Below are 55,192 nucleotides of genomic sequence, written 5' to 3' on the forward strand. Positions count from 1 at the left end.
CCACGGCCGGCTACGCCCAGGCTCTGGATTCCGCGCGTCATCAGGAAAAGCTTGCCCTGAGCGGCACGATGACTGTGTGACCGCCTCAACCTCCGGCCAGCGTCGTCTGGCCGGAACACCCGAAACATGCAAGGAGTGAATGATGCAAACCAATGAACTGCTTGACAAGATCTTCCGCGGTGCACGCAGCCAGAATGGCTGGCTGCCCACGCCGGTGCCTGACAGCAAGCTGCGGGAACTGTATGACCTGATGAAATTTGGCCCGACCTCGGTCAACTGCTCGCCAGCCCGGCTGGTGTTCGTGCGCACGGAGGAGGGCAGGGAAAAGCTGCGTCCGGCACTGGCCCCCGGCAACGTCGAAAAGACCATGGCGGCGCCGGTCGTCGCGATCGTCGGCTACGACACGCGCTTCTACGAGCAGCTGCCGGATCTGTTCCCGCACAACCCCGCAGTCAAGGCATGGTTCGAGGGCGACGAGAAGGTGGATTTCGCCAACACCACCGCGTTTCGAAACGGCACGCTGCAAGGCGGCTATCTTATCGCCGCTGCGCGCGCGCTGGGTCTCGATTGCGGCCCCATGTCCGGCTTCAACAACCAGGCCATCGATCAGGCCTTCTTCGCCGGCACCAGCATCCGCTCGAATTTCATCTGCGGCCTTGGTCACGGCGACCCGGAAAAAGTGTTCGCCCGCAGTCCACGCCTGTCGTTCGAGCAGGCCTGCCAACTTGCCTAGCGGCCGGGAGTCCAGTGATGCAAGAGTATGACCAGCATAACCTGACCAAGGCCGTCATTGCGCGCCTGGCCGATACGCCCAATGCGCGCACGAAGCAGATCATGACCAGCCTGGTGCGGCACCTGCACGACTTCGCGCGCGAGGTCAGGCTGACCGAGGCCGAATGGAAGCAGGGCATCGACTACCTGACCGCCACGGGCCAGATGTGCGACGACAAGCGCCAGGAGTTCATCCTGCTCAGCGACGTGCTCGGCCTGTCGATGCTGACCGTGGCCATGAACCAGGAGAAGCCGGAAGGCTGCACCGAGCCCACCGTGTTCGGTCCCTTCCACGTCGAAGGCGCACCGCACTACGCACATGGCGCCGATGTGGCCAACGGCGCCAAAGGCGAGCCCTGCATGGTCTATGGGCGCGTCACCGGCGTAGACGGCCGGCCGGTTGCCGGTGCCGTGGTGGAAACCTGGCAGGCGGATGCTGATGGCCACTATGACGTGCAGTACGAAGGGCTCGAAGTCGCCCAGGGCCGCGGCGTGCTGAAGTCGGGAGAGGATGGCCGCTTCCATTTCCGCACCATCGTCGCGCAGGCCTATCCGATTCCTGACGATGGCCCGGTTGGCGAATTGCTTCGCGCCACCGGCCGCCATCCGTGGCGGCCCGCGCACCTGCACTTCATGATCAAGGCGCCTGGCTATGAGACGCTGGTCACGCACGTGTTCCGGCGCGGCGACAAGTATCTCGACTCCGATGCCGTGTTCGGCGTGCGCACGTCGCTGATCGGCGACTGGGTGCGCCAGACGGACGGCACTTACCGGCTCGACTTCGATTTCGTGCTCAATCCAACCCTCTAGCACCGGAAAGCGCCGCGCTGCCCTTGCGGGCGGCGCGGCGGCAACCACGCACCGCGCCAGCCGGCCCGGTGTTCCACGCGGTCTTTCGGAGTGGCAAATGGGTTCGACAGATGGCATGAAGGTCCGGCGGGCGCGCGCAGCGCTGCCGGTTCAGTTCGGGCGGCTGGCGCTCGCCGCCGCATGCGCGGCAGGCAGCATGTCGGCACGGGCCACGGAGGGTGGCGGCAATTCTTACCCCATCGGGGTCGATAACCTGTATTCCGGCCTGATGTTGCCCGAGGGCGCCAACTGGCTGCTGTTCTACCAGCATTACGATGCGGGCAGTTCCAAGGACAATGCCGGGAACGACAATCCCAAGCTGGCCAGTTTCCACCTGCGCCTTGACGCGCTGGCGCCGCGGCTGTCGTATGTCTGGCCTGGCGTCAGAGTGTTCGGCGCCAACCTGGAAACGCGCATCGTGGTACCGATCGTGTCTGCGAACCTCGACATGTCGGTTGCCAGGCCGGCACCGCTGCCGCCGCTCGACAAGGGCGGCAACAAGACCGGGCTTGCCGACATGACGTTCGCGCCGGTGATCCTCGGCTGGCACAGCGGCAGCTTCCACCAGATGGCGGGCGTCGAGTTCCATCTCAAGACCGGCGCCTATGATGTCCATGACCCGGTCAATATCGGCCGCAACTACTACCAGATAGCGCCCAGCTACGCTTTCACGTGGTTCCCGACTCCCAAGGTCGATATCAACGCCAAGTTCCGATACGGCTTCAACACACGTAACGAAGCCACCCAGTATCAGTCGGGTGACGAAGCCACCATCGAATTCAGTGCCGGCTACCACGTCACGCCAAGGCTGACGCTGGGCCTGAACGGCTACTACTACGTTCAGACCACCGACGACACGCAGAACGGCGTGCGCATCAACGGCAATGGCAACCGTGGCCGCGTCACGGCGCTGGGGCCGGACATCTGCTTCCAGCTCAACGACAAGGTCAGCTTCTCGCTTAAAGGGCAGTTCGAGTTCGGCGCCCGCAATCGGCCGGAAGGCAACCGGATCTGGGCCATGGGCCGCATATCGTTTTGACGGGAGACCCTACGATGAAAGCATTCCAGTACGCCGCGCGCGCCCAGCGCATCGTCTTTGGCGCCGGCACGATCCGGCAAGTCGGCGAGGAAATCGATGCACTGGGCGCATCCAGTGTCCTGGTGCTCAGCACCCCCGAGCAGCGCCGGCTGGCCGAACAGGTGTCGGACCTGCTTGGCGCCCGCGCGATCGGCATCTTTGACCGCGCCGTGATGCACGTGCCGGTCGAGACGGCGCGCGCGGCCTGCGCGATGGCATTCGAGCTGGGCGCCGACAGCGTGGTGGCGATCGGTGGCGGCTCCACGACGGGGCTCGCCAAGGCCATCGCCCTCGAGATGAGCGTGCCCGTGCTGGCGATTCCCACCACCTATGCCGGCTCGGAGATGACTACGATATACGGCCTCACCGATGCGGGCCTGAAGCGTACTGGGACTGACGTGCGAGTGCTGCCGCGCACTGTCATCTACGATCCTGAACTGACCTACTTGCTGCCGGCGGCGATCAGCGTGACCAGCGGCATCAACGCACTCGCGCACGCAGCAGAAGGTTTGTACGCCCATGACCGCAACCCGATTTCGGACCTGATGGCAAGGGAAGGCATTCAGGCCATGGCGGCGGCGCTGCCCGCGCTCGTCAGCGAACGGGATACCGCCAGGTTGCGCGAGGCGCGCGCGCAAGCCCTGTATGGCGCGTGGTTATGCGGAGCAGTGCTTGGCAGTGTGGGGGTGGCGTTGCATCACAAGCTCTGCCACACGCTTGGAGGCAGCTTCAACCTGCCGCATGCGGAAACGCACACGATCATCCTGCCGCACGCGCTGGCCTACAACGCGAAGGCTGCGCCGGACGCCATGGCCTCCATCGCGCAGGCCCTGGGCGCAGACAATGCGGCACAAGGAGCTTTCGACCTGGCGCGCACGACCGGTGCGCCGTTGGGGTTGCGCCAGATCGGCATGCGCGAGGACGAACTCGACAAGGCTTGCGAGATCGCGCTGCAGAACCAGTACCCGAACCCGCGTCCGCTTGAAGCTGGGGCGATCCGTGAATTGCTGCAGAACGCGTGGGAGGGGCGTCGGCCCGTTTGAAGCGGTATGTGTTGGTGGCGCGCGATCAGTTCGCGCTCAGGGGGCAAACAACGGAAGGCACAAAATGTGGAAGGTTCCAAAGCAATACAGCCATTTTGCGTTCGGCGCGATACAGGCAGGCATAACGTGCGCGGTGGCATCTGCGATCGCAAGCATGCAGTTCGTCGCGGAGGGCACGTTCATTTCGCACTGGGTGCGTGCGTATTTGTTTTCCTGGGCGGCAATGTTGCCGGTTGTCATTGTCGCGGCGCCGTTCATTCACTGGCTTGCAAAGCGGATCACACGTTGAGGGTGCAATGGGTGGAAAGGCTAGAGCCGGATCGCTGGCGGCCGGTTAAGCAAATATCAGGAAGCGGCAAGAGCCTTCGTCGCGAGAGGGGCCGCGACGAGCCGCCAGCATCTCAGCCCAACAGCCGCCAGGCCAGCCGCGCCGCCACGCGCGCGCCCAGATTGTCGCGGTCGTACTGAGGGTTATATTCCGCGAGATCTGCCGCGCGCAGCTTGCCGCTGCGGCGTGCGAGCAGGGCGATTTCCTCTACGACCGGTAACGGCACGCCATAGGCGGCAGGCGCCGAAACGCCCGGCATTACGGTTGCGGGCAATGCGTCGAGGTCGATAGTCAGGTACACGTGGTCCGTGGCGTCGATGCGCGCCGCCAGTTCCGCGAGCCGCGATGCCAGGTGCCGTTCCTGCATGTCCACGTCTTCGACGTAGCTGACGCCCAGCGCGTCGGCGCGGCTGAACAGCGCCGGCGTGTTGCTCAGGCGGCTGACGCCCAGGCAGACATAATCGAACGGCTGGCCCCGCTCCGCACACGCGTTGGCGATCTGGTCGAACGGCGTGCCGGAGCTTGCGGGCCGGCTGGTGCGCAAGTCGAAGTGGGCATCGATATTGATGATGAGCAGGCGCCCGTCATCGTTCCGTGCGTCCAGATGCGCGCGCAGGCCTTGCCACGTGCCCCAGGCTACTTCATGGCCGCCGCCCAGCACCAGCGGAAAACCGCCGCGGCTGAGGATGTTGTGTACGGATCCCGCCAGCGCGAGCTGCGCCGATTCCAGGTCGCCGTGTTCACAAGCGATATTGCCGGCGTCGTATAACGCGGGCAGCCCATGTGCCGGCACGTTGGCCAGTGCCTGACGAATGGCGTCCGGACCGTGCGCGGCGCCAGCGCGGCCCTGGTTGCGCAGCACGCCGGCGTCGCAACCGAAACCCAGCAACACTGGCGATCCGCCAAGGGTTTTCGCCTCAGACGATTCCAGCGTATTCACGATACGGAACAGGCGAGTGGTGTCGCCAACTTCGCCGCTGTCGACGCGGCCCTGCCATGGATTCTGTGTCACCGCCATCCTCATGCCCGCGTCAGCACGGCTTGCAGGAAGCCGCGCGTGCGCTCCTGTGTCGGCGCCGAGAAGATGACCGACGGCGGTCCGGCTTCGATGATGCCGCCGCCATCCATGACCACCACCACATCGGCCACCTCGCGCGCAAAGCCCATTTCATGCGTGACCACGACCATGGTCATGCCTTCCGCGGCCAACACCTTCATGACCTGCAGTACTTCGCCGACCAGTTCGGGGTCCAGCGCCGAGGTCGGTTCATCGAACAGCATCACGCGTGGCTCCATGGCCAGTGCGCGCGCAATGGCCACGCGCTGCTTCTGGCCGCCAGACAAGCTGGCGGGCATGGCGTGTGCCTTGTGGGCAAGGCCGACTTTCTCGAGCAGGCTCATTGCCTTGCGCTCCGCGTCCTCGCGCGAGGCGCCGCGCAGCATGCGCGGGCCCACCGTGACGTTGTGAAGCACAGACAGGTGCGGGAACAGGTTGAACGACTGGAACACCATGCCCACTTCGGTGCGCAATTGGTTCAATTCGTGCTCGCCGATCAGCTGGCCGTCAGTGACCAGCCGCTTGCCGACGATGTCGATGGTGCCCGCTTCAGGTTGTTCCAGACCGTTGCAGCAACGCAGGAACGTGCTCTTGCCGGAGCCGCTGGGGCCGATCACGACCACGACCTGCGACGGCTCGACATCGAAGTCGATGCCGCGCAGGACGGTATGGCCGCCGAAAGATTTGCCCAGGTTCCGGATCCGGATGATTGCGGAATCGCTCATTGCACCATGCCTCCCATGCGCAGGCGTTGTTCTGCGCGCCGCAGGATCAGCCCGGCCGCGCTCGTCAGGATCAGATAAACCAGCGCGATCGCCAGATAGACTTCCAGCGACCGGTACGACACGCTGATGATCTTCTGGCCCTCGTGCATCAGGTCGGCAATGGTCAGCAGCGAGACCAGTGCCGAGTTCTTGATCAGCGCGATGAACTCGTTACCCAGCGGCGGAATCATCCGCACGATGGCCTGCGGCAGGATCACCGCGCGCATGGCCTGGCCCGAAGACATGCCGATCGAGCGGGCCGCTTCCATCTGGCCTTTTTCCACCGACTGGATTGCGCCTCGCACGATTTCCGATACATAGGCGCCGGAATAGACGCCCAGCCCGATCACGCCGCAGACAAAGGCCGGCAGCATGATGTTGAATTGCGGCAGCCCGAAGAACAGCAGGAACAGCTGTACCAGCAGCGGCGTGCCGCGGATGAACGTCACATAGGCCGTACAGATGCTGTAGATGACGCGACGCTTCGGGTCGAGCCGGCCGATACCGACCAGCAGGCCCATGACGCAGCCCAATACCAGCGCGCAGGCTGTCACTTCCACGGTGACGATGGCACCGTGGACGATGTCAGGCCAGCCGCTGAAGACGGGAGAAAAATCCAGTTCCATGATGATGACCGGCTCGGGTTACTTGGAGGCGGCCGTGCCGAACCACTTCTGGGTCAGCTTGGCGTAGGTGCCATCGGCCTTCACTTTGACGAGCGCCGCATTGAGGGCACGGGTGAGCTCGGGCATGTCCTTGCGCACGGCCATGCCGTATTCCTCGGTGGTGAGCGGTTGCTCGACCATGCGCAGGCCGCCGCGGGTCTTGACGTATTGCATCGCGGCCGGCTTGCCGGTCACGGCGGCGTCGGCACGGCCGATCTCGACCAGGTTGAACATTTCCTGGTTCTTTTCCACTTCCACGCGTTGCACCTGCGGATACGTGTCGCGCAGGAAGCTGACCGACTTGGTGCCCACCTGCACGCTGACCTTCTTGCCGTTCAGGTCGGCCGGGGCGTGGATGGTGGTGTTGCCGCTTTTGACCAGCGCCACCAGGCCGCCGGTGTAGTACGGCTCGGTGAAGTCCACCACCTTGCGGCGCTCCGGCGTGATGTAGATGCCGGAGACGGCCATGTCGAAGCGGCGCGAAACCAGGCCGGGAATCAGGCCCTTGAAGTCGATGTCGGTCCATTCGACCCGCTTACCCATGGTCTTGGCCATGGCTTCCACGAGCTCCACGTCAAAGCCGGTGCGCTTGCCGTTCTCGATAAATTCCATCGGCGGGAAGGTGGCGTCGGTGGCCACACGCAGCACGGCATTGTCCTCGGCGTGGGCGGCGGCGCCAAAAGTCAGGCCGATCAGGGCCGTGAGGCCGGCCATCAGGCATTTGCGGCGAAGGTTCATGGAGGTCTCCTTTTCTCGGGAACGAGGAATCTGCCGCCACATGGGCTTGCCGACGGCAGCGGTAATGAGGGGCTTCGTAATTCAGTAGGACTGCAGGCGCGCGGAAATCCGCATCGCCGCGGCCACGGTCATGTCGATCAGCGCGGTCTCACGCCCTTGCCGTCGGGTGGCCGGCACCATCAGCGTGATGGAGCCCAGCGCATCCGTCTTGCCGCGCCGCGAGAAGAGCGGGGCGCTCACGCCCCACACGCCCGGATCCACGGCGCCCTCGCTGACGGCGTAGCCGGTCTCGCGAATGGCGGCGAGTTCGGCCAGCAGACGTTCGGCTTCGGCCGGCTCGCACTGGGCACGTACGACGCGCTCGCGCGCTTCGTCCCGCATGAAGGCGAGCAGCGACATGGCCGACGCACCGGTGCGCAACGGCACGCCGCGGCCTTTCTCGAACGAGCAACGCAGCGACTGGCGGCTCTCGACCATTTCAAGGCAGACGACGTGATCCTTCACGGCAACGACCAGGCCCACGCTTTCATCGGATTGCTGCGCGAGCAGCCGCATGTCCGGCAAGGCTTCGCGGGCCAGGTGGGAGGCCATGTCAAAGCCGAGCGCCAGTTGCAGGCTGATTGGGCCCGGTGCGTATTCGCCGTCGGACTCCAGCACAAAACCCCAGCGCTTGAGCATCATCAATTGCCGGTAGAGCGTGCTTTTGGGGAGTCCGGTCGTGGCAACGAGTTCGCGCACGGTGATCGGCGCGCCGTGCTGGGCGAGCGTCGCCAGCACGAACAGCACACGATCGGCGCCGCCCGCGGGCTGGGCGGATTCGGCGGACGTGGAAGGCGCGGGATTCATGGCGCCGGGCTTATCGACAGCATTCAACATAGGGGCAAAGAATAGGACTTCGTTCCCAAAAATCAAAACTCCAAGTCTCGGGAAATGGGAATAATGAGCTAGGGATAACCCTTATATCGTGCAGTTTCGTCGACGAAGCGCCCGGAACGCCGCTGCGATCGGTCACCGCAATACCCTGACCACGCACATCTCCTTCTGTCTGGCGCGAAATCCCAGCTCGTCCGAAAGCCACACCACCCTTCAGTTCACGCGCACAGCTTGCGCGATGCTAATGCCGACAGACAGCGTCCTCGCGGACCGTCGCTGTCAGAAAAGGGAAAGCGCCAGACGCATACGGGAAAGCGAAAAGCCGTGTCAGACCCGATGATTCGCCACACAGGTTGACCCTCCGGCAAGCCCGACCGGCAAGCCGCAGGTGCAATTTCATATTCCACAGAAGACAGGAGACGACATGGCGAAAGTCGTTAGGATTCACGAAACGGGCGGCCCCGAAGTCCTTCGGTTTGAAGACACGACGGTGGGCGAGCCGGGACCGGGAGAGGTCCGCGTGCGTCACGTGGCCGTCGGGCTGAACTTTGCCGACACCTACTTTCGCAGCGGCATGTATCAGGTTCCGCTGCCCAGCGGCATCGGCAATGAAGCCGCCGGCTTGATCGAGGCCGTCGGGCCCGGCGTCACGCACCTGTCGGTTGGCGACCGCGTGACTTACACGGGCTTTACCAACACGCTGGGCGCATACAGCACCGAGCGCCTGATTGCCGCCGCACCGCTGATCAAGCTGCCGCCTGAGATCAGTTGTGAAGTCGCCGCGGCAATGACCATGCGAGGCTTGTCGGCCTCGTATTTGATGCGCCGGATCTGGCCGTTCAAGGCGGGCGACACCATCCTGCTGCATGCCGCGGCGGGTGGTGCCGGCCTGATCATTTCGCAGTGGGCCAAGCTGCTGGGTCTGAACGTGATCGGAACGGTATCCACCGATGCCAAGGCGGAAGTGGCGCGCGCCCATGGCTGCGATCACACGATCAACTACAGCCATGAGGACGTGGCCAAGCGCGTGCGCGAACTGACGGATGGCGTGGGCGTATCGGTGGTGTTCGACAGCGTGGGCAAGGACACCTTCATGGCCTCGCTGGATTCTCTCAAGCGCCGTGGCCTGCTGGTGTGCGTCGGGTTTGCCTCGGGCCCGGTCACCGGGTTCGATCCGGCAATCCTGGCACGCAAAGGTTCGGCATACCTTACGCGCCCGGGCCTTGCCGACTATATCGCCGATCCTGCCGAGAAGGCGGAACTGGTCAATGAACTGTTCGGCCATGTGGCGGCAGGCCGCATCCGTATCGAGATCAATCAGCGCTATGCGCTAGAGGATGCCGTGCAGGCACACCGGGATCTCGAAGCCCGAAAGACCACCGGATCATCGATTTTCGTGATTTGACAGATCCCTCCGGCGAAATTCTCTTCTCTGGTTCGACGCTTGATCGTCTCCATTATTCTGGATATCCAATACCATGCATTTCCTTGACGGCCACCTGTACCCCGAAAACCAGCAACCGCTGATCATCACCGCCGCTCCCTACGCGCCGGGCTGGATCCCGGAGGACTTCCCGGAAGATATCCCTGTCACCATGGAGGACCAGATCCAGAAGGCGGTGGATTGCTACGAAGCCGGTGCACGGGTGCTGCACTTGCATGTGCGCGAAGCCAACGGCAAAGGCAGCAAGCGCCTGTCCAAGTTCAATGAGCTGATCGCCGGCGTACGTGAAGCCTGCCCCGAGATGGTCATCCAGGTCGGGGGCTCGATCAGCTTCGCGCCTGAAGAGGGCCAGGGCGCCAAATGGCTTAGCGATGACACGCGCCATATGCTCGCCGAGCTGGATCCGAAGCCGGACCAGGTGACGGTGACCGTCAACACCTCGCAGATGAATGTGACGGAACACGCAGGTATCGATGATTTCCGCGGGGTGTCGCGGGGCTTCCCGGAGTACTACAACACGTACAAGGACATGGTCGTGCCCTCGACTCCCAGTTGGTACGAGGAGCACGTTAAACGACTGTCGGCAGCCGGAATCCAGAGCGCGTTTCAGTGCTACAACATCAATAGCTTTGAAACGGTTGAGCGAATGATGCGCCGCGGCGTCTACAAAGGTCCGCTGGTCATGAACTGGGTGGCCATCAGCGGCGGCATGGACCAGGCGAACATCTTCAACCTGGCAAACATGCTGCGTGCTGTGCCTGATGGCGCGGTGCTCACGGTGGAAAGTTCGGTACTCAATGTCCTCCCCATCAACATGATCGGGATGGCTTTGGGCCTGCATGTTCGTTGCGGCATCGAGGACGTACTCTGGAACCAGACCCGCACCGGCAAGATGAGCACCGTCGAGCAGATCAAGCAGTTGGTGCGCATCGCCGGTGAATTCGGCCGCCCCATCGCGACTGCACAGCAAACGCGTGAGATCCTGAAGCTTGACGTGTTCTACGACACCGTGGAAGAGACGCTCCAGGCCAATGGCTTCACGCCGAATCGCAACGGTGGCCATCAGGGCTTTCTCAAGAAGTTCGAGATTACTCGCGGCGACTAATCAGCGGACGCTTGCAGTCCTTCAACGGTTCACACGTCCCTTTCTTGCTGAGCTTCGCGTTGGCGTTGCTCTGCCTCATTAGGCGGCGTGGCGTTCGTCATTGGCGTTGCTCCACTGCCATGCCGATGCACATGGAAGGCACACAGGCCGAGCGATCGGCCACAGAACAATGATATGGAGGGTGACAATGATATTTCGAATGCAAAAGCCGCTTGCGGCCACGCTGGGCACGGTAGCGCTTGTGGCATTGTGCGCATCCGCGCCGGCGCGCGCGGAAGATGCGTGGCCCGCGCGCCCCATTCAGATGGTCGTCGCCTCATCGGCAGGCTCGGGAACCGATTCCCTGGCACGCCTGATGGCGCAACGGTTGTCGGTGGCCCTGAAGCAGCCGGTCGTCGTTGACAACCGGCCGGGCGGCAGTGGCGTGGTCGGGACCAACGTTGTCGTCAAGGCGCCGTCCGACGGATACACGCTGCTTTACACCACGGCATCGAACATGGTCATCGCCCCGGCCGTGTTGAAGACCATCCCCTACGATCCGAAGAAGAGCCTTGTGCCGATCGCCGAAACGGCGGAGGGTGGGGTAGTGCTGCTGGTGAGCAACGATCTGCCGGTGCACAACCTGCCGGAGCTGATCCAGTTCCTGAAGGCGAACCCGGACAAGTACGGCTACGCCACGTGGTCCACGGGCTCGTCAGGGCAACTGACGATGGAATGGCTCAAGAAGCAGACCGGTGTGAAGACCGATCACGTCCCGTACCGGACTTCGAATCAGCTGTTGACCGACCTCGCCTCAGGTGTCGTGAAGATCGGCTGGACCGATCCGGGCGCGCCCATTCCGTTCCTGCGTTCCGGCAAGGTCCGCGCCATCGCGATTGCCGGCAATGCGCGCGCGCCGCAACTGCCTGATGTCAAAACCATGGGGGAACAGGGCTACAAGTTCGACGCGGTGGGCTGGTTCGGCGTCTTCGCACCGGCGGGGACCAGTCCGGCAATCCTGAAGCGGCTGGCGGATGAGATCAGCAAGGTCCAGAAGTCTCCCGACGTCGCCACCACGATGAAAACCATGAACTTCGGGCCGCCCCCTTCGAAGACTCCGGAGCAGTTCCGCGACCTGGTCAGTCACGACCTGCAGCTCTGGTCGAAGATCGCGACCGATGCGGGCATTCAGATCGATTAACGCTCTGATTCCGCTGCAGACCCGCAGCAAATTCAAGCTTTAAAACCGGACGAAGCGCAATCGCTCACCCAAAGGGAGAGGGAACGCGCTCGTCCCTGCAGATGCGCGGCTGTATTGCGCATGGGGGGGAAATCGACCCTCGATTCGCCCCCTCAAACGCTTCGACCTCTTGGCATTCGCGCGCCACCGGGTTGAAGACGACAACAATGAACGTGGAGGAGTTCTGGTGAAAAGAAAGATTCTTGCCCTGGCTGCTGTCAGTGCGTGTGGGGCAGCGAGCGCGCAATCCGGCGTGACCTTGTATGGTGTGGCGGATATCAACGTAGAGTACGTCAACCGCGTCGGCGCCGCCGTGCCGTCGGCCGCCAACGGCTTCCAGTCGGGTGCCGGCCATAGCGTCGTCCGCGAGAATTCCGGCGGGTACTCCGGCTCGCGTTGGGGGCTTCGCGGCACGGAGGATCTGGGCGCCGGAATGAAGTCCATCTTCGTCCTGGAAAGCGGCTTCAATCTCGATAGTGGCGCGTCGCAGCAGGGCGGGCGTTTGTTTGGTCGCCAGGCCTTTGTGGGTCTTAGCTCCGAATATGGTCAGCTCACCTTCGGCCGGCAATACCATTCGATGTTCTCGACGCTGGCCAACTTCATTCCGGCCCGATATGCGACCCAGTATGAACCCGTGGGCGTGATCGCCGGTGCGAATTTCCGCGAGGACAATGCGCTGAAGTACGTCGGCGTGTTCGGCGGCCTCACGGCACAGGCCAACATGTCGTTCGGCGTCGGGACGACACTGCCGCAAGTCATCGCAAGCGTTCCGGCCGCCGGCGGCAATGGCGAGGTGCCGGGGCAGTATCGCCGCGACACGGCCTATGGTGTTGGCTTGAGCTATCTCGCCGGGCCGTTCGGGGTAGGCGTTGCCTACGATCAATGGAATCCGACGATCGGCACTGGCAGCGGTACCTTCAAGAAGGCCGCGGTCATGGGCAGCTACGCTTTCAACGCCACGGCGAAAGTCATGGGCGGTTATCGCTGGGGCCAGAACAAGAACCAGAATGGCGGCCTGACCATGCGTGACGATTTCTATTGGGTCGGCGGTCAGTACCGGTTCTCTTCTGCACTCGACTTCACGCTCGAGTATGACTATCAGAACGTGAAGAGCCTCGGCGGCAATACGCACGTTGCCAATCCCTGGCAGGTTGCGCTGATTGCCGACTACACGCTCTCGAAGCGGACAGATATCTATCTGACCATGGCCTATGCCAAGAACGCCGGCCTGGCGATGGAATCGGCAGCGAGCAACTATGCCACCAGCCTGACAGTCAACAACTACGCGCTGTCCAATGGCCAGAGCTCGATGTTTGGCGCCGCTGTGGGTATCCGCCACGTGTTCTGAAGGCGGCTCTGAAGAGCCATCTGCATGAGTCTCCACCGGAAATGCCGATCTTCAGCCAGCCTGGCACTTTCCTCGGCACTTCCGGCTTCAAAGGTTCGACAGGTAGCCCCTGTGGAACCTTTGTCTTTTTTTAATAAGCGAATGTCTGGGGAATGCGCGTCTGGGGTCCGCTTTAGACGAACCAAAAATGAACGAAGCGGCGCAGCGCTATGATTGCGCCTCTCCGTAATGCTTTGGTGGGTGACGACGCCTTGTGAAAGGCCGCTTACGCGGCAGTCTTCCCGCCGTTGACGTGAAGGATCTGGCCCGTGATGTACGTCGCTTGCTCGGAGGCCAGGAAGAGGATTGCATCGGCCACTTCCTCCGGCGTGCCGACGCGTCCTGCGGGAATCGTTGCCGCGACCGACGCTACCCGATCGGTGCCGCCCGCAATGCGCTCGAGCATGCCGGTTTCAATCGGGCCGGGCGCCACGGCATTGACGCGGACATTCGATTGGATGGCATCGAGCGCCGCCGACTTGGTCAGGCCCTCGACCGCGTGCTTGCTGGCCACGTACATCGGATTGCGCGGATTGCCGCGGCTGCCCATCGTGGACGAGAGATTGACAATCGACCCACGCTTTTGCGAGATCATTGCTTGCAGCTCGTGCTTCATGCAGAGGAACGTGCCAAGGACATTCGCATTGAACGTCGTCGTGTACGACTCGACGGTCTGCTCGACGATCGACCCCGGTGTTCCTTCCGTCCCGGCACTGTTCACGGCGATATCGAGCGATCCAAAGCGTTCGATGGCATGCCTGACAAGACGGATGACATCGCCCTCAAGGCTGATGTCGGCCGCGAGGAAGTCTGCTTCGGCGCCCATTTGCCGGAGTTCCGAAACGAGCGCGTCTCCGGCCGTGGCGTTTCGCCCGGAGCAGACCAGCCGCGCGCCTTTGGCTGCGAAGGCAAGCGCCGTCGCGCGGCCGATGCCTGCGGTTGCACCGGTGATCAGGACAACAGGATGAGACATGTGGAGTTTCCTACAGTGAGTGAAGAGAAGCGATTCAATGGATCAGAACGCGACAGCGTCCCGGCCCTTCAGCTGAAGCATGTCGCGGGCTTCGTCCGGCGTGGCTACCTCGAGGTTCAGTGACTTCAGAATGCCGACCACGCGTCTGACCTGGTCGGCATTGCTCCTGGACAGCCGGCCCCGGTCTTCCCACAGCGAATCCTCCAGCCCGACGCGAACGTTGCCGCCCATGGCAGCGGCCATCGAGGCAATCGGCATTTGGCTGCGGCCGGCGCCGAGCACGGACCAGTAATAGTCCTTCCCAAACAGGCGCTCTGCGGTGCGGCGCATATGCATGACGTCGTCGGGGTGCGTGCCGATGCCGCCGAGCAGTCCAAATACGGACTGGATGAAGAAAGGCGGCTTGAGGATGCCGCGGTCAATGAAATGCGCAGCGGTATAGAGATGGCTGGTGTCGTAGCACTCGATCTCGAAGCGCGTGCCGTTGTCGGCGCACGATTCAAGGATGTAGCGGATCTCCTTGAACGTGTTGCGGAAAACGCGGTCTTCGGAGCCCTCGAGGTAAGGGCGCTCCCAGTCGTACTTGAATGTTTTGTGCCGGGCGATCATCGGATAGAGACCGAAGTTCATCGAGCCCATGTTCAGCGAGGCCACCTCGGGCTTGAGCTGCAGCGCCGGCTGCAGGCGTTCTTCGACGAGCATGTTGGGAGCGCCGCCCGTCGTGAGATTGATCACAACGTCCGAACGCGCTGCGATCCGTGGAAGAAACTCGAGGAAAAGCGCGGGATCCTGTGATGGCTGGCCATTCTCCGGCTTGCGCGCATGGAGATGGACGATTGCGGCGCCGGCCTCTGCCGCCGCAACGGACTCGTCTTCGATGTCCCTGGCGGTAATGGGGAGATGAGGCGACATTGTCGGGGTGTGAATACCGCCCGTCACGGCGCACGTGACGATCACTTTGTTCTGTGGTGCTGCCATGGTAGAGGCCCTTCGCGCTTTGGCTGTGAAATGCACACGTTCGTGCGACGTCCTCATGCTACGAAACATCGCCGTCCCTTGCCGCAGTTGCGCGCGCAATGTCGCGAATTGGAAAGTCAATGTCCTGAGCAAATAAGCATGGAAGCCTGGAAGGCCAGATACTTGCTCACCAGAAAGTCGGACAGACAGAATCAACCGGACTGCAGGAGACATAGCAATGAAGATCAGGCAAATCACCCCGGCCATTGGTGCCGAGATTTCCGGCGTCAACCTTGGCGAGGGGGCGCGCGATCCGGCACTGTTTGCCGAAATCAAGGCGGCGTTGCTCAAGCACCGCGTGCTCTTCTTTCGCAAGCAGGAGATCACTCGCGCCGATCATGTGGCCTTCGCAAGCGCTTTCGGCAAGCTCGAAGACCATCCGGTTGTCGGCAGCGTTCCTGATCACCCGGGCCTCGTGAAGGTCTATCGCAGCGACAACCCGCACAGCTACGAGAACAGCTATCACTGCGACGGCCTGTGGCGTCCCAACCCGGCCATGGGCGCGGTGCTGCGCTGCCTCGAATGTCCGGAGATCGGCGGCGACACCATCTGGGTCAACATGGTAAAGGCGTACGATGAACTGCCTGAAGAGATCAAGAGGAAGATCAACGGCCTACGCGCCAGGGCCAGCATCGAACACAGCTTCGGCGCAGTCATGACGCCTGAAGATCGCGCCAAGCTGGCCCAGGATCATCCTGCGGTGGAGCATCCGGTGGTGCGCACCCATCCGGAGACCGGGGAGAAGATCCTGTTCGTCGGCGCCTCGTTCACGACGCATTTCACCAACTACAGTACGCCGGACAACGTGCGCCACGGCATCGACAAGTCGCCCGGCGCGTCCCTCCTGCTCAACTACCTGACTAGCCGCGCCACCATTCCCGAGTACCAGGTGCGCTGGGCCTGGCAGGAGGGCGATGTTGCAGTGTGGGACAACCGCAGCACGCAGCACTATGCGGTCAACGACTACTATCCGGCGCCGCGCAAGATGGAGCGCGCGGGAATAGTGGGTGATATCCCATACTGATTCGAAACTGGGCCAGCAGAACGACTTGATGCGCGCCATGCGCAACGGCACAAGGGCACCATGAAGGCGATCTGGTACGAAAAACAAGGGCGGGCGGAAGAGGTGCTGGCCTTCGGCGAGCTACCCACGCCGCAACCGGCCCCTGGCGAGGTCCGCGTGCGCCTCCACGCATCGGCCGTTAACCCGGCAGATGCAAACCGGCGCGCCGGACGCATGCATGGTGGCATGGAGTTCCCGCGCATCATTCCGAATAGCGATGGCGCGGGTGTGATCGACGCGCTTGGGCATGGCGTCGACCAGAAGATGCTGGGCACGCGGATTTGGTTGCATTTCGGACAGCGCGGGCGTCCGTTCGGTACAGCGGCAGAGTACATCTGCGTGCCACACGAATTGACGTCACCACTGCCCGAGCATCTGGACTTCGCGCAGGGCGCATGCCTGGGCATTCCTGCAATGACGGCATATATCGCCCTGTTCCAGCGCGGAGCGATCAAAGGCAAGTACGTCCTCGTGACCGGCGGTGCGGGAGCCGTTGGGCACTACGCGGTGCAACTCGCCAAGTGGGGCGGCGCACATGTCATTGCCACCGCCAGCTCCGCACGCAAGGCGGCTCACGCCGCAGCGGGTGGCGCCGATGCAGTGGTCGACTACCGTGCTCCCGATGCTGCGCAGCAGATTCTCGATGCCACTCACGGGCAAGGCGTAGACCACATCGTCGATGTCAATGCCATCGACAATTCCAGGCTGTGCTTCGAAGCAGCCGCTAACCATGCGCAGTGGGTCTCGTATGCAAACGGTGCCGGCCTCGAACAGGCGGTTCCGCTGGTCACGCTGATTCGCAAGAACCTCTGCCTGCAGGGACTCTACCTGCCGGGATTGCCCTACGAGATGCGCTGGATTGCGCAGGAGGGCTTGTCGCGCTGGATGCACGACGTCCCGAATGCCATCCACGCTGTCGACAGCGTCTTCGACCTGCAAGACACCGAGAAGGCTCATCAGGCCGTCGAGGCCGGCGCGAAGCTCGGCACCGTTGTGGTTCAGTGTGTCGCGCAATAGATCACCAGCGCCGTGCTCGCTGGCGGACATAACAGTGAGTTTTCCAATCAAACGAGGAGTGTAAATCCCATGACATCCGGAAATCAGCCAACCGTTGTGATCGTTCCCGGCTTTCGCGATCACATGCCGGAGCACTGGCAGTCGCTGCTGGCAGAACGCCTGGAGCAGCAGGGAAGAGCGGTGCGCATCGTGCCCCAGATTGATCACGACAAGCGGTTGCGCCGTGCCAGGGTCGAGAACCTGGAGCGTGTTGTCAGTAGCATCTCGGGACCGGCCATCCTCGTTGGCCACAGCGTGGGGTGTCTGATCACCGTTCACTGGGCACAGGAGACGCAGTGCGCGGTGCACGGCGTACTGCTTGCCGCGCCGGCCGACTTCGATAGCCCGTTGCCGCCCGGATACGCGGTTCCGCAGACGCTGGCGGATGAAGGATGGACCCCGATTCCGCGGCGGCCCCTCAAATTCCCGAGCATCGTCGTCGCGAGCCGCAATGATCCGCTCGGCAAGTTCGAACGAATCCGCGAGATGGCGCAGGCTTGGGGCAGCCGGTTCGTCGATGCCGGGGAAGTCGGGCATCTGGGGCCGGCGGATGGCTTTGGGACGTGGCCGCTGGCGGAGGCGCTTGTTCAGGAACTCTGATCAGGAGCGGCATCGATCCAATGCCTGATTGGTTCGATGCCGCGATGCAAGCGCTCGTCAGCCCTGACGCTTCGCCAGGACCTCGCGGATGATCTGCGCGAAGGCGTCGGCTGACTGCCCGCCCGCGACGAGATAGCGGTTGTCGAAGATGATCGACGGAACGGAATTGATACCCATCGCCTGGAACTCCGCGACTTCCGCGCGGACCTCGGCAGCATACTCGCCGCTCTCCAGCACGCGCTGTGCTTGCGCGGCATCGAGCCCTGCAGCCTTGACTGCTTCCAGCAGTACCTCGTGATTGCTGGGGTCCTTGCCGTTACCGTGATATGCCTTGAGCAGCGCCTCCTTGAGCGCCAGCGCCTTGCCCTGCGTACTGGCCCAGTGCAGCAGCCGATGACCGTCGAAGGTGTTGTAGACATGGGTCCTGGGAGCGAAGTCGAAACCGGCGCTTGCGCCGCGTTCGCGTATCAGCGCAAGCCTCTCCGCGACTTGCGTAGCGGTACTGCCGTTCTTCCTGCTAGCGTAGTCGAGAAGGGTCTGGCCTTCCGGCGGCATATCCGGGTTCAGTTCAAACGAACGCACGACGACTTCGGCATCCACTTCGTCGCCAAGTTGCTCCAGCGCGTGCTTGAGCGACGACAAGCCGATGGCACACCACGGGCAGGCAATATCGGAGACGAAGTCGATCCGCAGTGCTTGAGTCATTTCCTTTTCCTGTGAGTGATCTTTTTTCGCATGTCAGATCATCCTGCACGGCGATACTTCGCGCTTTGCATTACGTGCCAGGCATTTGACCTTTTGTGACAGCGGGCACTGGTGCAGGAAACAATGGCGCGCATCGTTGCGGATTCGGAGAAGACAGGAATGGCGTAGTGCCATGACCGGCTTTTCGTGGCGGGTTAGTCCGGCTTGACAATGCATGACCTAGATTTACCATGGACTGTCATTTTCTGATTAGCCCCCGATGTCGCTACTTGTCCGCGCCGCAGCCCTTACCAACTACTGCGAAGTTGCGCGTGCCGGCGGGCTTGATCCGCTACGAATGATGTTTGACGCCGGAATCAGTCCGAGCGTACTGCGCGAGCCGGATCTCATGATTCAGGTGGATCGTTTCGGGCGGCTGCTCCAGACCTCTGCAACGCTGTCAGGCAACGAGAGTTTCGGATTGAGCATGGCCGAGTCGCGCCTGTTGTCCAACCTGGGGCCGGTAGGCATGCTGATCCGCGACCAGGCGACGCTGCGCGACGCGCTCGGCATGTTGATGCGCTACCAATCGATTCTCAACGGCGCGAAGTCGCTGGCAGTCGAGGAGTGTGGTGGACGGGTCATCATTCGCGAGGTACTGATCGCCGGCAGCGCGCATCAGCCAACTCGCCAACGGGTTGAACTGGCGCTGGGGGTCATGGTGCGGCTGATACGCCAGCTCATCAAACCGGACTGGCAGCCGCAGCGCGTATGCTTCGAGCACCCGGCCCCGCGCGACCTCAGTACGCATCAGCGGTTCTTTGGCCCGAACGTCGCATTCAATTGCGATTTCAATGGCATCGTCTGCGCAAAGTCCGATCTCGATGCGCGCAACCCGTGGGCCGATCCGGCCATGGCACGCTACGCGCAGCGCCTGATCGACGAGTCGGCCGCGGCGCGGCAGACGACCATGCTTGAGGACGTACGGCGCACGATCCTGCTGTTGTTGCCCGGCGGGCGCTGCAGCGTCGAGCAGGTCGCGGAAAATCTCGGCGTGGTCTGCCGCACGGTCCAGCGCAGGCTGGCGGAGCAGGGGCAGAGCTTCTCATCGGTCGTCAACGACATCCGCGTGGAACTCGCAATGCGTCATGTCGTCGAGAGCGATCGACCTTTTACCGAGGTGGCGACGCTGCTCGGCTTTTCTGCGCCAAGCGGATTCTCGCGCTGGTATCAGACGCAGTTCGGATGCAGCCCCAAGGAAAGCCGCGCTGCAAGTGCCGCGGTGGGCGAACGGGTGACAGCAACCCCATCTCCTGCCCGCTCGTCGCCCACAGTCAGGCCTCTCAGTCGAGGGTGATCTTCCCCGCCTTGACGATCTGGCCATAGCGCGAAATATCGCGCTCGATCAGTTTGCGGAAATCCTCGGATGTACCGCCCACCGGCACGAAGCCGAGGTCGGTCAGCTTCTTCGCCACGTCCGGGCTGCGCGTTGCGGCGGCAATTTCCTTCGCCATGCGGTCAACCACCGGCGCCGGCGTGCCGGCAGGCGCCAGCAGGCCAGTCCAGGAACTCATGACGAAGCCCGGGAAGCCTGACTCTTCCATGGTCGGGATATTCGGCTCGCCGGGCCAGCGCTTGGCCGAGGCAACGGCCAGCACATTGATCTTGCCGGACTTCACGTGCGGCATCGGGACCAGCAGCGGATCGAAGGCGACCGACACCTCGCCGGATATGAGCGCCGGCAGGATCGGTGCGCTGCCGTTGTAGGGAATATGAGTCATCTTGACTTTCGATTCCATGGCCAGGCGCTCGCCGGTCAGGTGTGCCGAGCTGCCTACGCCGCTGGAGCCGAAGGTCAGCGTGTCCGGATGCTTCTTGCCGTAGTCGACCAGTTCACCGACGGTCTTGACGGGCAGCTTCTTGCTCGAGAACAGGAACAGCGGAAGTTCCGCCATCTCAGCCACCGGCACGAGGTCCGAAGGCTTGTAGCTGAGCTTGGAATACAGCGACATGTTGGCGCTGTAGGCTGCAAGCACCGAGACAAAGGTATAGCCGTCCGGCGCCGAGCGCGCGGCGACGCCTACGCCCAGCGTGCTGTTCGCGCCGGGCTTGTTCTCGATGATGATCGGCTGGCCGAGGCTTTGCGCGACCTTCTCGAACACGACGCGGGATACCGTGTCGGTCGACCCGCCGGGCGTGTAGGGAACAATGACCTTGATCGGCTTGGTCGGCCACGCGTCGGCGGCAAAAGTGGTGTGGCCCAGAACCATGCCTGCAATGGCGAATGTCGCCAGTCGTGCGCCGCGCGCCACGGAATTCTTGATGCTCAACTGCGTCTCCTGCATTGGAACAAATCTTCCCCCGCGTTTGCCGGGGTTCTCGCGGTCAATCCGCAGGCCGATTATGCCGGAGGGGGCGAGGGCGTATTTCGCGCGAAGCCCGCAATCGGCCGCATGCCACGCACGGAGTGTGCGATAAGCGACCGCCTGCGTGGGGACGCGGCATTGGTCTTGCACGAGCAGCCCCTCGGGCTGGCTCGCTATCGGTTTATGCGTGCAACTCGGCGACGATGCGCTCCGCCAGAAAATCGCAGGGCGGCCGGTTCGACGTGACACTGCGCGCAAGGATGATCTCAAGCGTGCCGATCTCGGGCAGACCCTGCGCCGACCCGAGCAGCGTAAAGTCGGACGGCACCGCGCACCGCGCCAGCGGGGTGATGGCAAGGCCGGCGCGCGCCATCGTCAGCAGGCCCAGCAGGCTGGGGCTCTCATAGGAGGTGCGATACGCGATCTTGGCGCGCTCAAGGCTTCGGATCGCCTTTTCGCGCGCGACGCTTCCCGGCAGGAACACGGCGATGGGGAGGGGCCGCTCTCGCCAGATTTCCGTGGACCCCGGGTCGGTTGCCCACACCATTGGCTCATGCCGCAGAAACTCGCCGGTCAGCCCTTTGACGCGCGTCGCGCAGACGAGATCCACCGTGCCATCGCGCAGCATCGGCGCGAGCGCGACGCTGGGCAGCCCGATGACCTGGATCTCGACCTTGGGGTAGGTGGCCGAGAACTTCTTCAGAATGGGCGGGAACAGCGACGATGCGTAATCGTCAGGTACGCCGATCACCACGCGGCCCGTGACGTCGGGCCGCACGATCGCCGCCCACGCCTCATCGCGAAGGGCAATGATCCGGCGCGCATACGTCAGCAGAACCTCACCGTCCTGCGTCGGAATCACGCTGCGTGGCTTGCGTATGAAGAGCGCTTTGCCGAGCGCCGATTCCAGCGTTTTGATCTGCATGCTCACGGCCGACTGCGAGCGATGCACGAGGTCGGCAGCCCGGCTGATGGTGCCGGAGTCTGCGACGGCAATGATCATGGTCAGGACGTCGACGTCGAGGGCTTTCATCTCAGTGGTCATGCGTTTGTCCGGGAGGCATCAGAAAATCTGAAGGATTCCATCAATATTATGCGATTTTCTTTTTTCGTGCGCTGCAGCAAAGTTCGCAAAACGGAGTCATTCCAATGAACGCACGAGCGCCCCTGTCTACCTTGGCACTTGCCGGTGCCTGGCCCCAACCCGCCTTTGTCTCCACTGCTTCTGGCATTTCCATTCCCTACGTGGAGGCCGGGAGCGGCGAGCCTATGGTATTTGTGCACGGGTCGCTGTGCGACTACCGGTATTGGGATCCGCAGCTCGCTTCGCTGTCGAAGCACTTCCACTGCTTCGCGCCGAGCCTGGGCCATTACTGGCCGGAGACCTGCGCCTTCGGTCGCGGCGACTTCAGTTGGGAGGCACACGTCGCCGAGATGGCGGAGTTCATCCAGGCGTTGCATCGCGGGCCGGTCCATCTGGTCGGCCACTCGCGTGGCGGCTGCATTACGTTTCATCTGGCGCGCGAATGCCCGCATCTGGTGAAGACACTCACGCTCGCCGATCCAGGTGGCCCCTTGCAGACAACTCCGCAAGCAGAGGCCGCCAAACTCCCGCCGGCCACCCAGGCATTGCGGGCGAAGGCCGCGGAACTGATCGAGCAAGGCGAATTCGATGCGGGCCTGAACCTGTTTGTCGACTCGGTCACCATGCCCGGTTTCTGGGACAAGAGTTCCCCGAGCTTCCGTACGATGGCGCTCGATAATGCGCTCACACTGCCGAAGCAAATGCGTGACCCGTTGCCCGCCTACACGCGCGAGGCTGCCCGTGACATCCAGTGCCCGACGTTGCTGATCGATGGGCAAAAGAGTCCGCGCATGTTCCGCAGCACGGTTGAGAAGCTCCAGGAGTGGATCGGTGGCGCGCAGCGGCAGACCATTGCCGGAGCTTCCCACGGCATGAATATCGCGAACCCCAGCGCGTTCAATCGGGCCGTTGCGGCGTTTAGTGCTGGACTATCACTTCATATCTGAGCATTCGGAGACTGGGGCGACAACCGCGCAATTTGGCGATGCATCGGCCAGCGGGTCAGCAAACGGCTCGCCGCCGAGCATATTGCGAACGATTGCGGACTGCTCACTCATGTCCGGTGACGCGGTATCGCCTGGGCTCGGTGTTTTCCACCTGACATTCTTGTGAGTCGCGAGCGTGCCATCCTGGAACGCGATGGCGACTCCCCAATATTCCAGTATCCGAATGTAGTGTGCCGGAGCGCACTTGTCTCCGCGGGTGTTGCGACACAACGCTTAACCGCACCGTAACGATCGTGCGTCGCTGGTTGATTGATGCACACCAGCACGATTCGTACAGTTGACTGCAAATGACCCCCTTGAGGGCGGCGCCTAAAACAGCAACTGGAGACACCATGATCATCTACGGAACCGCGCTACTGGCCATCTGCCATCTGGTGGGCCTCTACCTTGGCGACCTGCTGGGCGCCGCCATCGGCGTCAAGTCGAACGTTGGCGGCGTGGGCATCGCCATGCTGCTGCTGATATTCCTGCGGCTCTACCTGCATGACCGGGGCCTGATGCCGAAGGAGACCGAGGCCGGTGTGGGGTTCTGGGGTGCGATGTATATCCCCGTGGTGGTGGCGATGGCGGCCCAGCAAAACGTGGTGGCCGCGTTGCGCGGCGGCCCGGTGGCGTTGCTGTCGGCAATCCTGGCGGCGGCAGCTTGCGCCTGCCTGATTGCACTGCTCAGCCGCACCGGCGACCACGAGCCCCTGCCGCCGTTGGCAGCCGAAGCTGCTTCAAAATAAGTGGGAGAACGCCATGACTATCGCTGCTCCGGCCATAATGTTCGATAACGTGCTGCTCCATAACGGTCTCGTGACGGCATTCGCCACCGTCGGCATCGTGATGTGGGTGTCTTCGCAGATCTCGAAACGGCTTACGAAAGGGCGCCTGCATGCCTCGGCCATCGCCATCATGATCGGCCTTGCGCTGGCGTATTACGGCGGCGTGGTGACCGGCAAGGAAAAAGGGATGGCCGATTTCGCGCTGTTCTCGGGCATCGGCCTGATGGGCGGTGCCATGCTGCGCGACTTTGCCATTGTCGCCACCGCCTTCGAGGTCCAGGTGCGCGAGGCACGCAAGGCCGGCATGGTAGGCGCCGTGTCCCTGCTGCTGGGCACCATAGTCCCGTTCATCGTCGGCGCGTTGGTAGCACGGGCGTTCGGCTACAACGATGCGGTCAGCATGACGACCATCGGCGCCGGTGCGGTGACCTACATCGTGGGCCCCGTGACGGGGGCGGCGCTGGGCGCAAGTTCCGACGTGATGGCGCTGTCGATTGCCACGGGCCTGGTCAAGGCCATCATCGTAATGATCGGCACGCCATTCGCGGCCGGCTTCCTGGGCCTGAACAACCCGCGCGCGGCCATGGTGTTCGGCGGCCTCGCCGGCACGGTCAGCGGTGTATCGGCCGGCCTGGCAGCCACGGATCGGCGGCTGGTGCCTTATGGCGCGCTGGTGGCCACGTTTCACACGGGACTGGGTTGCCTGCTCGGGCCTTCCGTGCTGTACCTGGCCACCAAGGCGCTGGTGGGTTGAGCCCGATCCCAGCCGGCGCCATCATGAGCCTGACACACGCCCAGATTCGCCTGGCTTCGCTGGTGGCCACTGGCTACCAGCTGACGATCAGACGTTCGCCGGTCGACGCGCAGCCAGTGTGCGTCGAAGTGGTTCAGCCAGCATCACAGGAAGTGGCAGGACAGGTACCGTGGCGGCACATCCAGCCGCTGCTTCGTGCGAGAAAGGTTGTATTCGATACGGGCGATGCCACGACAGCGACAGCGGTTGTGGCGCCCGGCACCATCAGGACCTTGCAGGAACACGATCTTTGGTAACGGCTGATCGTCCTTACAAGCCGGCGTAGACCATCTTTGTGAACTGGTCGCCGTTGAACACAAAGTTGCCCCATTTCGCATCGAACGCGGCCGTTGGCCTGGCAGCAATGATCTCGTCAAGCGATTTGCCTTGCTGCTTCAGGATCGCCACGCTGCTGCGGACTGTCACCAGCATGTCGCGAAACTCGATCAGCTGCGCGCGCGTGCCGACCGCACCGTGCCCGGGAACGACAATCGTATGCGCAGTAGTACGCGCCACCGCCTTGTCGGCCCATTGAATCGCGCCGTCGATGCTGCCGCCATCCTCGTTATCGATATAGGGGTAGAAGCCGTTCCAGAAGGTGTCGCCGAGCACAAGGACATCTGCTTTCGCGAAGTAGACCCATAGATCTCCGTCGGTATGACCGTGGCCGAAGTTTTCCACTTCGACCCGGCTACCCGCGAACTCGAAGATCTTCCGGTCCTTGACCAGCAAAGTCGGTCGTGCATCGTCCGGCACTGGCTTGAATGTCCAGTTCCAGGCATTGACATGCGTGGTTTCGGTCAGATGCCGGAAGGTATTCTCTTGCGCGACGATGGTGGCGCCGGCCGCATGCATGTCGGCATTGCCATCGGTGTGATCCCAGTGCCAATGCGTGTTCACGACATACTTTAGCGGGGCGGGGCTGATCTTCTCAAGCGCGGCACGCAGTTTCTCCTTCGACTTGCTGATGCCTGCGTCGACCAGGAACTTGCCTTCCTTTCCGGAAAGCACCGTGATGTTGCCACCGGAGCCCATCAGGACGGTGATGTTGTCGCGCAAGGGTTGAACGACGAGATCGGCATCGGCTCGACGCAGATACCGCGCGCCTGCACCGGTATGAAAGTAATCGTCTGGCGTGGTCTGCTGGCTGGCGGGCGATTGCATGGCGGGGGCAACAGCGGTGGCCGCACAGGCGGGCAGCGAGCTCGCCGCAATGAGCGTGGAAAGGAATAGTCGCTTTAGCATGACGTCTTGTGTGTGATGCATAGATGCGGGCGGGATTGCGGGCATCCACGACAAGTATGGCGATGCCGGACGAGCGATAGCATCTGCGCCGGGGGGCGATTCCGGCCAAACGGCGGTGGCTTGAGGTCTACGTCGGTGTCAAGGCCCGGGAATGACCGCGCTTTCTGCCGGCGTGGAAAATGTCGCGCGATACTGCTGGGGCGACACACCGAACCGTCGTTTGAAGATCTGGCGCATATTGTGGGGATCGCCGAAGCCGCATTCATAGGCGATGCGCTTGAGCGGAACCTTGCCGTTTTCGAGCATGACCCGTGCCGCATCGACCCGGGCGCTTTCGACGAAGGCGGCGGGGGTCATCCTGGCTTCCCGCGCAAAGATCCGCGCGAAGTTGCGCAGGCTCATTTTCGCGATGGCGGCCAGGACGCTGACGCTGAGGTCGTCCGCAAGGTGTGCCAGCACGTATTCGCGCACCTGCGCAATCGGCGAGGTCGGCTCCGCGTAGGGCGTCAGGTAGGGACTGAACTGGGATTGGCCGCCCGCCCGCTGCATGACCACCAGCAGCCGTCTGGCGACGCTGAGTGCCACATCGTCGCCATGGTCCTGTGCGAGCAGGTATAGCGAAAGGTCGATGCCAGCCGTCACACCGGCCGACGTATAAAGTTCGCTGTCACGTACAAAGATCCTGTCTGCCTCCACACGGGTCGTGGGGCAGAGGTGCCGGAGCGATTCCGCATCATTCCAGTGCGTGGTAACGGTGCGGTCGTCTAGCAGGCCGGCCCGCGCGAGGGCGAAAGCGCCGTTGCAGATCGAACCGTAACGGCGCGAGGCCGCGCACACGCGTCGCAGCCAATCATACGCACCTGCTTCCCAGACGGCCGAAGGCAAATCCGGCCCGCCCGCGGCCAGCATCAGGTCAAAGCAGGTGTCCGATGGGTCGACGTCGGCATACGCGCGGTGCACTTTGAGCAGCAAGCCATTGGAGCAGGCAACCAGCGCGTCCTCGCCGATGCCGATGACCTCGATCTCGTAGCGCGCGTTACTGGGCACGAAGCGGTTCGCCTCGGCAAACACATCCATCGGACCACTGACGTCCAGGGCCTGCACGCCGGGAAAGACCAGCAGGGCAACAGTTCGAGTCATGGGCGTAGCTTCCAGGGCGCTGGACGAGAACTTCGTTGAACTCCAAACGATAGCGGAAATGGTCTCCCGGGCGCGAGGCTTGCCGTGCCATGGCCGGAATTCCACGTCATTTGGCTCAAGAAACACCCAGAATTCACGGGTGACGGAGACTGGCACGAAAACCACGCGGATTGGCACGTTCCAGCAGTCCGTCAACGCTGCCTTCAGCCATGCGCGCAGGAACAATTCTCCCCTCAAGGGTCGAAGCCGTTTCGGCCTTCTCACAGGAGAGAACAGAATGCGTGAAGTTACCCAATCTCTGGCCGAGCGCGTCGGGCCGGCCTTTTCCGTCGATGGCATGTTGCTGGCTCGTAAGAAGACCCGTGAGGCGATTGCCGAGATCGCCGCTCGCGTCAAACCGGGGATGGTCGAGGAAGACGCCGTTCAGATGGCGAAGCGTGTCATGCTCGACGCCGGCCTTGCGCTGAGCTGGCATCCCGCGCGCGTCCGCTTTGGTCGCAACACCATCAAGCCGATGAAGCTGGCATCCGAGCCAGGGGTGATCCTGCAGGACAACGACATTTTCTTCATCGACATCGCCCCGCGTCTGGACGCCTGGGAAGGTGATGGCGGCGCATCGTTTGTGGTCGGGCAACATGCCAGCTACGCGCGTTGTGCGCGCGATGCCGAGGCGCTCTTCCACGAAATGCGCGGCATCTGGAAGCGCGACCGCCTGACCGGACAGAACCTTTATGCCGAAGCGGACCGTATTGCCACGTCGATGGGCTGGGAGCTCAACTTCGATCTACCGGGTCACCGCGTGTCGGACTTCCCGCACGCCACCATCCACACTGGCTCGCTGGCCGACTTCGATGCGAGCCCGTCGGCGATGCGCTGGATCCTGGAGATCCACATCCGTGATCCCCAGAATCGATTCGGCGCGTTCTTCGAGGACATGCTGCTGGATGATGAGGACTATCTGTGACTTCGGAAATACCCGGGCGCGCTCTGTGCCAGGCAGGACCAGAAACCACCGTCCTTTGGCCTGATTCGATTGCCGTCTGGCATCAGGGAAGCGACGTGTAACGCCTACACTCCCCTTGAAGGCTCGTATGGGTATGCAGGGTCAGCGACGAGCCAGGTCGCGTGTCGCGCTTCGTCTCGGCAAGGACGGTTTAGCGCACTTGCTTCAAGCTACTGAACCGGAGTTGCCGATGTTCGCGCTGCTTTCCGTCACATACGTTCTCCTGGCCGTACTTCTTGGCGGGTACTCAACCTATCTGCTCGCCACGTTGGTCCCGGAAGACGTCCTGGAACAGGCAAGCCGGAACGGCAGATTTTCCGGGCTTTATGACGGTCCGGTCGAGCATGCCACGCCGGCTGCGGCGGATGCGACGGCGTCAGGCTCCGCGTTCTAAAGGCTGATGACAAGAGGCCAAAAGGTGGAAAGTGCGTTATCCGATTTACCGACGTTGACATGAAAACCGCAGCTGTCCTGGTGTTTCCCGAAGTTCAAGGCCTGGATGTCTCCGGGCCGCTTGATGTCTTTGCGGAAGCCAATCGCTTTCTTTCTTCGGAAGACCAGTATTCCTTTGAAATTCTTGGAACTGAACCGGGACGGATACGTTGCTCCAATGGACTGGAAATCCACCCGGATCGCTTGTTTTCTGAATCCAATGGCGCCTATGAGCTATTGCTTATCGCCGGAGGACCCACGTTGCCTCAACAGAGCTTTGCGCCTTCCCTATATGCATGGATCCGGTCGGCGTCTGTCAATTCAGCATGCATTTGCACAATCTGTAACGGCACCTTCCTGTTGGCCAGAGCCGGTGTCCTCGATGGCAAGCATGTCACGACCCACTGGAATGATGCGGCGAGCCTTGCCCGGGAGTGTCCAACGGCCGTGGTGAGCCCTGACAGGCTGTATATCCAGGACGGCAATCTGGTGACATCCGCAGGCGTGACGGCCGGCATCGACATGAGCCTCTATCTGCTGGCAAGAGACCATGGCCGGGAGGTAGCCATCCAAGTTGCCAAGCAGTTGTTGCTCTTTACGCATCGCGCAGGGGGCCAGTCACAGTTCAGCCCTTACCTCAATACATCGGTAGAGCCCAGTTCATTGGTTTCGCGCGTGCACGAGTACGTGTTTGCCAATTTGACCGCGGACCTGTCGCTGAACGTTCTCGCGAACGTCGCGAGAATGAGCGTGCGCCACTTCACGCGGATTTTCATGCGCGAGTCCAACATCAGTGTGATGGACTTTGTCGAAGCCGTACGGCTGGACGCTGCCAGAAGCTTGCTTGAGACAACATCCAGGCCGATCAAGGCAATCGCCTATGAGTGTGGCTTTTCCACGGCACACCGAATGCGTTCGGTATTTCGAAGAAACCTGGGCATTTCACCGCAGGACTATCGCGCGCACTTCCTGGATCCGGCGTCTGGCTCACGGCAGCTCCCTGATTTCCCGGCACGAGACCAAAAAAACCATCGCCATACGCTGATCAACGCCTGAAAAATAGTCCTTCTCGTCAGGGACGGTGAGGCATCCGGATCGAGGAATCCCTAAGTTGAAAAACGATGTTGACTTCAACATTGAAGTCATATTGTGGATTCCTTTTGCATGCAGTCTGCATTACAGCAGGAGACAAAGGTGAACGAAAGAAACAACGGGCGAAATATTGACTTACTGAAAATCGCGGACGACGCGAAATTCAATTCCTTCCACGTATCGATTCTGGCGTGGTGCGCACTGGTCATCATATTTGACGGATATGACCTTGCAGTCTCCGGTATTGCGTTGCCATCCATCATGAAAGACATGAATGTCGACGCTACCCGGGCCGGCATGATGGTTAGCTCGGCACTATTTGGGGCAATGTGCGGTGCGGTGTTGCTGGGGTCCCTGGCCGACCGCATCGGGCGGCGTCGTGCCATTGCGCTTTGCGTGTCCTTGTTCAGTGTGTTTACCGCAGCGGCTGGCCTGGCCAGCGACCCGATTGCCTTTGGCATTGCGCGCTTTATTGCCGGAATCGGGATTGGCGGGGTGATGCCGGCGGTCGTGGCGCAGATGACCGAGTATTCCCCGCGCAGGTGGAAGACGACGTTGGTGACGGTGATGTTCAGCGGCTACTCTGTCGGAGGCATGATTGCCGCCATGTTTGGCAAGGGCTTCATAGGGACCTATGGCTGGCAAGCCGTCTTCTATGCTGCGGCAGCGCCGGTATTGGTGGTTCCCTGGATCTTGAAATATGTTCCGGAATCGCTTTCCTACCTGGTCAAGCACAATCGCACGAAGGAGTTGAGCCGGATTTGTGCGCGGCTGGATGGCACCTATGTACTTCGCCATGATGATGCGTTCGTCATTGGCGCCAACCGAAGCGGCGGGACCACGTTGCGCACGCTTTTCGGCGACGGCAGGGGCGTGAGCACCTTCATGTTCTGGATCGTGTTCTTCATGTGCCTGTTCATGGTTTACGCGTTGAGCTCATGGCTGGCAAAGCTCATGGCCAACGCCGGGTATAGCCTCGGATCGGCGCTGACGTTCGTCCTCATTCTGAATATCGGTGGAATCTTCGGCGCGGTTGGTGGAGGCATGCTTGCAGACCGCATGAACATACGCACTGTGCTTGTCTTCATGTTTGCGCTGGCGGGGGCATCGATTGCACTGTTGGGCTTCAAGTCATCAACGCCAGTGCTGTATTTCCTTCTGTTTGTAGCCGGTGCGTCGACGATTGGCACGCAGATCGTCGTCTACGCTTATGCGGGTCAGTATTATCCCTTGACGATTCGATCGACCGGTATCGGCGTGGGTTCGGGCGTCGGGCGGATTGGCGCCATCTCGGCGCCGGTCATCCTTGGCACCGTGGTCGGCATGCAACTTCCGTTGCATCAAAATTTTCTGCTGATGGCAATTCCGGCTGCCATAGCAATGATTGCCGTTGCCTTTATTGACCGCTCCAATAGTTCGCCTTCAATCCGTGCAACGGATCTGGAGCCGCGGGCTGACGCTGCACGCCTGCAGACTTGATCCGCGAGCACGATGCGGGTTGCTCGCTCTGGTGTCCATCAATGTCCGCAACGATTCTCACGTTACCAGCGGACACGAGATAACAAATAATGTCAGCGAATCCAATGCAAAGTAGCCACTGTACGATCGACGCACCCGAGAACGATCTCTGGCGCTGGTCCGGCGCCGAAATTGCGACTGCGGTTTGTCGAGGGGATGTTTCGGCCGTCGAAGTGGTGGAAAGCGTCTACGCGCGTATCGCCGCAGTCAATCCCATGATCAACGGCATTGTCCATATGGACAGGGAGCACGCGTTGACGGATGCCGGTGCGCTCGACCGGCGGCGCCAGGCCGGCGATCCACTGGGGCCGCTTGCCGGCGTGCCGGTCTCGATCAAGCTTAACGTTGACGTCGCCGGTGAGGCGACAAGCAATGGAAATCCGCTGTGGCTTGATCGCATTGCTGAAGCGGACAGTGGCGTGGTTTCCAACCTGCGCCGTGCGGGGGCCGTGGTCATAGGACGGACAAATGCTCCGCCGCTTTCTTTCCGCTGGTTCACGGAAAACCCCATTTATGGACGAACTCATAACCCATGGTCGCCGGCAGTCACCTCGGGCGGCTCAAGCGGGGGCGCCGGTGCTGCGGTAGCGAGCGGGATGGGGCCGATCGCGCATGGCACTGACATTGCGGGATCCATCCGCTATCCGGCGTTTGTCAACGGTGTCGTCGGCTTGCGAGCAACTACGGGACGCATCCCCGGATTCCAGGCCACTGCGCCACAGCGCTTCTTTGGACTTCAGGCGATGTCTGCGCAGGGCCCAATCGCACGCACGGTTTCGGATGCGCGGCTCGGACTGGAGGCGATGGCTAGCGACGGCGGCATTGACCCGGTCTGGGTCGATGCCCGCCTGAATTACGATGACGATGAGACGCCAACACGCGTTGCGCTGGTAGACGAGATCCGTGGCATCGATATCAGCCCGGAGATTCAACAAGCGCTCTCATCGGCCGCCGCGGCGCTGATCGATGCAGGTTACACGGTCGAACGCGTCGCGTTGCCAGACCTCAAGCGCGGGATGGAGTTGTGGGAAAGCATCGTCATGTCCGAATGCAACCTGGGCATGCTTGCCGCCGTGGATGCAATTGGCGACGCGACCATTAGTACGCCGGTCCGCAACATGGCCGCCTGCGCGCCTGTGCCAAGCCTGGCTGGGTATGCCGCAGCAATCGCTTCACGCGATGAAATGCGCCGCAGCTGGAATATCTTGTTCCAGCGCCATCCGCTGGTGCTCATGCCTACCTCGTGTCGCCAGCCACTGCCGTGGGGCGCAGATCAGGGCTCAGTCGATGAAATGCGTCGCTTGCTGGAAATACAGAGCCCGCTTATGGCGGTTGCCGTGTGTGGGTTGCCAGGGCTGCACGTCCCGACAGGGCTGTCACAGGGATTGCCTGTCGGCGTCCAGCTCGTTGCGCCGGCATTCCGCGAAATGCGGCTGTTGCACGCGGGTGCCATGATCGAGGCGGCCCACGGAACACTGACTCAGCAGCTTTGGGAAAGGCCTTGGTAGCGCACCCACTTCCCAATCCACGTAAACGTCATTCCAGTAAAGGTCATTCAAATGGATCGTCGACTACTGATGCTGGCCCTCGGCATGTTTGCCATGGGAACGGACAACTTCGTTGTTGCCGGCATTCTTCCGAACGTCGCTGCATCGCTGCACACGACCCCGAGCCTCGCGGGCCAGATGGTCACCGTCTATGCGCTGTCCTATGCAATCCTGGCGCCGGTGATGGCGGCTGTCGCGGGGGCGTGGCCAAGAAAGCTGCTGCTGGTCACCGCGCTCGGCATCTTCGTCATTGGCAATGCCATCACAGCCCTTGCGACGGATTTGAACACGGTCCTGTTCAGTCGCGCGCTGGCGGGCCTTGGCGCGGCGATGTTCTCTCCTACCGCATTGGGTGTCGCCACGTTACTGGCGGCTCCTGAGAGGAGAGGGCGCGCGCTTGCCACGGTGACCGCCGGCCTCGCGGGCGCAACGGCGCTGGGCGCCCCGATCGGCACGTTCATCGGTGGGTTCGGCAGTTGGAGAACCACGCTCTGGTTCGTCGCGCTCCTGGGGCTGATCGCGATGATCGGGATCGGGGCCATGCTGCGCTCGGTTCCTCAGCCTGCGCGAATCTCGCTGCGCGATAGGCTGACGCCCCTGCGCGACGTCCGCGTTGCCCTGACCCTGCTCACGTCCCTGTTTGCGTTCGGCGGCTTCCTGATGGTCTACACCTATGCCGGACTCGTGCTGGATTGGGTGACCGGCGGCGACGAACGCGTGCTGGCCGGCATGCTGCTCGTCTGGGGCTGCGCCGCGACAGTCGGGAACATGCTTGCCGGCCGCCTCGTTGACCGCTTCGACAGTCGCAAGATCATCAATGCAGGCCTTTGCATCGGCATTCTCAATTTCTGTGCGCTGCCATGGACTTCGGCATACATGGTCACCGCCGCAGTCTCCTTGGTCGCCTGGGGGCTGGTCGGATGGGGATTGATTGTGCCGCAACAGCACCGGCTGGTAAAAATCGCGCCTCCCATGGCGCCGTTGCTGCTGGCCCTTAACAATACGGCTACCTACGGCGGGCTGGCCTGCTCAGGTGTTCTCGGGGGCATTGTGCTGCTGTTCATCGACCGGCAATACCTCAGTATCGTGGGTGCCGGATTGATCGCGATCGCTCTGGTTTTCGCCGAGGCCGCGCATCTGTGCTCTGCGCGCCTCTCCACGAGCATGCGACCTATGCCTTCGTGAAGATCTCCAAAAAATGCTGGCTCGGATCCTCGAAGTAAATCCGGCGGCCGCCACCGTCCGTGTTGACCTCGCCGGGGCGGCGACGGTAGGGGTCCGCCCAGTACTTCAGATTGCGCGCCTGGATGCGGGCGAAACCTTGCTCGAATTCGGCGTCGCTGACCAGGAAGGCATAGTGCTGCATGGCCACATCGCCTTCCGCGTCCATAAAGTCGAGCGTGACATCGTTGTCCAGCCGTACGGTAAGAAACGGTCCAAAGGGGACCGCCGCGGGACGTCCCAGGATCTCGCAGAGGAAGTCGGCTGACGCCTTCTTGTCGCGGGAAAACACAATGGTGTGATTGAGCTGGATGGCCATGTCGCAACCTCCGGGACGGGGTGGATCTCCAAGGTGCAAGCCTGCGCGGTTCGCCCCCCCACCGTTGCCGCGCCACCCTGGCAGGGTACATGGATTCGACGCTCCGCGATGGCCGAGCCCACGAAGCTATCGGCCGATCGCCAGGAACTGCATGACCGGGCCGCCAGCCGCCGGACCTGTCGGGATCAGGCAACGCCACCATTGGCGCGCAGCACCTGTCCATTGACCCAGGCGCCGTCCTTGCCGGCCAGGAATGCCACGACACCGGCGATGTCCTCGGGCTGGCCCAGCCGTTCCAGCGGCGGCATCCTGGCGAAGGTGTCGATCTGCTCGTCAGTCTTGCCATTGAGGAACAAGTCCGTGGCCACCGGACCGGGCGCCACCGCGTTGACCGTGATGCGGCGGCCGCGCAGTTCCTTCGCGAAAACACGGGTGAAGGCTTCCACTGCGGCCTTGGTGCCGTTGTAGATAGCGTAGCCGGGCAGGTTCAGCGCCAAACTGGTAGTCGACAGGTTGATGATGCGCCCGCCATCGTTCAGGCGCGTGGCAGCTTCGCGCAGGGTATTGAACACACCCTGGGTATTGATCGCGAAATTCTGCGCGTACAGCTCGTCGCTGGTCTGCGCCAGCGGAGCGGTCTTGAGGACGCCGGCGTTGTTGACCAGCACGTCGATCTTGCCGAGTTGGTCTTCGACGGTGGCGAACATGGCATGCACGTGATCAGCCCTGGAAACGTCGGCCTTGACCGCGATGGCAGAGACGCCAGCCTGGGCCAGCTCGGCCACCAGGGCGTCGGCTTCGGCCGCATTGGATGCGTAGTTGATGGCGACGGCGAAACCGTCACTGGCCAGCCGGCGCGCAATGGTGGCACCAATGCCGCGGGAGGCGCCGGTGATCAGGGCAACTTTGGAACTGGTCGTCATGGTCTGAATCCTTGGGTCAGGGGGGTGAGAAGGATTCTGGACTGTTCACCGTCAAAGATAATTACGTGTAAATTGCGATCACAATTCCATTTGCTTTAACTTTCTCCCGGGATTGATCTATCCTGCATTTTTGCGGCAGGGCCTGCGAATCTGGGCGCCGCACGTTATGTCGTTGCTCAACAATTGGCGCTGATGGATCGTTTTCAGGAAATGCAGGTTTTTGTCCGGATCGCCGATCGGCGCAGCTTTTCGCTGGCGGCGGAGGATCTCCAGATTCCACGCGCGACGGTGACCAATCTCATCAAGCGGCTGGAGCAGCGCCTCGGCGTCAGGCTGCTGGAGCGCACCACCCGTCAGGTGCGAATGACGCACGACGGCGAGGCTTACTACCATCGCTGTTTGCGCCTTCTGACCGACCTGGAAGAGGCGGAGAATTCGTTTCGCGACGCGCCGCCCAAGGGCTTGCTGCGGGTGAACCTGCAGGGGACACTTGCCAGGCATTTCGTCATGCCGGCCTTGGGTGAGTTCCTGGCACAGTATCCGGACATCACCTTGCATGTCGGCGAGGACGACCGGCTGGTGGACCTGGTTCGGGAAGGCGTGGACTGCGTACTGCGTGCCGGCGTGTTGCAGGACTCGTCCCTGATCGGGCGGCAGATCGCGTTGTTGGAACAGGTCACCGTGGCAAGCCCGGCATACCTTGAGCGGCATGGCGTGCCGAACACGCTGGATGATCTCAAGCACCACTACGCCGTGAACTACGTTTCCAGCGCGACAGGGCGGCCGAGCGCCCTGGATTTCTACGTTGGCGAGGAAACCGTCGATTTGCAGCTCACGTCGAAGATCTCGGTGACCGGGGCGGATCTCTATACGGGCGCCGCAATCTCCGGACTTGGGCTCGTACAAGTGCCGCGGTACCGGATCGAGAAAGAACTGGCCGATGGCCGGCTACGCATCGTCTTGCCTGACAGCCCGCCGCCACGGATGCCTGTCTCCGTGCTGTATCCGCAGAACCGGCAGCTATCGGCGCGCGTGCGAGTGTTCTCTCAATGGCTGGCGACTCGTTTTGAGGGTCCGGTATCCCGGCCGAAGGAAAGTCACTGACGCGCGCCAGCGTCAGCGCTGAAGCCTGCCGCTGGCTTCCACCAGAGCCATCAGCGCAGCCATGCATGGGCTGGCCGCCGCCAGCATGCGCTGTTCGTCAAGGATGTCCTGCAGGATGGCATGCGTTGTATCCGGATTGGCCAGCACCACGCGGAAAACCGCAATCGGGCGCCCTGCAAACTGTGTTGACGTCAACTGCGTGCGCGACACGAACGAGCGTCCGGCATCGCGCTGCATTTCCTGGATGCTGACGGTCAACGCATCGAGCGCATCCAGGATCTTCTCGCGCTTGTCCTCCGAAGCCGTTGCCAGTGCTGCGCGCACGGTCTCAGGCAAGTAACGATAGGTCAGGAGGCAAAGCTGCGGATGGCTGACGAGCTCGAAATCCGGCTGCTGCGCAATCAGCGAAGCAAAGTAGTGGGCGTTGTCGATGCTGCGGTCGATCAACTGCGCCAAACCCTTGCGACCGAGCAGATGCAGGTTCGCGTAAAGCATGACAGCCGCCGCGCCACGCGAGCCTTCGAGCGTATGACGGCCCAGGTCCACCGAGCCCTTGCGCACGATGTAGTTCGCATGCTGGATGATTTCCTGCGTCCACGCGGGGCTGCGGAACAGCACCATGCCGGCGCCCATCGGCACGTAGAACTGCTTGTGCGCATCGATGACGACGGAATCGGCACGCTCGATGCCCGCGAAGCGCCAGCGCTCGCGCTCCGACAGCAGCGTTGCGCCGCCCCATGCTGCATCCACGTGGAAATGGCAGCCGGCCTCCTGCGCAATATCCGCAATCGCATCCAGCGGATCGACCGAGCCTGTCTCGGTGGTCCCCGCTATGCCGACGATCGCCATCGGCCGGATGTTGCGCTGCTGCAGGTCACGCATGGTGTCGCGCAGCAAGTCGATGCGCATGCGGCCTTCCGCATCGACCTCGACAGGCACGAGATTGTCGCGCCCGATGCCAAGCACATCGGCTGCCTTGCCCAACGAGTAGTGGCCGCGCTCCGAGACGACGATCGCGAGGCCGTCATAGCCATAATGGCGCAGCGCTGCCACCATGCCGGCACGATGGATGCCGGCGAAGCCATCACGCGCGCCCAGCAGCTTGTTGCGGCTCGCCCATAAGGCGGTGAGGTTGGCGACCGTGCCACCAGAACAGATGGCGCCAAGCGCGTGATCGGCATCGTGCAGCCATCTGCCATAGAACGCACTGTCCTGGCTAAACACCAGCTTGTGCAGCATGCCGACGACCTGGCGCTCGAGCCCGGTCAGCGCACCCGACGTCTCCAGCTTCACGACGTTCTGATTCAGCGCAGCGACCACCTTGGCCAGAGAAGGCATGAACGATGGCAGCGACGACGTCATGTGTCCGACGAAGGTCGGCGATGCCACGGGCATCACGTGCCGAAACACGTCATGGAGCAGATGATCGGCATGCGCTTGCGGCGATGTCGGCGTCTCTGGCAGTTCTACCGACGCAAACACCGCCTCGCGTGTGTGGCAAGCGCCTACCGGTTCAAAGCTCTTGCCGGCGAAAAAATCCGCCGGATGCTCGGCGATCAGCCGCTCGAGCGATTCGAACGCACCGAGATCCGCATCGAACCAGCGCAAGGGGCAGTCGTCGCCCCCGTCCATGCTTTGGGAGGTCTTTTCGAGAGAGGTGTCCGGCGTCATTGCATTAGCGTGTGAAACGCAGCGAGGTCTCTAGTGAAGCTTGGGCCGGTGCGCCACACCCCTTGGTGTCATCAACGCGGATGGCAGCAGCGAGACTTGCAAGGCGCGCCTGCGTGGCAGACTGCAGCCGCCCGCCGGTGCCGCTGCGTTCAGATTTCAGGGGATTTTGCATTAAATGTTGCATCGTCACAAGGCGCGCAAGGCAGCGCCGAGGCGTCCAGGTAGGGGCGGACACTGCTCATGCCTTGCTGGTCCAGCCAATCCGATGCCGCTCCTGCGTCGCCTCATGCCGCGCATCGTCTTCGGTATGCAGGTAGATGCTGGTGGTGGAGATCGACGCGTGGCCAAAGTTGTCGCGGACATGGCGCAGGTCCACCTGCCGGTCGCTCATGTGCGAGCCCGCCGTATGCCGCAGCCAGTGTGCCGACGCGCTGGCCAGCACATCGGCCTGCGCCGCCCATTGCGGCCCGCGCGCGCGCAAGCGCTCTGCCGCCATGCTGAACACTTCCTTGAGGACCAGATGCAGGGCGCCGCGCGACATCGCCTTATCGGGGTTCGCGCGGCCGATCACCGGCAACACCAGCGGCCGATCTTCCCCGGGCTGCGGCATGGGCGGCAAGCCATTCGCGCGCCGGTAGCGGGCGAGTTCGGCAACGAGTTCGTCGGTCGCCGGGACCAGCCGCGGCTTGCTGCCCTTGCCGACGACCTCCAGCCACCAGCGCTCAATCCCCTGGGCGTCGCGCCGGCAGAAGAAGGCCCCCATGGTGGTGCCGGCGACTTCCGAGGCGCGCAGACCCGCCAGATACAGCACCGTGCAAAGCCAACGGCAGCGCGCCGCGTGCAGGCACTCGCGCTCGGTACCGGTCGGCATCGCTTCGATGGCTTCCTTGACCGCATCCCACAACGCGTGGCTCAGGTAGCGCGTAATCCTGGCCTGCGTCGGCCCGCGCCGGCGCCGCGCCAGCGAAAGCGGATTGCCTGACAGGTAGCCGGCTTCCGTAAGCCACGCAAAACAGGCATTGAGGATGACCATGGCCTGGCGCGTGCTCGCCGGCGACAGCGGGCCGGCAAACGGGCGCCAGCCGGGGTGGTTGCGCGCGAGCTTCTTGCCGGCGCCGAGCACCCACCGCGCGGCGGGTTGGGGGTCGCCGAGGAAGTGCTCGTAGGCCAGCAAATCTTCATGCGTCAGTGACGACAGAGGCTTCCCGCGTTGCAGCGTGGCCCACAACACGAGCCGCTCGACTTCGCGCCGATAGGCCTGAAACGTGGCCGGACTGTTGGCATAGCGCGCGAGCCAGGCGGCAACAGCGGCCAAATCATCCGACGCTGCAATCTGCGACCCGCGCGCCGGCGCCCGATTCGTGCCCTGAGCACCAGAAAGCTCGATGGGCAGGTGCAAGCGCTCGATCGGTACAGGCACGATGGCGGCGAGGGCGCGGGCGACCGGGGAGTGGACATCCAAGGCGGGTTGCATAGCGAGGGCAAGGGGAGAAATGTGATCTCGACGTTATTATAGACATAAGAACACTTATGTCTAAGAAAATTCGCATCGATCAAAATAAATAACGTATTACGTAGTAATATATACAGATCGAGCCGATTTGACCTTCCAATGCCCGTTGCCGACCTGGATTTAACCGATTCCGCCCTGCAAGCCGACCTCGCCGAACTGCGCGGCCGCTTCCCCGAAACCCGGGCGCTGTACCGGGAAGTCTGCGGCCTGCTGTTCTTTCGCTATGGCGTGACGCCCACCGCCAACAAGCTCTACAGCCTGGTGCGCAAGGGCAGCATGGGCACGCCCGCCGAGGTGCTGCAGCAGTTCTGGCAGGAGTTGCGCGGGCGCACCCGTGTCACGATTGACCACCCGGATCTGCCCGATGCGTTGAAAGAAGTCGCCGCCGACGCCATCAAGACGATTTGGCAGGCCGCCAACGAAGCCGCCAGCAGCGAGCTGGCGGCGCTCCGGGCGGAAGCCCGCGACGCGGCGAATGCGGCCGAGGCCGGGCGCGATGCCGCGCGCGCCGAGACAGCAGCGGCGCGCGAGGACGCACTGGCGATCTCGGCGCAGTTGGGCGAGGCCCGGCAGGCGCATGAAGCGGTCCAGGTCGAACTGGCGGCCGAGCGCCAGGCGCACGCCGCGACGCGGGCGCGATGGGAAGCGGGACGGAGCGAGCTGGAGGCGGCGGGCCGTCAGCTGGCGGATCTGCGCACCCAGTTCTCGACCGAGCTCGAGCGTGCGCGCGAGCAGGTGGTCATTGCCCAGGAACGGGCCGAGGCGAGCGAGCGGCGCGCGCTGCGTGAGCTCGACCAGGAACGCACGGCTCGCCAGAAGAGCGACCGCACCGCCGAAGAGTTGCGCGGCGAACTGGCGGCGGCGCGCAGCGAAGCCCGCGACGCCGCGGTGTCGCAGGCCGAGGTCCGCGCCCGGCTCGAAGCCCAGGTCGTAGCGCTCACGGACCGGCTTTCGGCCGCCGAACAGGCGCAGGGCCGGCAGGCGCTCGAGCAGGAGCGGATGGGCACCGAGCTGGCGGCGGCACAGCGACGCGCCGAGCGCGCCGAAGCCGAGGCGGCGCTCGTGCCTCAGCTGTTGGCGGAGTTGCGCGGGGCGCTGCACGAGCGGGACAGCAGTCGGCGACGGGGGAAGGGTCGCGGGCAAGCGCCGGCAGGGAACCAGGCCCAGCACCCACAGCAGCCGGATCCGGGCGTACAGGCACCGTCCGCCGACGGCGGCGACAGTATCGATAGCAGCAGCGATGACCACGAACACTAAGCGGACGGCGAAGATTCGCTGGATCCAGTATCAGGTGGCCAGCTACGGGCTGACCCGGGACGGGCAGGGGAGATGGCTTTCGTGGCTCAAGCTGGCGGTCAATGCGGGCAGAGCGAGGAGTTATGCCGGGCTGGACAGGCCCGCAGATGCATTCGGCCTTTGCCCCCCCGCCCGCCGATGTGACGAGGCTAACTGACACAACCAACCACGATCCGTTTATGAAAGTACGCGTTCTCACCCTGTTGTGGCTCGCCGCTATGGCTGGCGGCGGCCTCCTGCCAACCGCGCCGGCGCATGCCGGAGCGTTCGACGATGACCAGGCACGCAGGACGGTCATCAACCTGCGTGACCAGTTCAACAGTTTCCAGGCGACTGCGACCCAGCGCATCGAGCAGAACAGCCGCACCACGCTCGACCTCCAGAACCAGCTCGAAGGCCTGCGCCAGGAAGTGGCGCGGCTACGCGGCCAGAACGAAGTGCTGCAAAACACGGTGACGACCCTGCAGAAGCAGCAGAAGGACTACTACGCCGACCTTGATGGGCGCCTGAAGACGCGCGAGCCGCAGCAGGCTTCGGCCGAAGACCGCCAAGGGACATCGGCGCCGGGGGAGAAGCCCGAATACGACGCCGCGCTCAGGCATTTCCAGGCGGGCGACTTCAAGAGCGCGGGGAACTCGTTCTCGTCGTTTATCAAGAAGTATCCGCAGAGCCCGTACGTGCCGCTGGCGCAGTACTGGCTCGGCAACTCGCTATACGCGCAGCGCGACTATAAGGGGTCCACCTGGGTGCTACAGCAAATGATCCATGCGAACCCGACGCATCCGAAGGTGCCGGACGCCATGATCGCGGTGGCCAATAACCAGCTCGAATCCGGTCAGAAGCCGGCCGCGCGCAAAACGCTGGAACAGGTGGTGGCCAAATATCCCGGTACGGAAGGCGCGCGTACGGCAAACAACCGGTTGAAGACATTGCACTAAGTGCGGAGGTCTCCAGCGGGCCGCCTCTTAGGCTTTCGGCGTACGTTGTGCTGTAGGGAGCATGTATAAGTGAAAAAGCAATGCTATTGCATTGTTTTGGTAAAGGAGGTATTCGATAGTATTTTCCGGCTCAGTCACTTCGCAAGGGCTAGTTTGCGCTTTGTCCACCACCTATTGCATGGATTTTGGCGTACATGCATTCGATAGCGTGTATCTCTCTTGTCCGGCGGCGATTGAAGCCACATACTATGGAAGAGTTTCCAGCGCAAAAAGTATGCTATGTCATTACTCTCGCAGACGCAGACCCTGCGCAATCGCCGCGGCATCACCATCGCCGATCTGAGCCGGATGATCGGTATGGCAGCGCAAAACCTCTCGACTATCCTGCGGGGGAAAAAGGATAGCCGGGCCTCGACTTTCGAATCGCTGGCCGCTGCCATGGATGCCGAGTGGGTACTGGTGCCCAAGGAGAAGCTGGCTGAGGTACGCCAGGTTCTCGACGGCAAAGGTAGCGGTCCGGATCGCACTGCTCGGTCCACACTGGATTACCTGGTGAGCAAATAATGAGCTTTGAACTGCACCCCCGGTACCTGGAGGTTCACCTTCATGGGCGGCTCTGCGGCTTCCTTTGTGAAGCGGGTGGGAATACCCGCTTCGTTCCCACGGACGAATACCGTGGCGACAACGAGCGTTACACGCTCAGCTTGTCCATTACTCTGCCAACAGAGATTGGCCGGGAAGCCACGTCGGCAGTGTTCGACAACGCGTTCCACCCCGCGATCTACAACACGGGCGGCGAGCTTCCCCCGTACTTTGCCGGGTTGCTGCCGGAGGGCGAACTGCGCAAGCGCCTTGAGTCCACCCGAACGAATCCTGAGGACAAGGACGATTTTGGCGTTCTGGCCTCCGCTGGCAACGATTTGCCGGGCGCCATCGTTGTGAAGCCGGCCGATGTCCGCGCACTGCCGGGATACGTGCGCACCTACGGCGTGACGGGCGGCGCTGACAACCTCGAGATCGCGGTAGTCGAAGGCGCGACGGAAGGCGCGGCGTCGGTTTCGGGTGTCCAGAACAAGCTGGCGCTTTCGACGATGCGCAAGGGCGAGCGGTACACCCTCCCGACTAAGGGGAAGGTATCCGACATCATCGCCAAGCTGCCGGCGAAGAATGACGATTCCCAGGTGTTCAACGAATACGTGTCGATGCATCTTGCAGCGGCGGCCGGAGTGAACATCGCCCCGATCCAGGTTCTTCCCATGTCGAGTATCGACGTGCCGGACCTGGCAGATTTGATGGGAAAGGGCTTGCATTACCTGGCGGTGGAGCGCTTTGATCGCGCCGCCGACGGTGGCCTTCTCCATGCGGAGGACGGCTGTCAAATGCTCGGCCGGATGCCCAACAGGAAGTACGCAAAGCGTGAAGAGTACATTCGGCTACTGGCGGCACTGTACCGGCTCAGCCCGAAGGGATTTGAGAACGTACGACAGTTCTTCTTGCGCCAGGCAGTCAATACGCTGATCGGCAATAGCGACGCGCATCTGAAGAACTTCTCGGTGATCTACCGCGACCGGAAGCTGCCGGAGCTCTCGCCGGCGTACGACATCGTGTGCGTCGCTGCCTTGCCCAACTTCACGTCCTATGGTCAGAACGTTGCGATTGACGAGATCCAGCGCAAGGAGACCATGGATCTTTATGAAGATATCGCGGACAAGGCCGGCATCCCCAGGCGGATCGCTACAGCCGCGGTCAAGGAGGCCGTGTCCATGGCCCACGCGCATTGGCCAGGCCTTCTGGAGAAGATGGGCGCATCGCAAGCGTTGCGCGACGTCATCGCCGAGCGACTGGAGAATCTACCGTTGGCTAAGGTGGGAAGGCCAACGAGGAAGGGGGCTTGACCGGGCATGCCATGATTTCGACCAGGTGATTGTTGCGTAACGGGAAACCGTCTGTTGCTGAGTTCCCTCTTTGTCGCTTTCGGGAAAACCCTTATCTTTCAATCCATGCGATACCGCAACGCAGCAACTCCATCACTGGCGGGTCGCTCGGAAAAAAAGAGAAAAGAGAAAAGAGAGAGGGAAATCATGAACGCCACCCGCTACACCTTGATCGTCATCACCGCCATCGCCGCCGCCTTGTCGGCTGCCCCGGTTCTGGCTGACAGCACAAAGTTCGATCCCTACACTGCCGGTGCTCGGGCTGCGAAGTACGACATCTACGCCGATGGCGCAAAGGCAGGCAAATTCGATGTCAACTCCGACGGCGCCCGCTACGAGTTCTCGACCGACCACATGCCGCTCTGAGGCAGCGAGCCCGGAATTCGGGCGCATCTAGCGGTGCGGATCGAGGGGACGCATCTTCAACCCAGACTCATGATCTCGCGCGCCTGGGCCGCGGTTGCGACAGGGCGACCATACTCCTCGCAAAGCTCGGCAACCTGGCGCACAAGCGCGGCATTAGATGGGGCGAGCGTATTCTTGTCCAGTCGCACATTGTCCTCGAGCCCGGTGCGGCAGTGTCCCCCGAGTTCCAGTGACCAGCGGGCCATTGTCAGTTGATGGCGACCGATGCCGGCGCCAGTCCATGTCGCATCGGGCGAAAGGCGCTTCAGGGTCTGAACGTAGAATTCAAGCACTTCGCGATCGACGGGCATTGCATTCTTGATGCCCATGACAAACTGGATGTGTAGCGGACCGACGATCGCGCCGGCCGCCTGCATGGCAGCGGCCTGGAAGATCATCGACAGGTCAAAGGCCTCGACTTCGGGCTTGATGCCGTAGGTTTTCATCTCGGCGGCGAGCCAGTCGACCAGCTCCGGCGGATTGTCATAGACGCGGGTTGGGAAATTGACCGACCCGGTTGCCAGGGACGCCATATCAGGCCGCAGGGAAAGCATGGCGCCTCTCTCATTGCCGGCGCCGGAGCGACCACCGGTGGACACCTGAGTGATCATGCCCGGCGCGTGCTTGCGAATGCCCTCCAGCACCAGTGCGAAACGATCCGGATTTGACGTGGGCGTTTCGTCATCGTTGCGCACGTGGAGATGAACCAGGGTCGCCCCGGCTTCGAATGCCGCCTGGGTCGATTCCACTTGCTCGCTCACTGTGATTGGCACAGCCGGATTGTCTTTCTTGCGCGGCAGTGATCCCGTGATCGCAACAGAAATAATGCAGGGCTTGTTCATGCTTGATGTCGGTAGATTAGGCGGGCGGGCGAGGGCTTGCTGGTGCCTCCAGGGGCGCTGACATGGCGACCTCTGCGCTGGGGCGCGCCCTCGTTCGTGTGGGTCGACACTTCGCATGCATCGTATTGGCGGCGGCGGGGCTCAGTCCAATACTGATTGGGTCTGCAACCATACGGATGGAGTATCGATTGCCGTAGCGGACCGGTCGCCTTGTGTTGTCACATTGTTCACAGTGAGGGGGTCTGCGGTCTACCACCGAGATGCGCCAGCAGACTTTGCATCGGCTTAGACAGACTGTGCCATTGCTGAAAGCACAGGCAGAGCTGTCTGCGCGCCCAATCCTCTCTGATCATGAGGGTTTTGAACGGATATCTGCGTCGATAGCGTTTTGCGGCCGCCAACGGAATGATCGCGACTCCCACTCCCTGCGACACCATCTGGCACGATCCCTCGAAGGTCTTCATGCGAATACGGAGTGACAACGTCTTACGCAGACCTGCGGCGTGTTCTTCGATGTGGTCTTGAAGCGCGCTCCCCGCCTCCAGGCCAACGAACTGCTCGCCCGTAATTTCGGCAAAGCAAACTTCCTTCGATGCTGCGAGTCTGTGTGCCACAGGAACAATCAGGACGAGATGGTCGCTGCCGACGGGCTGGATTGTGAGACCCGTGGGATTGACGGCATCGGATACCACGCCCGCTTCGGCCAGTCCCGCGCTGATCATCTTCACGATCTCGGCACTTGTACGTTCTCTGAGATCCATGTGCAGACGCGGACGCTGTGCAAGCCACGGGGCAAGCTTCTCCGGCAACAGGCCAGTCAGCGCCGCCGTATTTGCGTACAGCTGCAACGTACCGCGTGCACCAGCACCAAAGTCCCGTAGCTCCCCTTGCAACAGGCTGTGCTGTCGGAGGATCAGACGGGCATGGTGCGCCAGCGCCTCGCCTGCCTCGGTGGTTACTACCCCTTTGCGGCTTCTCTCAAGCAGGACGACACCGGCATCCGCCTCGATATTGCTGAGACGCTCGCTTGCCGACGCCAACGCAAGGTTTGCTTGTCTGGCCCCGGCTGTGATGCTGCCGGCATCGACCACGCAAACGAACAAGCGCAGATCCGCGAGATCGAATCTCATACGGCCTCCAAGACGGCTTTCCTTCGGCAAATCCGAAGGGGGTGTCGGAAAAACCGCATTGTGCCAGCCCAGGACCCGATATGTAATGGCCGCTATGACTGCGCGGACCATCGTATGAATACTCTGACCATTGGATCGATTTGCCTGCTCTCCGCCACGTTCGTCGGGGCCGGTATGGTCAAAGGCGTGACGGGAATGGGGTTGCCAACGGTTGCCATGGGCGTGCTTGGCGCGATCATGTCACCGCTCACAGCGGCGGCGATCCTGATCATTCCGTCGTTCGTGACCAACGTGTGGCAAATGCTGGCTGGGCGCGGCACGCTCCGTCTCATGCGACGGCTCTGGGCAATGATGCTCTGCATCGTGATCGGTACCCTGATGGGGACGCGACTGCTGGTAATCGTTGACCCGGTCTGGGCGGGACGTGCGTTGGGCCTGGCCTTGATCGCCTATGCTGCCTACGCTCTGTTCTTGCCGACGCTCTCGGTCCCGGAACGGCTCGAGTCCTGGCTTTCGCCCGTCATCGGCATTGTTACCGGGGTATTGACTGGCGTCACCGGTATCTTCACGATTCCTGCCGTGCCCTATGTGCAGTCGTTGGGTCTTCAGAAGGACGAACTCGTGCAGGCCCTTGGCCTTTCGTTCACCGTCTCCACAGTCGCACTCGCAGGAGGGCTCCTGGCCCAAGACGCGTTTCGACTCGATCAGCTCGGCTTGTCCCTTCTGGTTGTCATTCCCGCGCTCGCAGGAATGTGGTTGGGCGCGATCGTGCGGCAGAAGATCAGTCCCCAAGCCTTCCGTCGTGGCTTTCTCATGTTCCTGATCATCCTGGGTCTCGAACTGGCGCTTCGTCCTTTTTCCTGAGGCCTGCAGAGCCTTAGACACAACGGGCGGCGGTATCGTAGAAGCCGCGCCAGCGCGTAATCTTGCCGTCGCGCACAGTGAACACATGCGCCCAGTCGGATTCGAACGGCTTGCCTTCCGGCACCGTAGTCCCCTTTACAAAGCCGAGCACCACCAAATCGTCTCCGGCTTCGATAAATTCGCGAGCTTCGAAGACCTCGATGACATCGTCCTGCATCATCTGCTCGAAGACTTCGCGAATCTCCGCCAAGGTTCCGCGCGTGCCTGCGTACCGCATGGCCGGCGGCCCGACGAACTTCCAGTCAACCTGTTGAGCCATGAGGCTCATGACGGTATCGATCTGCCTCCTGCGATACGCCTCGTATGACGCTTGAACGACTTCCTTAGGACTTGGCATTTCTGGCTCCCGTTTCACGCAAGCCGGCTTGTCGCGCCGACGCATCCAAACTAGGGCGCATCAGAATCACTTTCAAGCTGCAGCAGGGACTTTGATAAATCGCCCAGCCTTGACGGAAGCAAAGGATCAAGGCAACCGCCCAATCAGTAGTTTCTGGTGGAGGGAGTGCGACCTGGCCGAGGCAAACTTTGCGATTGGCTTTCGCTATTGCGCTGATTATTAAATTTCAACACCTTTGCCTTGATTTTGTGCCGGCAAGTACTACTCCAACGGAATGCCACCTCAAATATGGTGCCCCCGTCCTGGAGGATGATATGACTGACAAGCAACATACCAGAAGTGTTAGCGAGAGCGAGAACCCTGCCATCCCTTCACCGACTCCAAAGGTCAGCCGCCCCAGGCGGAACAAGGACTGGTGGCCGAATCAACTGGATCTTTCGGTGCTTCACACGCACTCGCACCTGTCCTGCCCGCTGGAAGAAGAATTCGACTATGCGGACCAGTTCAGGGGTCTTGACGTTGACGCGCTGAAGCAAGACCTCATCCAGCTGATGACGACATCGCAGGATTGGTGGCCGGCCGACTACGGCCACTATGGGCCGTTGTTCATTCGCATGTCCTGGCATGCCGCCGGCACGTACCGCATCGCCGATGGCCGCGGTGGCGGCGGCGAGGGCCAGCAGCGGTTCGCGCCGCTCAATAGTTGGCCGGACAACGCCAATCTCGACAAGGCGCGCCGACTGCTCTGGCCCCTGAAGAAAAAGTATGGCCAGAAGGTTTCGTGGGCCGATCTGCTGATCTTTGCGGGCAATGTGGCTTATGAATCAATGGGGTTCAAGACTTTTGGCTTCGGCTTTGGCCGGCCTGATGTCTGGGAGCCAGAAGACATATTCTGGGGTCCGGAGGACACCTGGCTCGGGGACGAGCGCTACAGCGGCGACCGCGAACTCGCCAAGCCACTCGCCAACGTACAGATGGGCCTGATCTACGTGAATCCAGAGGGGCCAGGGGGCAACCCCGATCCGCTCGCTGCGGCGAGGGATATCCGAGAGACTTTTGCCCGCATGGCCATGAACGATGAAGAAACCGTTGCGCTCATCGTGGGCGGCCACACCGTCGGCAAAACACATGGTGCTGCGCCGGCGGCAGGGAATGTCGGTTTGGAACCGGAGGGCGCCCCGATCGAGGAGCAAGGCCTGGGCTGGAAGAACAAGTTCGGCAGCGGCAAGGGTTCCGACGCGATTACCAGCGGACTTGAAGGCGCATGGACCAACAATCCGACCAAATGGGACAACGGCTTTCTGGAGAACCTGTTCAAATACGAGTGGGAACTGACGACAAGCCCGGCGGGCGCGAAGCAGTGGAAGCCGAAGAATCCGGAAGCGAATGACACGGTGCCCGATGCACATGGAGCGTCCAGGCGACATTCCCCGACGATGCTGACCACAGACCTGTCACTGCGCATGGATCCGATCTACGGACCGATTGCCAAACGCTTTCACGACAATCCGGACCAGCTCGAGGATGCATTTGCCAAAGCCTGGTTCAAATTGCTTCACCGTGACATGGGTCCTCGCTCGCGCTATCTGGGCCCATGGATCCCCGAGGCGCAGCTTTGGCAGGACCCGATCCCACCCGTCGAACATGAACTGGTCAGCGAACAGGATATCGACGCCCTCAAGCGAACGATCCTCGGTTCTGGTCTGTCCGTCCCTGAGTTGATATCGACAGCGTGGGGCGCTGCCGCCAGCTTCCGTGGCACCGATAAACGTGGTGGTGCGAATGGCGCGCGGATTCGCCTGGCGCCGCAAAAGGACTGGGAGTCCAACGAGCCTTCGCGGCTGGCAAAGGTCCTGACAGCCCTAGAGCGCATCCAGAACGACTTCAACGGCTCGCAGTCCGGCGGCAAGAAAGTCTCGCTTGCCGATCTGATTGTTCTTGGCGGTTGCGCCGCTGTTGAGGAAGCGGCCAGAAGAGCGGGATTCAACATTAGCGTCCCGTTCGCGCCGGGCCGCACCGATGCATCGCAGGAACAGACGGATGAGAGCATCTTTGACGTGCTCGAACCTATCGGTGACGCGTTCCGGAACTATTTCCGGGCAGAAGACCCTCTGTCGCCGGAAACCCGTCTGCTGGACCGGGCCAATCTCCTGAAGCTGACCGCGCCGCAGATGACGGTACTCGTCGGCGGCATGCGAATGCTCGATGCAAACCACGGCCAATCCAGGCACGGCGTGTTCACCGACAAGCCGGGCACGTTGAGCAACGAATTCTTCGTGAACTTGCTCGACATCGGCACAGCGTGGAGACCTTCCGTTGCGGACAAGAGCGTGTACGAGGGCATTGATCGCACTTCGGGCAAGACCCGGTGGACCGCGACGGCCGCCGACCTCGTCTTCGGAGCGCATTCCCAATTGCGCGCGCTGGCCGAGGTCTACGCGTGCGACGACGGCAAGGAAAGATTCGTGCGCGACTTCGTGGCGGCGTGGAACAAGGTCATGAATCTCGATCGCTACGATCTGCTCGGCACACGAAACGGACGACGGGCGGTTACCTCCAAACCAGTCTGACAACCCGGCAGCAAGCAGGTGCAGGCGCTCCCGCAAGGGGCGCCTGCACCGCGTTGCGAAAAGGCATCATTAGCTACGCCGCTGGCGGAGTTCGATTTCAGAATAAAGGGGCGAAATACCCGACACTGGAGATATAGTCACGAATGCCGCTCGCGCGGGCGTGGTTGTGGGACAGACAGCACCCGCGCGAGCGCTTCCGCAGTGCGCATCGCACGCTGCCGAACAGGAGCTCCCCGTCGCCTTGTGCCGTATTGCGCCCCAGCATGACTTCCCAGACCCGCTACTCCGTCAGTCTGTTTGGAGAGTTCCAGCTCGACGGCGCCGACGCGCCCCGGTTCAACGCAAACTCGCCCCGTTTGCAGGCGCTGCTCGCCTGTCTTGTCCTGCATCGCGACGCACCGCAGACACGGCAGCAGCTTGCGGTTCTGTTCTGGCCGGATTCCTCGCAGGCACAGGCGCGTAATGCCCTGCGTCAGCTGCTGTTCCAGCTGCGCAAGGCCTGGCCGGAGGCAGATCAGTTCGTCCATGCCGATGCCCAAACGGTGCGATGGTTGCCCGATTCGGCGCTCGACCTCGATGTCGCCCAGTTCCAGTCGGCGCTTGCGGCTGCGGCCAGGGCCGCAAGGCACGGCGACCCAGGCGCTGAAGAAGAATCGCTGACGCATGCCGCGCATCTCTATCGCGGTGACCTTCTGGCCAACTGCTACGACGAGTGGATCCACGCCGAGCGCGAAAGGTTGCGCGAACAGTGCATCGCGGCGCTTGCACGCCTCGGTCAACTGAGCGAGGACCGGCGAGACTATGCCAAGGCGCTGAAGTACACACAGCAGTTGCAGCGGCTCGACCCGTGCCGCGAGCCGACCTGCATGGCGCTGATGCGCCTGCATGCGCTGAACCACGACCACGCATCGGCCATGCGCGCCTATCAAACGTGCGTGGAAACGCTCGCGCGCGAATTGGGTGTCCTGCCTGGCGAACCCATGCGCGAGGCCTATGCGCGGCTGGCAGGGCAGGGTGCGTCCATGCAGCGCCAACGCCCGCGGGAAGCGATGCTGCCCATGATTGGCCGGCATAGCGAATGGCGCCGGCTTCTTGAAGTCTGGCAACGGGCCCAACTGGGCGACAAGCAGTTTGTGCTGATCCTGGGCGAGGCCGGTATCGGCAAATCGCGCATGGCAGAGGAACTGCTGGTCCATCTGTCCGAGCAAGGCATCACTGTCGCGCATTCGCGCGCCTATGCGGCCGAGGGTCAGCTCGCGTTTGCGCCGGTGACCGGCTGGCTGCGCAGCGCTGCCCTGAGCGGCGCAATCGGCAAGCTCGACAGACTGTGGCTGAGCGAGGTCACGCGACTGTTGCCCGAACTCCTCACGCAGCAATCCGGACTATCGCCGCCGTCGCCGCTGACCGAGTACTGGCAACGCCAGCGGTTCTTCGAGGCGCTGGCGCGAGCCGTGCTTGCACAAGGCGGGCCGCTGCTGTTGCTGCTCGACGACCTGCAATGGTGCGACGGCGAGACGCTCGAATGGCTGCGATTCCTGATGCGCTTTGACGCGACGGCAAGGGTGATGGTGGTCGCAACGGCGCGGCCCGAGGAAATCATGCCGCGACATGCTGCGAACCGGTTGCTGGACGCACTGCGCCGGGACGACCAGTTCGTCGAGATTCCATTGGGGAGTCTGGATGCCGCCGAGACGGCAAAGATTGCGGCCCAGATCCTGGACCGGCCGCTGGCCGACACGGAAGCCACCCGGCTGTTTGAAGAGAGCGAGGGCAACCCGCTGTTTGCGGTCGAGATGACGCGGGCCCGCTCCGACACCGTGCCGGTCGGCAACACACAGGGCGGCATGGCATCGAAGTTGCCGCCCAAGGTCTACACCATCATCTCGAACCGGCTGGCGCAGCTTCCGTCGGAAGCCCGCGATATGGTCGGGGTGGCTGCAATCATTGGCCGGGCATTCACGACCGACATCCTCGCCCAGGCCAGCGACCTCGACGAGGATGCCCTCGCTGGCGCGCTGGACGAGTTGTGGCAGCGGCGCATCGTGCGCCAGACCGACAGTGGTGGCCTGGCCTTCGACTTCAGCCATGACAAGATCCGCGACGTTGCCTACGCCGAAGTCAGTCCGCTGCAGCGCCGCCGCCTGCATTTGCGCGTGGCGCGAGCGCTCGAGCGGGCGCCAGGCGAAGCGCCCGATGCGGCAAGCGCGCAGATCGCCTGGCACTATGAGCAGGCGGGCCAGCCAGCCCAGGCGGCGGCATTCTATCGGCGCGCGGCCGGTGTTGCGCAGCGTGTGTATGCCTATGATGACGCCATGGCATTGCTGACGCGAGGGCTGGTGCAAGCGGAGCAGATTGCCGATCCGCATGAGCGCGCCAGTCAGTCGCTGGCCCTGCAGCTCGACCTTGCGCCACCGATTCGCATCGCCCGTGGTTGGGCCGCTCCTGAACTGGACGCGCCGCTGCGACGCGCGGTGGAACTGAGCCGGCTGGTGGGGGACAGCAATCAGCAGGCCCGCGCCCAGGTCAGCCTGTCATTTTTCCTGGCAGTGCGTGCAGAACTTGCACAGGCACGCAGCCTGAGCGAGGAGGTGCTTGCAGGCATGGGGAAGCCCGGTTCGGGCACCTACTCGGTGATGGCATGGACGAGCATCATGGGCAGCCTGGTCCAGCAAGGCGACTGGCTCGCTGCCGAGCCGGCGTATCAACGCGCGCACGCTGCCTATGACGAAGCCCAGCATGCCGAGCATGCGTCCCTGATGGGCGGTAACTTCGGCGTGCTGGCTGCCGCGTGGTCGGCGCACGCACTGTGGTTCCGCGGGCTTGCCGATCAGGCTCTTCAACGTGGCCACGAAGCACTCGAGATAGCGAACCGGGTAGCGCACCCGTTCTCCCGGGCGCTTGCGCTGTCCTATCTGGCGACACAGCATGCGCTGCGAGGCGAGCACGGTCTCACGCTCGACTATGCCCGCCAGGCGCACGAGATCGCCGAGCAATACCACGTAGGCTACTACCTCGCCTGGGCAGACATGCTGCTCGTCTGGGCGAACGCGAAGCAGTCGCCGGGTGCCGATGCCGTAGTGGCCATGCGGGCGGCTCTCGAAGCCTTTCACGCGACGGGCGCACGCCTGCGTCTGCCGCTCTATTTGGGCATGCTGGCCGAATGTCTCGGCGACGTGGGAGAGACCGAGAGTGCGTTGGCGGCTCTGGACCAGGCGTTCGAATGTGCCGGTCGAACTGACGAGCACTGGCTGGACGCCGAACTGTACCGTCTGCGCGGCGACTTGCTGCTGCGCAGCAGCGCCAACGTCGCCGAAGCCGAGTCATCGTTGACCAGGGCGATCGAGATCGCCACGGCCCAACGCGCCCTCCCGCTTGAACTGCGTGCCACGCTGTCATGGGCGGCACTGCGTGCCGCGCAAGGGCGCGTCGCTGCGCACGAGGTGATCGCCGCGCCGCTTGCGCGATTCACGGAAGGCTTCGATCAGCCCGACATCGTCACGGCGCGGGCGTTACTCGCGCGTTAGTCTCCGCGCGACCGCCGCGCTCAGGTCGGGGGACAGAACCCCCATGTAACGGCGCACCTAACGCTTTCGAAACGCCGAGGTTGCTAAAACTCCTGCATACCAGCCGGACAGGAGGCAACCATGGAAACTTCGATGAGCGAAACCGTCGCCACCGCACTCAAGGCGAACTTTCGCGGACAACTGATTCAGCCGGGCGACGCGGCTTACGATCAGGCACGTACCGTGTACAACGGCATGATCGACAAGCGTCCTGCGATCATCGCGCGCTGCGTCGATGTCGCGGACGTCGTTGCGGCGGTGAACGCGGCGCGCGACAGCGGGATGCTGCTGGCCGTGCGTGGCGGTGCGCACAATGGCGCCGGGCTCGGCACCTGCGACGGCGGGCTGGTCATCGACCTGTCGCCCATGAAGGGCGTGTTTGTCGATGGCGGCCGCAAGACGCTGCGGGTGGGCGGTGGCTGCACCTGGGGCGACGTGGATCACGCCGCCAGTGCCTACGGGCTGGCGACGCCAAGTGGCTTCATCTCGACAACGGGCGTGGGCGGGCTGACGCTCGGCGGTGGCATCGGTTATCTCAGCCGCGCCTACGGCCTGACGATCGACAATCTGCTCAGCGCCGAGGTCGTGCTGGCTGATGGGCGCATCGTCACCGCTAGCAACGAGGAAAACGCCGACCTGTTCTGGGCATTGCGCGGCGGCGGCGGCAACTTCGGCGTGGTGACGTCGTTCGAATTCAAGGCGCACCCCGTTGCCACGGTTTATGGCGGCCCGATGTTGTGGCCGATGGAGCAGGCACGCGAGCTGATGGCATGGTGGCGCGATTTCATCCTGAACGCGCCGCAGCAGATCAATGGCTGGTTCGGCTTCGTCACGGTACCGCCTGCACCGCCGTTCCCGGAGGAAGTTCACCTACAGAAGATGTGCGCCGTCGTGTGGTGCTACACCGGGCCGCTGGATGAGGCCGATACGCATTTCCGTACGATTCGCGAGGCCATGCCGCCCGTAGTGGACTTTGCCGGGCCGATCCCCTGGCCGGTCCTGCAGAGCCTGTTCGACGGACTGTATCCGGCTGGCCTGCAGTGGTACTGGAAAGCCGACTTCGTCAGCGACCTCAGCGACAAGGCGATCGATCTGCACATCAAATATGCGCAGCAGTTGCCGTCGATGCACTCGACCATGCACCTGTATCCGATCAATGGCGCAGCGCATCGAGCCGGTTGCGACGACACGGCCTTCAGCTATCGCGACGCCAATTTTGCGAGCGTGATTGTCGGCGTGGATCCCGACCCGGCCAACAACGACCGCATCGTGCAGTGGGCAAAGGACTACTGGCTGGCCCTGCATCCGTACTCCGCGGGCGGCGGCTACATCAACATGATGATGGACGAGGGCAATGACAACGTGAAGGCGTCCTATCGCGACAACTACGCGCGGCTGGCGCAGATCAAGCGCAAGTACGACCCGGCCAACCTGTTCCGCGTGAATCAAAACATCAAGCCGGCCTGAAGCAACACGATGGCACATGGGGCGCGGGTATTCCTCGTGCCCTGCGGAAGGAGATTTCCATGAACGGCTTGTTGTGCGTCGGAATTGCAGCGTTGATGCTGGCGTGCGCCGGTTGCCGCGACACCGGGGCCGATGCGGATTACCCCAGCGATAACGCCATGACCGCGATCGCGGGCACCGGCGAACTGGCAAATGGTGACCAGCATTCGCTGTACCTGTTGCGCTAAGGCGGGGAGGTGCTCCTTTCCCTATTCGCAACCACTGACTCAGAAGTCCGGGCCTGCGCCGCAGCCACACCAAGCGGCCGGCCCACGCCAGGCAACGGCT

The 55,192-nt window shown here is 62.5% G+C and carries 54 protein-coding genes (1 of these 54 cut by a window edge); 35 read left to right on the forward strand and 19 right to left on the reverse strand.

Annotated features, from left to right (window positions below; translation table 11 throughout):
• The 6 genes from tcpA to K2O51_RS20675 all read left to right on the forward strand — a co-directional run.
• Window positions 1-80, forward strand: the end of a protein-coding gene (gene tcpA / locus K2O51_RS20650; RefSeq protein ID WP_011297749.1) for a 3,5,6-trichloro-2-pyridinol monooxygenase TcpA. The gene continues 1,474 nt to the left of window position 1, outside the view; 80 of the gene's 1,554 nt are visible here — the last part of the coding sequence; its start codon lies beyond the left edge, outside the window; it ends in the stop codon at window positions 78-80.
• A gap of 62 nt (window positions 81-142) precedes the next feature.
• Window positions 143-733, forward strand: coding sequence for a malonic semialdehyde reductase (locus K2O51_RS20655; RefSeq protein WP_011297750.1), 591 nt, complete (start codon window positions 143-145; stop codon window positions 731-733).
• A gap of 17 nt (window positions 734-750) precedes the next feature.
• Window positions 751-1,581: an intradiol ring-cleavage dioxygenase gene (locus tag K2O51_RS20660; protein WP_011297751.1), complete on the forward strand. Its 831-nt coding sequence runs from the start codon at window positions 751-753 to the stop codon at window positions 1,579-1,581.
• A gap of 97 nt (window positions 1,582-1,678) precedes the next feature.
• Window positions 1,679-2,659: a SphA family protein gene (locus K2O51_RS20665; protein ID WP_245001942.1), complete on the forward strand. Its 981-nt coding sequence runs from the start codon at window positions 1,679-1,681 to the stop codon at window positions 2,657-2,659.
• Window positions 2,660-2,673: 14 nt separating this feature from the next.
• Window positions 2,674-3,741: a maleylacetate reductase gene (locus K2O51_RS20670; protein WP_011297753.1), complete on the forward strand. Its 1,068-nt coding sequence runs from the start codon at window positions 2,674-2,676 to the stop codon at window positions 3,739-3,741.
• Between the two features lie 64 nt (window positions 3,742-3,805).
• Window positions 3,806-4,030, forward strand: a complete 225-nt coding sequence (locus tag K2O51_RS20675) for a DUF2798 domain-containing protein (protein WP_041679588.1) — start codon at window positions 3,806-3,808, stop codon at window positions 4,028-4,030.
• A 112-nt stretch (window positions 4,031-4,142) separates the two neighbouring features.
• Here K2O51_RS20675 and hutG read toward each other — a convergent pair whose 3' ends face one another.
• The 5 genes from hutG to K2O51_RS20700 form a co-directional block, all read right to left on the reverse strand.
• A complete protein-coding gene (hutG, locus tag K2O51_RS20680; RefSeq protein WP_220631587.1) occupies window positions 4,143-5,093 on the reverse strand; it encodes a formimidoylglutamase in 951 nt (316 codons plus the stop codon).
• On the reverse strand, window positions 5,090-5,851 hold the full coding sequence (locus K2O51_RS20685; RefSeq protein ID WP_011297756.1) for an amino acid ABC transporter ATP-binding protein: 762 nt from the start codon (window positions 5,849-5,851) through the stop codon (window positions 5,090-5,092). The genes hutG and K2O51_RS20685 overlap by 4 nt, the downstream gene beginning before the upstream one ends.
• Window positions 5,848-6,516: an amino acid ABC transporter permease gene (locus K2O51_RS20690; protein WP_011297757.1), complete on the reverse strand. Its 669-nt coding sequence runs from the start codon at window positions 6,514-6,516 to the stop codon at window positions 5,848-5,850. The genes K2O51_RS20685 and K2O51_RS20690 overlap by 4 nt, the downstream gene beginning before the upstream one ends.
• Before the next feature lie 18 nt (window positions 6,517-6,534).
• Window positions 6,535-7,293: a glutamine ABC transporter substrate-binding protein gene (locus K2O51_RS20695; protein WP_011297758.1), complete on the reverse strand. Its 759-nt coding sequence runs from the start codon at window positions 7,291-7,293 to the stop codon at window positions 6,535-6,537.
• An 81-nt stretch (window positions 7,294-7,374) separates the two neighbouring features.
• On the reverse strand, window positions 7,375-8,169 hold the full coding sequence (locus tag K2O51_RS20700; RefSeq protein WP_011297759.1) for an IclR family transcriptional regulator: 795 nt from the start codon (window positions 8,167-8,169) through the stop codon (window positions 7,375-7,377).
• Window positions 8,170-8,590: 421 nt separating this feature from the next.
• Between K2O51_RS20700 and K2O51_RS20705 the strand changes: the two genes are divergently transcribed.
• From K2O51_RS20705 to K2O51_RS20720, 4 genes are all read left to right on the forward strand, one after another.
• Window positions 8,591-9,571, forward strand: a complete 981-nt coding sequence (locus K2O51_RS20705; protein ID WP_220631588.1) for a quinone oxidoreductase family protein — start codon at window positions 8,591-8,593, stop codon at window positions 9,569-9,571.
• A 73-nt stretch (window positions 9,572-9,644) separates the two neighbouring features.
• Window positions 9,645-10,715 carry a beta-keto acid cleavage family enzyme gene (locus K2O51_RS20710; protein WP_011297761.1) on the forward strand — a complete coding sequence of 357 codons (1,071 nt, stop codon included), beginning with the start codon at window positions 9,645-9,647 and terminating at the stop codon, window positions 10,713-10,715.
• Window positions 10,716-10,902: 187 nt separating this feature from the next.
• A complete protein-coding gene (locus tag K2O51_RS20715; RefSeq protein WP_011297762.1) occupies window positions 10,903-11,895 on the forward strand; it encodes a Bug family tripartite tricarboxylate transporter substrate binding protein in 993 nt (330 codons plus the stop codon).
• A gap of 226 nt (window positions 11,896-12,121) precedes the next feature.
• Window positions 12,122-13,282, forward strand: coding sequence for a porin (locus K2O51_RS20720; RefSeq protein ID WP_011297763.1), 1,161 nt, complete (start codon window positions 12,122-12,124; stop codon window positions 13,280-13,282).
• 265 nt (window positions 13,283-13,547) lie between these two features.
• On the opposite strand, the gene K2O51_RS20725 is transcribed toward K2O51_RS20720, so the two are convergent.
• The gene (locus K2O51_RS20725) at window positions 13,548-14,294 is read right to left on the reverse strand and encodes an SDR family NAD(P)-dependent oxidoreductase (RefSeq protein WP_011297764.1); all 747 of its coding nucleotides are present in this window, start codon (window positions 14,292-14,294) and stop codon (window positions 13,548-13,550) included.
• 42 nt (window positions 14,295-14,336) lie between these two features.
• Window positions 14,337-15,272: a 3,5-dioxohexanoate:acetyl-CoA acetone transferase gene (kce, locus tag K2O51_RS20730; protein ID WP_041679589.1), complete on the reverse strand. Its 936-nt coding sequence runs from the start codon at window positions 15,270-15,272 to the stop codon at window positions 14,337-14,339.
• A 217-nt stretch (window positions 15,273-15,489) separates the two neighbouring features.
• Here kce and K2O51_RS20735 point away from each other — a divergent pair, with 217 nt between their 5' ends.
• The 3 genes from K2O51_RS20735 (at window position 15,490) to K2O51_RS20745 (ending at window position 18,030) form a co-directional block, all read left to right on the forward strand.
• Complete coding sequence (locus K2O51_RS20735; RefSeq protein ID WP_220631589.1) at window positions 15,490-16,335, forward strand: TauD/TfdA dioxygenase family protein; 846 nt, start codon at window positions 15,490-15,492, stop codon at window positions 16,333-16,335.
• A gap of 60 nt (window positions 16,336-16,395) precedes the next feature.
• Complete coding sequence (locus tag K2O51_RS20740; protein WP_220631590.1) at window positions 16,396-17,391, forward strand: NADPH:quinone reductase; 996 nt, start codon at window positions 16,396-16,398, stop codon at window positions 17,389-17,391.
• A 69-nt stretch (window positions 17,392-17,460) separates the two neighbouring features.
• Entirely contained in the window at window positions 17,461-18,030 is a 570-nt protein-coding gene (locus tag K2O51_RS20745) for an RBBP9/YdeN family alpha/beta hydrolase (protein ID WP_140950072.1), read from the forward strand.
• A gap of 57 nt (window positions 18,031-18,087) precedes the next feature.
• On the opposite strand, the gene K2O51_RS20750 is transcribed toward K2O51_RS20745, so the two are convergent.
• On the reverse strand, window positions 18,088-18,735 hold the full coding sequence (locus K2O51_RS20750; protein ID WP_011297769.1) for a DsbA family oxidoreductase: 648 nt from the start codon (window positions 18,733-18,735) through the stop codon (window positions 18,088-18,090).
• A 259-nt stretch (window positions 18,736-18,994) separates the two neighbouring features.
• On the opposite strand from K2O51_RS20750, the gene K2O51_RS20755 reads away from it, so the two are divergent.
• Entirely contained in the window at window positions 18,995-20,071 is a 1,077-nt protein-coding gene (locus K2O51_RS20755; protein ID WP_220631591.1) for an AraC family transcriptional regulator, read from the forward strand.
• Here K2O51_RS20755 and K2O51_RS20760 read toward each other — a convergent pair.
• Complete coding sequence (locus tag K2O51_RS20760; RefSeq protein ID WP_220631592.1) at window positions 20,058-21,059, reverse strand: Bug family tripartite tricarboxylate transporter substrate binding protein; 1,002 nt, start codon at window positions 21,057-21,059, stop codon at window positions 20,058-20,060. The two genes, K2O51_RS20755 and K2O51_RS20760, sit on opposite strands and share 14 nt — an antisense overlap.
• 202 nt (window positions 21,060-21,261) lie before the next feature.
• The gene (locus K2O51_RS20765) at window positions 21,262-22,113 is read right to left on the reverse strand and encodes a LysR substrate-binding domain-containing protein (RefSeq protein ID WP_220631667.1); all 852 of its coding nucleotides are present in this window, start codon (window positions 22,111-22,113) and stop codon (window positions 21,262-21,264) included.
• Window positions 22,114-22,229: 116 nt separating this feature from the next.
• Here K2O51_RS20765 and K2O51_RS20770 point away from each other — a divergent pair, with 116 nt between their 5' ends.
• The 4 genes from K2O51_RS20770 to K2O51_RS20785 all read left to right on the forward strand — a co-directional run bounded on the left by K2O51_RS20770 (window position 22,230) and on the right by K2O51_RS20785 (window position 24,988).
• Window positions 22,230-23,111 (forward strand): alpha/beta fold hydrolase, encoded by an 882-nt coding sequence (locus tag K2O51_RS20770; protein ID WP_220631593.1) that lies wholly within the window; start codon window positions 22,230-22,232, stop codon window positions 23,109-23,111.
• 392 nt (window positions 23,112-23,503) lie between these two features.
• Complete coding sequence (gene madL / locus K2O51_RS20775) at window positions 23,504-23,899, forward strand: malonate transporter subunit MadL (protein WP_011297775.1); 396 nt, start codon at window positions 23,504-23,506, stop codon at window positions 23,897-23,899.
• 13 nt (window positions 23,900-23,912) lie between these two features.
• Window positions 23,913-24,692, forward strand: a complete 780-nt coding sequence (gene madM / locus K2O51_RS20780; protein ID WP_220631594.1) for a malonate transporter subunit MadM — start codon at window positions 23,913-23,915, stop codon at window positions 24,690-24,692.
• A gap of 23 nt (window positions 24,693-24,715) precedes the next feature.
• Window positions 24,716-24,988, forward strand: a complete 273-nt coding sequence (locus K2O51_RS20785; RefSeq protein ID WP_140950075.1) for a hypothetical protein — start codon at window positions 24,716-24,718, stop codon at window positions 24,986-24,988.
• A gap of 13 nt (window positions 24,989-25,001) precedes the next feature.
• On the opposite strand, the gene K2O51_RS20790 is transcribed toward K2O51_RS20785, so the two are convergent.
• The gene (locus tag K2O51_RS20790) at window positions 25,002-25,976 is read right to left on the reverse strand and encodes an MBL fold metallo-hydrolase (protein ID WP_245001943.1); all 975 of its coding nucleotides are present in this window, start codon (window positions 25,974-25,976) and stop codon (window positions 25,002-25,004) included.
• A 138-nt stretch (window positions 25,977-26,114) separates the two neighbouring features.
• A complete protein-coding gene (locus K2O51_RS20795; RefSeq protein ID WP_220631669.1) occupies window positions 26,115-27,116 on the reverse strand; it encodes a GlxA family transcriptional regulator in 1,002 nt (333 codons plus the stop codon).
• A 277-nt stretch (window positions 27,117-27,393) separates the two neighbouring features.
• On the opposite strand from K2O51_RS20795, the gene K2O51_RS20800 reads away from it, so the two are divergent.
• From K2O51_RS20800 to K2O51_RS20825, 6 genes are all read left to right on the forward strand, one after another.
• Window positions 27,394-28,080, forward strand: a complete 687-nt coding sequence (locus K2O51_RS20800) for a M24 family metallopeptidase (protein WP_011297780.1) — start codon at window positions 27,394-27,396, stop codon at window positions 28,078-28,080.
• A 229-nt stretch (window positions 28,081-28,309) separates the two neighbouring features.
• Window positions 28,310-28,513 (forward strand): hypothetical protein, encoded by a 204-nt coding sequence (locus K2O51_RS20805; protein WP_140950077.1) that lies wholly within the window; start codon window positions 28,310-28,312, stop codon window positions 28,511-28,513.
• Between the two features lie 59 nt (window positions 28,514-28,572).
• Window positions 28,573-29,607, forward strand: coding sequence for a GlxA family transcriptional regulator (locus tag K2O51_RS20810; RefSeq protein ID WP_011297781.1), 1,035 nt, complete (start codon window positions 28,573-28,575; stop codon window positions 29,605-29,607).
• Between the two features lie 108 nt (window positions 29,608-29,715).
• A complete protein-coding gene (locus K2O51_RS20815) occupies window positions 29,716-31,122 on the forward strand; it encodes an MFS transporter (RefSeq protein WP_049796416.1) in 1,407 nt (468 codons plus the stop codon).
• Window positions 31,123-31,211: 89 nt separating this feature from the next.
• Complete coding sequence (locus K2O51_RS20820; protein WP_220631595.1) at window positions 31,212-32,669, forward strand: amidase family protein; 1,458 nt, start codon at window positions 31,212-31,214, stop codon at window positions 32,667-32,669.
• Window positions 32,670-32,720: 51 nt separating this feature from the next.
• Window positions 32,721-33,893, forward strand: a complete 1,173-nt coding sequence (locus tag K2O51_RS20825; protein ID WP_220631596.1) for an MFS transporter — start codon at window positions 32,721-32,723, stop codon at window positions 33,891-33,893.
• Here the strand turns inward: K2O51_RS20825 and K2O51_RS20830 are convergent.
• A complete protein-coding gene (locus K2O51_RS20830; protein ID WP_220631597.1) occupies window positions 33,880-34,248 on the reverse strand; it encodes a VOC family protein in 369 nt (122 codons plus the stop codon). The genes K2O51_RS20825 and K2O51_RS20830 overlap by 14 nt on opposite strands.
• 185 nt (window positions 34,249-34,433) lie before the next feature.
• Window positions 34,434-35,171 (reverse strand): SDR family oxidoreductase, encoded by a 738-nt coding sequence (locus K2O51_RS20835; protein ID WP_220631598.1) that lies wholly within the window; start codon window positions 35,169-35,171, stop codon window positions 34,434-34,436.
• Between the two features lie 192 nt (window positions 35,172-35,363).
• Here K2O51_RS20835 and K2O51_RS20840 point away from each other — a divergent pair, with 192 nt between their 5' ends.
• Window positions 35,364-36,275, forward strand: coding sequence for a LysR family transcriptional regulator (locus K2O51_RS20840; RefSeq protein ID WP_011297787.1), 912 nt, complete (start codon window positions 35,364-35,366; stop codon window positions 36,273-36,275).
• 12 nt (window positions 36,276-36,287) lie between these two features.
• On the opposite strand, the gene panP is transcribed toward K2O51_RS20840, so the two are convergent.
• On the reverse strand, window positions 36,288-37,946 hold the full coding sequence (gene panP, locus K2O51_RS20845) for a pyridoxal-dependent aspartate 1-decarboxylase PanP (protein WP_220631599.1): 1,659 nt from the start codon (window positions 37,944-37,946) through the stop codon (window positions 36,288-36,290).
• 238 nt (window positions 37,947-38,184) lie between these two features.
• Window positions 38,185-39,420 (reverse strand): tyrosine-type recombinase/integrase, encoded by a 1,236-nt coding sequence (locus K2O51_RS20850; protein ID WP_011297789.1) that lies wholly within the window; start codon window positions 39,418-39,420, stop codon window positions 38,185-38,187.
• 138 nt (window positions 39,421-39,558) lie between these two features.
• Between K2O51_RS20850 and K2O51_RS20855 the strand changes: the two genes are divergently transcribed.
• The 5 genes from K2O51_RS20855 to K2O51_RS35670 all read left to right on the forward strand — a co-directional run bounded on the left by K2O51_RS20855 (window position 39,559) and on the right by K2O51_RS35670 (window position 43,993).
• Window positions 39,559-40,716, forward strand: a complete 1,158-nt coding sequence (locus K2O51_RS20855) for a DNA-binding protein (protein ID WP_011297790.1) — start codon at window positions 39,559-39,561, stop codon at window positions 40,714-40,716.
• Between the two features lie 218 nt (window positions 40,717-40,934).
• Window positions 40,935-41,693, forward strand: a complete 759-nt coding sequence (gene ybgF, locus K2O51_RS20860) for a tol-pal system protein YbgF (RefSeq protein WP_220631600.1) — start codon at window positions 40,935-40,937, stop codon at window positions 41,691-41,693.
• Window positions 41,694-41,972: 279 nt separating this feature from the next.
• Window positions 41,973-42,257: a helix-turn-helix domain-containing protein gene (locus K2O51_RS20865; RefSeq protein ID WP_011297792.1), complete on the forward strand. Its 285-nt coding sequence runs from the start codon at window positions 41,973-41,975 to the stop codon at window positions 42,255-42,257.
• Window positions 42,257-43,588, forward strand: a complete 1,332-nt coding sequence (locus K2O51_RS20870) for a type II toxin-antitoxin system HipA family toxin (RefSeq protein ID WP_011297793.1) — start codon at window positions 42,257-42,259, stop codon at window positions 43,586-43,588. Before K2O51_RS20865 ends, K2O51_RS20870 begins: the two co-directional genes overlap by 1 nt.
• Window positions 43,589-43,642: 54 nt before the next feature.
• On the forward strand, window positions 43,643-43,993 hold the full coding sequence (locus K2O51_RS35670; RefSeq protein ID WP_337902914.1) for a hypothetical protein: 351 nt from the start codon (window positions 43,643-43,645) through the stop codon (window positions 43,991-43,993).
• 56 nt (window positions 43,994-44,049) lie between these two features.
• Here K2O51_RS35670 and K2O51_RS20880 read toward each other — a convergent pair whose 3' ends face one another.
• Both K2O51_RS20880 and K2O51_RS20885 read right to left on the reverse strand, forming a co-directional pair.
• Complete coding sequence (locus K2O51_RS20880; protein WP_011297795.1) at window positions 44,050-44,874, reverse strand: 3-oxoadipate:acetyl-CoA acetyltransferase; 825 nt, start codon at window positions 44,872-44,874, stop codon at window positions 44,050-44,052.
• A gap of 227 nt (window positions 44,875-45,101) precedes the next feature.
• Window positions 45,102-46,004 carry a LysR family transcriptional regulator gene (locus tag K2O51_RS20885; protein ID WP_011297796.1) on the reverse strand — a complete coding sequence of 301 codons (903 nt, stop codon included), beginning with the start codon at window positions 46,002-46,004 and terminating at the stop codon, window positions 45,102-45,104.
• A gap of 114 nt (window positions 46,005-46,118) precedes the next feature.
• On the opposite strand from K2O51_RS20885, the gene K2O51_RS20890 reads away from it, so the two are divergent.
• Entirely contained in the window at window positions 46,119-46,868 is a 750-nt protein-coding gene (locus K2O51_RS20890; RefSeq protein WP_220631601.1) for a sulfite exporter TauE/SafE family protein, read from the forward strand.
• A 13-nt stretch (window positions 46,869-46,881) separates the two neighbouring features.
• Here the strand turns inward: K2O51_RS20890 and K2O51_RS20895 are convergent, their stop codons facing one another.
• A complete protein-coding gene (locus K2O51_RS20895; RefSeq protein ID WP_220631602.1) occupies window positions 46,882-47,265 on the reverse strand; it encodes a nuclear transport factor 2 family protein in 384 nt (127 codons plus the stop codon).
• 314 nt (window positions 47,266-47,579) lie between these two features.
• On the opposite strand from K2O51_RS20895, the gene katG reads away from it, so the two are divergent.
• From katG to K2O51_RS20915, 4 genes are all read left to right on the forward strand, one after another.
• A complete protein-coding gene (katG, locus tag K2O51_RS20900) occupies window positions 47,580-49,835 on the forward strand; it encodes a catalase/peroxidase HPI (protein WP_245001944.1) in 2,256 nt (751 codons plus the stop codon).
• A gap of 263 nt (window positions 49,836-50,098) precedes the next feature.
• Window positions 50,099-53,359 carry an AfsR/SARP family transcriptional regulator gene (locus K2O51_RS20905; protein ID WP_220631603.1) on the forward strand — a complete coding sequence of 1,087 codons (3,261 nt, stop codon included), beginning with the start codon at window positions 50,099-50,101 and terminating at the stop codon, window positions 53,357-53,359.
• A gap of 120 nt (window positions 53,360-53,479) precedes the next feature.
• On the forward strand, window positions 53,480-54,865 hold the full coding sequence (locus K2O51_RS20910; RefSeq protein WP_011297801.1) for an FAD-binding oxidoreductase: 1,386 nt from the start codon (window positions 53,480-53,482) through the stop codon (window positions 54,863-54,865).
• A gap of 59 nt (window positions 54,866-54,924) precedes the next feature.
• Window positions 54,925-55,092, forward strand: coding sequence for a hypothetical protein (locus K2O51_RS20915; RefSeq protein WP_166486998.1), 168 nt, complete (start codon window positions 54,925-54,927; stop codon window positions 55,090-55,092).
• Window positions 55,093-55,192 lie beyond the last annotated feature (100 nt).

The organism is Cupriavidus pinatubonensis (genome assembly GCF_019602855.1).
Taxonomy (GTDB): Bacteria; Pseudomonadota; Gammaproteobacteria; order Burkholderiales; family Burkholderiaceae; genus Cupriavidus; species Cupriavidus pinatubonensis.

What these genes read in the sequence shown, in the direction of transcription:
- K2O51_RS20850 (WP_011297789.1), bottom strand. Translation starts at nt 39,420, where the DNA reads ATGCAACCCGCCTTGGATGTCCACTCCCCGGTCGCCCGCGCCCTCGCC.
- K2O51_RS20705 (WP_220631588.1), top strand. Translation starts at nt 8,591, where the DNA reads ATGGCGAAAGTCGTTAGGATTCACGAAACGGGCGGCCCCGAAGTCCTT.
- K2O51_RS20815 (WP_049796416.1), top strand. Translation starts at nt 29,716, where the DNA reads ATGCAGTCTGCATTACAGCAGGAGACAAAGGTGAACGAAAGAAACAAC.
- K2O51_RS20750 (WP_011297769.1), bottom strand. Translation starts at nt 18,735, where the DNA reads ATGACTCAAGCACTGCGGATCGACTTCGTCTCCGATATTGCCTGCCCG.
- K2O51_RS20690 (WP_011297757.1), bottom strand. Translation starts at nt 6,516, where the DNA reads ATGGAACTGGATTTTTCTCCCGTCTTCAGCGGCTGGCCTGACATCGTC.
- K2O51_RS20825 (WP_220631596.1), top strand. Translation starts at nt 32,721, where the DNA reads ATGGATCGTCGACTACTGATGCTGGCCCTCGGCATGTTTGCCATGGGA.
- K2O51_RS20745 (WP_140950072.1), top strand. Translation starts at nt 17,461, where the DNA reads ATGACATCCGGAAATCAGCCAACCGTTGTGATCGTTCCCGGCTTTCGC.
- K2O51_RS20895 (WP_220631602.1), bottom strand. Translation starts at nt 47,265, where the DNA reads ATGCCAAGTCCTAAGGAAGTCGTTCAAGCGTCATACGAGGCGTATCGC.
- K2O51_RS20715 (WP_011297762.1), top strand. Translation starts at nt 10,903, where the DNA reads ATGATATTTCGAATGCAAAAGCCGCTTGCGGCCACGCTGGGCACGGTA.
- K2O51_RS20725 (WP_011297764.1), bottom strand. Translation starts at nt 14,294, where the DNA reads ATGTCTCATCCTGTTGTCCTGATCACCGGTGCAACCGCAGGCATCGGC.
- K2O51_RS20800 (WP_011297780.1), top strand. Translation starts at nt 27,394, where the DNA reads ATGCGTGAAGTTACCCAATCTCTGGCCGAGCGCGTCGGGCCGGCCTTT.
- K2O51_RS20785 (WP_140950075.1), top strand. Translation starts at nt 24,716, where the DNA reads ATGAGCCTGACACACGCCCAGATTCGCCTGGCTTCGCTGGTGGCCACT.
- K2O51_RS20765 (WP_220631667.1), bottom strand. Translation starts at nt 22,113, where the DNA reads ATGAAAGCCCTCGACGTCGACGTCCTGACCATGATCATTGCCGTCGCA.
- K2O51_RS20760 (WP_220631592.1), bottom strand. Translation starts at nt 21,059, where the DNA reads ATGCAGGAGACGCAGTTGAGCATCAAGAATTCCGTGGCGCGCGGCGCA.
- K2O51_RS20740 (WP_220631590.1), top strand. Translation starts at nt 16,396, where the DNA reads ATGAAGGCGATCTGGTACGAAAAACAAGGGCGGGCGGAAGAGGTGCTG.
- K2O51_RS20915 (WP_166486998.1), top strand. Translation starts at nt 54,925, where the DNA reads ATGAACGGCTTGTTGTGCGTCGGAATTGCAGCGTTGATGCTGGCGTGC.
- ybgF (WP_220631600.1), top strand. Translation starts at nt 40,935, where the DNA reads ATGAAAGTACGCGTTCTCACCCTGTTGTGGCTCGCCGCTATGGCTGGC.
- K2O51_RS20855 (WP_011297790.1), top strand. Translation starts at nt 39,559, where the DNA reads ATGCCCGTTGCCGACCTGGATTTAACCGATTCCGCCCTGCAAGCCGAC.
- K2O51_RS20805 (WP_140950077.1), top strand. Translation starts at nt 28,310, where the DNA reads ATGTTCGCGCTGCTTTCCGTCACATACGTTCTCCTGGCCGTACTTCTT.
- K2O51_RS20840 (WP_011297787.1), top strand. Translation starts at nt 35,364, where the DNA reads ATGGATCGTTTTCAGGAAATGCAGGTTTTTGTCCGGATCGCCGATCGG.
- K2O51_RS20735 (WP_220631589.1), top strand. Translation starts at nt 15,490, where the DNA reads ATGAAGATCAGGCAAATCACCCCGGCCATTGGTGCCGAGATTTCCGGC.
- K2O51_RS20820 (WP_220631595.1), top strand. Translation starts at nt 31,212, where the DNA reads ATGTCAGCGAATCCAATGCAAAGTAGCCACTGTACGATCGACGCACCC.
- K2O51_RS20695 (WP_011297758.1), bottom strand. Translation starts at nt 7,293, where the DNA reads ATGAACCTTCGCCGCAAATGCCTGATGGCCGGCCTCACGGCCCTGATC.
- K2O51_RS20830 (WP_220631597.1), bottom strand. Translation starts at nt 34,248, where the DNA reads ATGGCCATCCAGCTCAATCACACCATTGTGTTTTCCCGCGACAAGAAG.
- hutG (WP_220631587.1), bottom strand. Translation starts at nt 5,093, where the DNA reads ATGAGGATGGCGGTGACACAGAATCCATGGCAGGGCCGCGTCGACAGC.
- K2O51_RS20665 (WP_245001942.1), top strand. Translation starts at nt 1,679, where the DNA reads ATGGGTTCGACAGATGGCATGAAGGTCCGGCGGGCGCGCGCAGCGCTG.
- K2O51_RS20700 (WP_011297759.1), bottom strand. Translation starts at nt 8,169, where the DNA reads ATGTTGAATGCTGTCGATAAGCCCGGCGCCATGAATCCCGCGCCTTCC.
- panP (WP_220631599.1), bottom strand. Translation starts at nt 37,946, where the DNA reads ATGACGCCGGACACCTCTCTCGAAAAGACCTCCCAAAGCATGGACGGG.
- K2O51_RS20885 (WP_011297796.1), bottom strand. Translation starts at nt 46,004, where the DNA reads ATGAGATTCGATCTCGCGGATCTGCGCTTGTTCGTTTGCGTGGTCGAT.
- K2O51_RS20810 (WP_011297781.1), top strand. Translation starts at nt 28,573, where the DNA reads ATGAAAACCGCAGCTGTCCTGGTGTTTCCCGAAGTTCAAGGCCTGGAT.
- K2O51_RS20880 (WP_011297795.1), bottom strand. Translation starts at nt 44,874, where the DNA reads ATGAACAAGCCCTGCATTATTTCTGTTGCGATCACGGGATCACTGCCG.
- K2O51_RS20655 (WP_011297750.1), top strand. Translation starts at nt 143, where the DNA reads ATGCAAACCAATGAACTGCTTGACAAGATCTTCCGCGGTGCACGCAGC.
- K2O51_RS20685 (WP_011297756.1), bottom strand. Translation starts at nt 5,851, where the DNA reads ATGAGCGATTCCGCAATCATCCGGATCCGGAACCTGGGCAAATCTTTC.
- kce (WP_041679589.1), bottom strand. Translation starts at nt 15,272, where the DNA reads ATGGCAGCACCACAGAACAAAGTGATCGTCACGTGCGCCGTGACGGGC.
- K2O51_RS20675 (WP_041679588.1), top strand. Translation starts at nt 3,806, where the DNA reads ATGTGGAAGGTTCCAAAGCAATACAGCCATTTTGCGTTCGGCGCGATA.
- K2O51_RS20660 (WP_011297751.1), top strand. Translation starts at nt 751, where the DNA reads ATGCAAGAGTATGACCAGCATAACCTGACCAAGGCCGTCATTGCGCGC.
- K2O51_RS20910 (WP_011297801.1), top strand. Translation starts at nt 53,480, where the DNA reads ATGGAAACTTCGATGAGCGAAACCGTCGCCACCGCACTCAAGGCGAAC.
- K2O51_RS20795 (WP_220631669.1), bottom strand. Translation starts at nt 27,116, where the DNA reads ATGACTCGAACTGTTGCCCTGCTGGTCTTTCCCGGCGTGCAGGCCCTG.
- K2O51_RS20755 (WP_220631591.1), top strand. Translation starts at nt 18,995, where the DNA reads ATGTCGCTACTTGTCCGCGCCGCAGCCCTTACCAACTACTGCGAAGTT.
- K2O51_RS20865 (WP_011297792.1), top strand. Translation starts at nt 41,973, where the DNA reads ATGTCATTACTCTCGCAGACGCAGACCCTGCGCAATCGCCGCGGCATC.
- madL (WP_011297775.1), top strand. Translation starts at nt 23,504, where the DNA reads ATGATCATCTACGGAACCGCGCTACTGGCCATCTGCCATCTGGTGGGC.
- K2O51_RS20835 (WP_220631598.1), bottom strand. Translation starts at nt 35,171, where the DNA reads ATGACGACCAGTTCCAAAGTTGCCCTGATCACCGGCGCCTCCCGCGGC.
- K2O51_RS20790 (WP_245001943.1), bottom strand. Translation starts at nt 25,976, where the DNA reads ATGCTAAAGCGACTATTCCTTTCCACGCTCATTGCGGCGAGCTCGCTG.
- madM (WP_220631594.1), top strand. Translation starts at nt 23,913, where the DNA reads ATGACTATCGCTGCTCCGGCCATAATGTTCGATAACGTGCTGCTCCAT.
- K2O51_RS20670 (WP_011297753.1), top strand. Translation starts at nt 2,674, where the DNA reads ATGAAAGCATTCCAGTACGCCGCGCGCGCCCAGCGCATCGTCTTTGGC.
- K2O51_RS20905 (WP_220631603.1), top strand. Translation starts at nt 50,099, where the DNA reads ATGACTTCCCAGACCCGCTACTCCGTCAGTCTGTTTGGAGAGTTCCAG.
- K2O51_RS20710 (WP_011297761.1), top strand. Translation starts at nt 9,645, where the DNA reads ATGCATTTCCTTGACGGCCACCTGTACCCCGAAAACCAGCAACCGCTG.
- K2O51_RS20890 (WP_220631601.1), top strand. Translation starts at nt 46,119, where the DNA reads ATGAATACTCTGACCATTGGATCGATTTGCCTGCTCTCCGCCACGTTC.
- K2O51_RS20770 (WP_220631593.1), top strand. Translation starts at nt 22,230, where the DNA reads ATGAACGCACGAGCGCCCCTGTCTACCTTGGCACTTGCCGGTGCCTGG.
- katG (WP_245001944.1), top strand. Translation starts at nt 47,580, where the DNA reads ATGACTGACAAGCAACATACCAGAAGTGTTAGCGAGAGCGAGAACCCT.
- K2O51_RS20870 (WP_011297793.1), top strand. Translation starts at nt 42,257, where the DNA reads ATGAGCTTTGAACTGCACCCCCGGTACCTGGAGGTTCACCTTCATGGG.